Source organism: Mycobacterium sp. E1386 (assembly GCF_001672745.1).
Taxonomy (GTDB): Bacteria; Actinomycetota; Actinomycetes; order Mycobacteriales; family Mycobacteriaceae; genus Mycobacterium.
The window spans coordinates 57,672-98,387 of the sequence record NZ_LZKH01000175.1; the positions used below are offsets into that span (position 1 = coordinate 57,672).

The window sequence follows — 40,716 nt, forward strand, 5'->3', positions numbered from 1 at the left end:
CTGATCTCTCGGGGCGGGTGGTGCACCATCACCGTGCGCTACGACAGGGCCTCGGTGCGCAACGAGCCACTGTTCGCTCAATGCCTGTTGGAAGGCTTCGACGAAATTCTGGCGCTGGCCGGTGAGGGGGCGCCCCACGCGGTGCCGGCCTCGTTCACCGAACCGGCGACTTCGGCACGGACGGCGTCGGGTTCATGAGCGCCACCAAAGACCAGGGCGACGAGCGCGGGACGCCCGGGACGGACATGCGGTTGCCGGGCTCGGTCGCCGAAATCATGGCCAGCCCACCGGGTCCGAAGATCGGGGCGTTCTTCGACCTCGACGGGACGCTGGTGGCCGGCTTCACGGCGGTGATTCTCACCCAGGAGCGGCTGCTGCGCCGTGACATGGGGGTCGGTGAGCTACTCGGCATGGTCCAGGCCGGGCTGAGCCACACGCTCGGGCGCATCGAGTTCGAGGACCTCATCGGCAAGGCCGCCGCCGCGTTGGCCGGCCGCCTGCTGGACGACCTGGAAGAGATCGGCGAGCGGCTGTTCGTGCAGCGGATCGAGTCGCGGATCTACCCGGAGATGCGCGAGCTGGTCCGGGCGCACGTGGCTCGCGGGCACACCGTGGTGCTCAGCTCGTCGGCGCTGACCATTCAGGTCAACCCGGTGGCGCGGTTCCTGGGCATCTCGAACATGCTCACCAACAAGTTCGAAACCACCGAAGACGGGATACTCACCGGCGGTGTGCAGAAGCCGATCCTGTGGGGGCCCGGCAAAGCCGCTGCGGTGCAACGGTTTGCCGCCGAGAACGGCATCGATCTGAAGGACAGCTACTTCTACGCCGACGGGGATGAGGACGTCGCCCTCATGTACCTGGTCGGCAACCCCCGCCCAACCAATCCCGAGGGGAAGATGGCCGCCGTGGCGAAACGCCGCGGCTGGCCGATCCTGCGGTTCAGCAGCCGCGGTCCGGTGGGCCTGCGCCGGCAGATCCGCACCCTCGCCGGCTTCGGCTCGATGTTCCCCGTCGCCGCGGGCGCCGTGGGCATCGGCGTGTTGACCCGCAACCGGCGGCGCGGGGTCAACTTCTTCACCTCGACCTTCTCCCAGCTGTCGCTGGCCATCGCCGGGGTGCAGCTCAACGTCATCGGTCAGGAGAACCTGACCGCGCAGCGGCCGGCGGTGTTCATCTTCAATCACCGCAACCAAGTTGACCCGGTCATCGCCGGAGCGCTGGTGCGCGACAACTGGATCGGCGTGGGGAAGAAGGAGCTGAAGAAAGACCCGATCATGGGGACGCTCGGCAGGCTGCTCGACGGCGTGTTCATCGACCGGGACGACCCCGTCGCCGCGGTGGAGACGATGCACGAGATCGAAGACCGGGCGCGCAGGGGACTGTCCATCGTGATCGCGCCGGAAGGCACTCGCGTGGACACCACCGAAGTCGGGCCCTTCAAGAAGGGGCCGTTCCGCCTGGCGATGGCGGCCGGGATCCCGATCGTCCCGATCGTGATCCGCAACGCGGAACTCGTCGCCGCCCGCAACTCGACCGTCGTCAATCCCGGTACCGTGGATGTCGCCGTCTTTCCGCCGATCTCGGTGCAGGATTGGACCGTCGAGAACCTGCCGGAGCGCATCGCCGAGGTCCGTCAGCTGTATCTGGACACGCTGGCCAACTGGCCGGTCGACGAGCTGCCCCAGGTAGACCTGTATGCCGAGAAGAAGGCGGCGACGAAGGCCAAGGCGCCCGCGAAAAAGACTGCGGCTAAGGCTGTTTCGAAGGCACCGGCGAAGAAGGCCGCATCGAAGAGGGCCGCCTCGAAAGCCAAGCCCGCCAAGGCGAATCCCCACGGGTCGCAGGCCGCCCTCAAAGACGGTGAGGCGCACGGGCTCTCCTCCAGCGCGGAGCCGCCGGAATCCGCGCCCGAAGGGCGGCCGTGACCGAAACGGCCGCGGATACCACCGCGGTCCTCACCGGCCAAGACTCGCTGGTGTTGGCGTCCATGGCCTCGCCGGTCGAGCGGGACCTGGTGACGGCCTGGATGGCTCAACAGCGCGCCGCCATACCCGGCGCGAGATTCGACGTGCTGGAGCTGCCGCCGCCCACCGCGCCTCCCGAGGCGCTGACCGCGCTGATCGAACAGCTCGGGGCCGACGGCCGCTCCATCGTGCCGGTGCGGGTGTTCTGGCTGCCGCCACCGGACCGTGGCAGAATCGCCAAGCTGGCCGGCCTGCTGCCCGGGCGAGATCCCTACCACCCCAACGAACGTCAACAACTGCACATCATGCGCAACGCTCCCCAGCGGGCGCGGGTGGTGGCCGGCGAACCCGCGAAAGTCTCCGAACTGCGCGAGCAATGGCGCAACATCACCGTCGGTGAGAACGAAAGCGACTTCGCCCGATTCGTCATCCGACGCGCGCTGCTGGCGCTGGAACGCTTCGAGTATCGAATCCTGGGTCCGCAGTACAAGTCTCCGCGCCTGGTGAAGCCGGAAATCCTGGAGTCCAGCCGGTTTCGTGCCGGGCTGAAGAAGATCCCCGGCGCGACCGTCGACGAAGCGGGCGAGATGCTCGACGAGCTCTCCACCGGCTGGAGCCGGGTGTCCGTCGACCTGGTTTCCGTCCTCGGCAGGATGCTCAGCCGCGGGTTCGATCCGGAGATCGACTACGACGGATATCAGGTCGCGGCGATGCGCGCCGCCCTGGAGGCCCACCCGGCGGTGCTGCTCTTCTCGCATCGCTCCTACATCGACGGCGCGGTGGTGCCGGTGGCGATGCAGGAGAACCGGCTGCCGCCGGTGCATGTGTTCGCCGGCATCAACCTGTCGTTCGGCGCGATGGGCCCACTGCTGCGCCGGTCCGGCGTCATCTTCATCCGCCGCAACATCGGTGAAAACCCGCTCTACAAATACGTTCTGCGCGAATACGTCGGGTATATCGTCGAAAAGCGGTTCAACTTGAGTTGGTCCATCGAGGGCACCCGCTCGCGCACCGGCAAGATGTTGCCGCCAAAACTCGGTCTGCTGGCCTACGTCGCCGATGCCTACCTGGACGGCCGCAGTGAAGACATCCTGCTGCAGCCGGTGTCCATCAGTTTCGACCAGTTGCACGAGACCGCCGAGTACGCGGCCTACGCCCGCGGCGGGGAGAAGACGCCCGAAGGCGTTGGCTGGCTGTACAACTTCATCAGGGCGCAGGGCGAACGCAACTACGGCAAGATCTACGTCCGCTTCCCGGAAGCCGTTTCGATGCGCCAATACCTTGGCCCGGCGCACGGCGCGCTGTCACACGACCAAGACGCCAAACGGCTTGCGCTGCAGAAGATGTCGTTCGAGGTCGCGTGGCGGATATTGCAGGCGACGCCGGTGACGGCGACCGGCCTGGTGTGCGCGCTGCTGCTCACCACTCGCGGCGCGGCGTTGACGCTCGATCAGTTGCACCACACGCTGCAGGACTCGCTCGATTACCTGGAACGCAAACAGAACCCGATGTCGACGAGCGCGCTGCGGCTGCGCTCGCGCGACGGTGTGCGGGCGGCGGTCGACGCATTGTCCAACGGGCACCCGATCACCCGGGTCGACGGTGGCCGGGAACCGGTGTGGCACATCGCCCCCGACGAGCAGCACGCGGCAGCGTTCTACCGCAACTCGCTGATCCATGCCTTCCTGGAGACCTCGATCGTCGAATTGGCGCTGGCGCATGCCCGGCACGCCGAGGGCGACCGCATGCGTGCCTTCTGGGACCAGGCCATGCGGTTGCGCGACCTGCTCAAGTTCGACTTCTACTTCGCGGACTCGGCGGCGTTTCGGGACAACATCGCCGAAGAGATGGCCTGGCATGACGATTGGGAAGACCACGTCAGCGCCGGGGGGGAGGAGATCGACGCGCTGCTGTTCGCCAAGCGTCCGCTGATGGCGGACGCGATGCTGCGGGTGTTCTTCGAGGCCTACGAGATCGTCGCCGACGTGTTGCGGGATGCGCCGGCCGACGTCGGCCAGAAGACGCTGACCGAGTCGGCGCTCGGCGTGGGCCGCCAATACGTGGCGCAAACCCGGGTCCGCAGCAGCGAATCGGTGTCGACGCTGTTGTTCGCCACGGCCTATCAGGTCGTCGTCGACCAGGATCTGATCGCGCCCGCGCCGGACCTCGCCGAGCGTCGGGCCGCGTTTCGGGGCGAACTGCGGGACATCCTGCGGGATTCGAATTATGTCGGGCGGATAGCGCGCGACCAGTTCGTCGCCCGCGAGGTCAAAGCGCGTCGGGAGCGCCTGGCTCGGTAGTTCCCGGTAGGGGCTCATACCCTGGCTGTATGACGGTCGGTCGGTCGCTGACGCCACCCCGCGCGCGGGTGTGGCCGCTGCTGATCGGTGTCGCGCTGCTGGCGGGCTGCACGGCGGCCGGTATCGGGGCGCTGTCGCTGGCCGATGCGCTGACCGCCACGGGTTTGCCGAACCCGGGCCCGGCAACCACGCTGGGGCTCCCGTTCGTCCGGGCGGCGGGGGAGATCGCCGCGGTGCTGGCCGTGGGTTCGTTCCTGTTCGCGGCGTTCCTGGTGCCGCCGCAACGCAGCGGCGTCCTGGACGCCGACGGGTACCGGGCGCTGCGCCTGGGGACCGTCGCGTCGGGCGTCTGGGCGGCGTGTGCGGCGCTGCTGGTTCCGCTGACCGTTTCCGACGTATCGGGCCGCCCGCTGGTCGCGCTTTTGAACCCGGTGCGGATCTGGTCGATCGCCGGCCTGGTCACCACCGCCTCCGCGTGGCGCTGGACCGCGGCGCTGGCCGCGCTGGTGATGCTGGCCAGCCTCTCGGTGCTGCGCTGGTCGTGGACGCCGCTGCTGTTCGCCGGGTCGCTGCTGACGCTCATCCCGCTCGGGCTGACCGGCCATTCGTCGGCGGGCGGTTCGCACGACCTGGCGACCAACAGCCTGCTGATCCACCTCGTGGCCGCCGGCCTGTGGGCGGGCGGACTCCTGGCGTTGACCGCCTACGGGCTGCGTGGCGGCGGGCACGTCGCCCTGGCGGCGCGGCGGTTCTCCGCAATCGCGCTGTGGTGCTGGGTCGCGATGGCGCTCAGCGGTCTGGTGAACGCCGCGGTGCGCGTCCCGCTGGGCGACCTGCTGACCACCGATTACGGCCGATTGGTGGTCGGCAAGTTCGCCGCGTTATGCGTGCTGGGGGTAATCGGCTGGCGCCAGCGGCGCTCGTCGGTCGCCGGTTTGCAGGCGGAACCGCCTCGGCCCGAGGCGCGCCGCGCCCTGCTGCGGCTGGCGCTCGCCGAGGCCGCGGTCTTCGGCCTCACCTTCGGCATCGCCGTCGGCCTGGGCCGCACCCCGCCGCCACCACCGCCGAGCCGGCTGCCCTCGATTCCCGAGGCCGAGATCGGCTACGACTTCAACGGTCCGCCCACCCCGGCCCGGATCTTGTTCGACTGGCGCTTCGACCTGATCTTCGGCAGCGCCGCCATCGTCTTCGCCGCCCTCTATGTGGCCGCCGTGGTCCGCCTGCGTCGGCGAGGCGACGCCTGGCCGCCGGGCCGGACCGTGGCCTGGCTGCTCGGCTGCCTGACGTTGCTGCTCGTCACCTCGTCGGGGGTCGGTCGCTACATGCCGGCGATGTTCAGCGTGCACATGGTCGCCCACATGGGCCTGTCGATGCTGGTGCCGATCCTGCTGGTGCTGGGCGCCCCGGTGAGCCTGGCCCTGCGGGCGTTGCCCGCCGCGGGCCGGGACGACCCGCCCGGCTTGCGGGAATGGCTGCTCGCCGCGCTGCACAGCCGGCTGTCGCGGTTCCTCACCAACCCGGTCGTGGCCACCGTGCTGTTCGTCGCCGGCTTCTACGGGCTGTACCTGTCGAACCTGTTCGACATCGCCGTGGGCAGTCACGCGGGGCACCTGGCGATGAACCTGCACTTCCTGCTCAGCGGCTACCTCTTCTACTGGATCGTCATCGGGGTCGACCCCACGCCGCGCCCGATCCCGCCGCTGGCCAAGGTGGGTGTGGTGTTCGCGTCGCTGCCGCTGCACGCGTTCTTCGGGGTGGTGCTGATGGGCACGCGCAGGGTGCTGGGCGCCGACTACTACCGTTCGCTCGGCTTGACCTGGCACACCGACCTGCTCGGTGACCAGCGGTTGGGTGGCGGCATCGCCTGGGCGGCGGGGGAGTTGCCGCTGGTGATCGTGATGCTGGCGCTGCTGGTGCAGTGGGCGCGCAGCGACGACCGCACCGCCCGGCGGTTGGACCGCGCCGCAGACCGCGACGACGACGCCGAGCTGGTCGCTTACAACGCGATGCTGGCCGAGCTGGCGCGGCGCGACACACCGAACCGTCCGCACCAGCCGGCGGACTGATCCACAGTCGCGATTCCTTCCACAGGCCGTCGAGGCACCGCCGGATCCGGGACCCTTCGCCCGCCGGGCCGTCGGTGGCACCGGGCTCAATGGCGGCCAGGACGGGCGGTGCCGCGTTCACCGCCCAAACAGCACACCGAGAAGGGATCATTGCAATGTTCGAAACCCCGCTTACCGTTGTCGGGCACATCGTCAACAACCCCGAACGTCGACAGGTCGGCTCCCAGGAGGTCATCAAGTTTCGCGTCGCCAGCAATTCCCGGCGGCGCACGGCCGACGGCGGCTGGGAGTCGGGCAACTCGCTGTTCATCAACGTCAACTGCTGGGGCAAGTTGGTCACGGGGGTGGGTGCCGCGTTGGGCAAGGGTGCACCGGTGATCGTGGTGGGCCACGTCTACACCAGCGAGTACGACGACCGCGACGGCAACCGCCGCTCGTCGCTGGAGATGCGTGCGACCTCCGTCGGACCCGACGTATCCCGCGCGATTGTGCGCATCGAGAAGCCGGGCTACACCGGTCCCAATCCGGAGCAGGCGCCCGCCAATGGAACTTCGGCGACCGCCGCCGACGTTGGTGGTGACGAGGACCTGAAGGCCGGCGACGACCCGGCCGACTCCGGAGACACCGCCGCAGACCGCGCCCGGCTCTCCGTTCCGGCTTGACCGTCGGCTTGGGGGCGGGCCGGCAGTTGCCGGCCGGTGCCTAGGATGGTCCGCGAGATCACTCTGCAGACCAGAAAGGCACAACAGCGGCATGGCTGAGTTCATCTACACGATGAAAAAGGTCCGCAAGGCGCACGGCGACAAGGTGATCCTGGACGACGTCACGTTGAGCTTCTACCCGGGCGCCAAGATCGGCGTCGTTGGCCCCAACGGCGCCGGCAAGTCGAGCGTCTTGCGGATCATGGCCGGGCTGGACAAGCCGAACAACGGCGAGGCCTTCCTGGCCACCGGGGCCACCGTCGGCATCCTGCAGCAGGAGCCGCCGCTGAACGAAGAGAAGACGGTGCGCGGCAACGTCGAAGAGGGGCTCGGCGAGATCAAGGTCAAGCTGGACCGCTTCAACGAGGTCGCCGAATTGATGGCCACCGACTACTCCGACGAGTTGATGGAGGAAATGGGCCGGCTGCAGGAGGACCTCGACCACGCCGACGCCTGGGACCTCGACTCGCAGCTCGAGCAGGCCATGGACGCCCTGCGCTGCCCGCCGCCGGACGAGCCGGTGACGAATCTGTCCGGCGGTGAGCGGCGCCGCGTGGCGCTGTGCAAGCTGCTGTTGTCCAAGCCCGACCTGCTGCTGCTCGACGAGCCGACCAACCACCTGGACGCCGAAAGCGTGCAGTGGCTCGAACAACACCTGGCCGCCTACCCGGGCGCGGTGTTGGCGGTGACCCACGACCGGTACTTCCTGGACAACGTCGCCGAGTGGATCCTCGAGCTCGACCGCGGCCGTGCGTATCCCTACGAAGGCAACTACTCGACATATCTGGAGAAGAAGGCCGAGCGGTTGGCGGTGCAGGGCCGCAAGGACGCCAAGCTGCACAAGCGGCTGACCGAGGAGCTGGCCTGGGTGCGGCAGGGGGCCAAGGCGCGACAAGCGAAGAACAAGGCCCGTCTGCAGCGCTACGAGGAGATGGCCGCTGAGGCGGAGAAGACGCGCAAGCTGGACTTCGAGGAAATCCAGATCCCCGTCGGGCCGCGACTGGGCAACGTGGTCGTCGAGGTCGACCACCTCGACAAGGGCTACGACGGGCGGACCCTGATCAAGGACCTGTCCTTCACGCTGCCCCGCAACGGCATCGTCGGCGTGATCGGCCCCAACGGGGTGGGCAAGACGACGCTGTTCAAGACCATCGTCGGGCTGGAACAGCCAGACAGCGGGACCGTCAAGGTCGGAGAAACGGTCAAGCTCAGCTATGTGGACCAGTCCCGCGCCGGCATCGATCCCAAGAAGACCGTGTGGGAAGTCGTTTCGGATGGCCTCGACTACATCGAGGTCGGCCAGAACGAGATCCCGTCGCGCGCCTATGTCTCGGCGTTCGGGTTCAAGGGTCCCGACCAGCAGAAGCCGGCCGGCGTGCTGTCCGGTGGCGAGCGGAACCGGCTGAACCTGGCGCTCACGCTCAAGGAAGGCGGCAATCTGCTTCTCCTCGACGAGCCCACCAACGACCTCGACGTCGAGACGCTGGGTTCGCTGGAGAATGCGCTGGAGAAATTCCCGGGCTGCGCGGTGGTCATTTCCCACGATCGCTGGTTCCTGGACCGCACCTGCACGCACATCCTGGCCTGGGAGGGCGACGAGGACAACGAGGCGAAGTGGTTCTGGTTCGAGGGCAACTTCGGCGCGTACGAGGAGAACAAGGTCGAACGGCTCGGTGTTGACGCGGCCCGGCCGCACAGAGTGACCCACCGGAAGCTCACGCGCGACTAGTGTCAGCTGCGCAGCACCCCGACGATGCGGCCCAGACGGCCGCGGCGGGTGCACCCCGCTTGCGGGGGGAGAGTGGGCGGTTGAACACAGCGGCGTTCGTCACCAGTTGGGAGCCATCGGCATGACGATCGATCCCGGGCCCAAGCAGACCCTCAAGCCGTGGACCGCCTTCACCCAGCAGCAGGACATTCCCGACTGGATCGCGAAGGCCTATATCGAGAGCTATCGCGGCCCGCATGGCGATGAGCCCGGAGCGGAATCCGGCCCTATCGACCTGACGGTCCCGACCGCCATCGTGACCCCCGCCATGCTCGGCGCGCACTATCGGCTCGGTCAGCACCGTCCCGCCGGCCAAAGCCGGGTCGCGGTCTACCCCTCGGACGACCCGGCCGGCTTCGGGCCCGCGCTGCAAGTCGTCACCGACCACGGCGGCATGTTGTTGGATTCCGTCACGGTGCTGCTGCACCGCCTCGGTGTGCCCTACGCGGCCATCATGACCCCGGTGTTCGAGGTGCACCGCGACCCCGCCGGCGACCTGGTCAGCGTCGAATCGAAACCGCCCGGGGCCCCGCCATACGTGGGCGAGGCATGGATACACGTGCAACTGCTGCCCTCGGTCGACAGCAAGGGCCTCGCCGAAGTCGAACGGCTGTTGCCCAAGGTGCTGTCCGACGTGCAACAGGTCGCCAGTGACGCGGGTGAATTGATCGCCGCCCTGAGCGGCCTGGCCGCGGAAGTGGAAACCAACGCCCACGGCCACTTCTCGGCCCCCGACCGCGCCGACGTCGCGGCGCTGCTGCGCTGGCTGGGCAACGGGAACTTCCTGCTGCTCGGCTACCAGCGGTGCCGCGTGCATGACCGTCTCGTCTCCGGCGACGGGTCGCCCGGGCTGGGCGTCCTGCGCGCCCGCACCGGCTCCCGCCCACGGCTGACGGATGACGACAAATTGCTGGTGTTGGCTCAATCGGTCGTCGGCAGCTACCTGCGTTACGGCGCCTACCCGTACGCCGTCGCGGTCCGGGAAAATATCGGCGACGACGGCGGCGTTGTCGAGCACCGCTTCGTCGGGCTCTTCACGGTCGCGGCCATGAACGCGGATGTTCTGGAAATCCCGACGATCTCGACCCGGGTGCGCGACGCGCTGGCCCTGGCCGACAGCGACCCAATCCACCCCGGCCAGCTGCTGCTCGACGTCATTCAAACCGTTCCGCGCTCGGAACTGTTCACGTTGAGCGCCGAACGGCTCTTGACGATGGCCAAAGCGGTGGTGGATCTGGGATCCCAACGGCGGGCGTTGTTGTTCCTGCGCGCCGACCGGCTCCAATATTTCGTCTCGTGCCTGGTCTATCTGCCCCGCGACCGCTACACCACCCAGGTGCGGCTGCAAATCGAGGACATTCTGGTCCGCGAGTTCGGTGGCACGCGGCTGGAATTCACTGCACGTGTCAGCGAATCACCATGGGCCCTGATGCATTTCATGGTCCGGTTGCCGGAAGATGCGGCGCCTGTAGATGTTTCCGAAGACAACCGGGTCCGCATCCAGGGGTTGCTGAGCGAAGCCGCGCGGACCTGGAGCGACCGGTTGATCGGGGCGGCCGCGGAAGGCTCCGTCGAACAGGCCGACGCCGAGCACTATGGCACCGCTTTCTCCGAGGTCTACAAGCAAGCGGTCACCCCGGCCGATGCCATCGAGCACATCGCCATCATCGAAGGGCTGCAGGATAATTCGGTCAAGCTGGTGTTCTCCGAGCGCGGCGAGGACGGGGCCGCGCAGCTGACCTGGTTTCTGGGCGGACGCACCGCCTCGCTGAGCCAGCTCCTGCCCATGTTGCAGAGCATGGGTGTGGTGGTGCTCGAGGAGCGACCGTTCACCGTCACCCGCCCGGACGGGCTGCCGGTGTGGATCTATCAGTTCAAGATCTCCACGCACCCCACGATCGCGCCGGCGACGACCACGGCGGACCGCGACGCGACCGCCCAGCGGTTTGCCGACGCGGTCACCGCGATCTGGCAAGGCCGCGTCGAGATCGACCGGTTCAACGAGCTGGTGATGCGCGCCCGGCTGACCTGGCAGCAGGTCGTGCTGCTCCGTGCATACGCGAAGTACCTACGGCAGGCGGGCTTTCCGTACAGCCAGTCCTACATCGAGTCGGTACTGAACGAGCACCCGTCCACCGCGCGATCGCTGGTCGCCCTGTTCGAGGCGCTCTTCGATCCCCGGCCGTCGGGCGCATCCACCAACCGTGACGCACAAGCGGCGGCGGCCGCGGTAGCCGCCGACATCGACGCGCTGATGAGCCTGGACACCGACCGCATCCTGCGGGCGTTCGCATCGCTGGTTCAGGCGACGCTGCGCACCAATTACTTTGTGACGCGCGAGGGTTCGGCCCGCGCCCGAAACGTTCTGGCGCTCAAACTCAATGCGCAGCTGATCGACGAACTGCCGCTCCCGCGGCCCAAGTACGAGATCTTCGTCTATTCGCCCCGCGTCGAGGGTGTGCACCTGCGGTTCGGGCCGGTGGCGCGCGGCGGGCTGCGCTGGTCGGACCGTCGCGACGATTTCCGCACCGAGATCCTCGGCCTGGTAAAGGCGCAGGCGGTGAAGAATGCAGTCATCGTGCCGGTCGGCGCCAAGGGCGGCTTCGTCGTCAAGCGGCCGCCGTTGGCGACCGGCGATCAGGCGGAGGACCGCGATGCCACCCGCGCCGAGGGCATCGCCTGCTATCAGCTGTTCATCTCCGGCTTGCTCGACGTCACCGACAACGTCGATCACGCAACGAGAAAGGTCAGCCCGCCGCCGGAGGTGATACGACGCGACGGTGACGACGCCTACCTGGTGGTGGCCGCGGACAAGGGCACCGCCACCTTCTCCGACATCGCCAACGACGTCGCGAAGTCCTACGGCTTCTGGTTGGGTGACGCCTTCGCGTCCGGCGGATCGGTGGGCTACGACCACAAGGCGATGGGCATCACGGCCCGGGGCGCTTGGGAGGCCGTCAAGCGACACTTTCGGGAGATGGGCGTCGACACCCAGGCCGAGGACTTCACGGTGGTGGGCATCGGCGATATGAGCGGCGACGTGTTCGGCAACGGCATGCTGCTGTCCAAGCACATCAGGTTGATCGCCGCCTTCGATCACCGGCACGTCTTCCTCGACCCCGACCCCGCCCCCGCGGCGTCGTGGGAGGAACGCCGGCGGATGTTCGACCTGCCGCGGTCCAGCTGGGAGGACTACGACAAGTCGTTGATCAGCGAGGGCGGCGGGGTGTACAGCCGCGAGCACAAATCCATCCCCGTTAGCCCGCAGGTGCGCGACGCGCTGGGCATCGACAGCGAGATCACGGAGATGACCCCGCCCAACCTGATCAAGGCGATTTTGCAGGCGCCGGTCGATCTGTTGTTCAACGGCGGCATCGGCACCTACATCAAGGCCGAGTCCGAGTCCGACGCCGACGTCGGCGATCGCGCCAACGATCCCGTCCGGGTCAACGCAAGTCAGGTGCGCGCCAAGGTGATCGGCGAGGGCGGAAACCTGGGGGTGACAGCCCTGGGCCGGGTCGAATTCGATCTGTCGGGCGGGCGCATCAACACCGACGCGATGGACAACTCCGCCGGCGTGGACTGTTCGGACCACGAGGTGAACATCAAGATCCTGATCGACTCGCTGGTCACCGCCGGCAGGGTCGACCCCGAGGAGCGAAAAGAGTTGCTGGAGTCGATGACCGACGAGGTCGCGCGACTGGTGCTCACCGACAACGAGGATCAGAACGACTTGATCGGCACGAGCCGCGCCAACGCGGCCAGCCTGCTGCCGGTGCACGGCAGGCAGATTCAATACCTCGTCGACGAGCGGGGGCTCAACCGCGAATTGGAAGCCCTCCCGTCGGAGAAGGAGATCGACCGGCGGTGTGAGGCGGGCATCGGCCTGACGTCACCCGAGCTGTGCACCTTGATGGCGCACGTCAAACTCGGGCTCAAAGAAGAGATGCTGAACACCGAACTGACCGAGCAGGATGTGTTCGCATCCCGGTTGCCGCAATACTTTCCGACGCCGTTGCGGGAGCGGTTCGGCCCGGAGATCCGCACCCACCAGCTGCGCCGGGAGATCGTCACCACCATGCTGATCAACGACCTGGTCGACACCGCCGGCATCAGCTACGCGTTCCGGATCACCGAGGATGTCGGGGTCGGGCCCGTCGATGCGGTGCGGACTTACGTCGCTACCGACGCCATCTTCGGCGTGGGGGAGATTTGGCGGCGGATCCGCGCGGCGAATCTGCCGGTCGCGCTGTCCGATCGGCTCACACTGGACACCCGACGGCTGATCGACCGCGCCGGCCGCTGGCTGCTCAACTACCGTCCGCAGCCGCTCGCCGTCGGTGCCGAGATCAACCGGTTCGCCGCGAAGGTCAAAGACCTGACCCCCCGGATGTCGGAGTGGCTGCGCGGCGACGACAAGGCGATCGTGGAGAAGGAGGCCGCCGAATTCTCTTCGCAGGGTGCGCCCGACGACCTGGCGTACATGATCGCCGCCGGTCTGTACCGGTTCAGCCTGCTGGACATCATCGACATCGGCGACATCAACGACATCGACGCCGCCGAGGTCGCCGACACCTACTTCGCCCTGATGGACCGGCTGGGCACCGACGGATTGCTGACGGCGGTATCCGAACTGCCCCGCAACGACCGCTGGCATTCCCTGGCGCGCTTGGCGATTCGCGACGACATCTACGCCTCGCTGCGTTCGTTGTGCTTCGATGTGCTCGCCGTGGGGGAGCCGAACGAAAGCGGCGAGGAGAAGATCGCCGAGTGGGAACACCTGTCCGCATCGCGGGTGGAGCGGGCCCGCCGCACCCTCATCGAAATTCAGGAAAGTGGAGAAAAGGATCTCGCGACGCTGTCGGTGGCGGCGCGCCAGATCCGGCGCATGACCCGCACCAGTGGAAGAGGATCCTCGAGTTGAGCGTCGGCTTCGTAGCCCCCGTACCGGTCCGCTGGTCGGACATCGACATGTATCAGCACGTCAACCACGCCACCATGGTCACCATCCTGGAGGAGGCCCGGGTCCAGTTCCTGCGCGAAGCGTTCGAGGTCGACATCTTGACCATCGGGTTGCTCATCGCCGAAGTCAAGGTGACCTACAAAGGTCAGCTGAAGCTGGTCGATTCGCCGCTGCAGGTGACGATGTGGACCAAGCGGCTGCGGGCTGTCGACTTCACGCTGGGCTACGAAGTGCGCTCGGTCAACGCCGATCCCGAGTCCAAACCGGCCGTCATCGCCGAATCGCAACTGGCCGCCGTTCATATCGAGGAGGAGCGCCTGGTGCGGCTCTCTCCACACCATCGGGAGTACCTGCAACGGTGGATTCGCTAGCTGACCGCGGGCTCTGGCTGGGGCCACCGGACCGGGCCGCCCAGCGCAGGGACCTCAGTGCCTTCGTCGATTACGCGCTGCGACTCGACGACACGGCGGTCATTCGCCTTCGCACTCGATCGGCCGGGCAGCTGACAGCTTGGGTGGCAACGGGTTTCGACGTCCTGGCCAGCCGGGTGGTCGCTGGCGAAGTGCGGCCCGAGGATCTGTCGGTGGGCGCGGACGCGCTGGCGCGCGGCCTGGCCGCGATGGGGGACTCGGGCTACGTCGATCCGGGCTTCGCGATGGACTCCGCGTGGCGGGGGGCGTTGCCCCCGGACGCCGGCTTCACCCATCTCGAGGACATACCCGCGCGAGTGATGCTCGACCTGGCGCAGCGCGGCGCACGACTTGCCAAGGAGCACGGCAGTTCGCACGGCCCACCCGTATCGCTGCTCGACCAGGAGGTCATCCAGGTGAGCTCATCCGACGCGAGTGTGGGGCTGCCCATGCGGTGTGTGTTCGCCTTGACCGCAATGGGTTTCCTGCCGCAGTCACCGGATGCCGTCGGCGCCGACGAAATGATCCGGGTGCGGATCCTACCGACCTGGTTGCGCATCGACGCCCGGTTCGGCTCCGTGTACCGACGCCGCGGCGACCCTGCGCTGCTGCTGCGCTGACTCGCATCCCGTTCCGAATCATCTTGAGTCGAACCCCGGCATTCGGATGAGTCGTCACGTGCTGTAGACCATCCACAACGGAAGCACCGAGTCCAGGTAGTCCATGAACTTCTTGAGGCCTACGCGGTATTGCCCGTAGCCGTACGGATCTTCGGCGTACTCCGGGAAGGCGATGCCCAGCCCGAACAGGCCGGGGGCAAGGATTCCGTTCATCCGGTTGTATTGCAGCGGGCCCCACTGGGGCGTCTCGGGCAGCTTCCGCGGCTCGAAACCGACCGTGTAGACGACACGGTCGCACTCGGCGAGCTTCTCTTCGAATTCCGGGCTCGAAACCCAGCACCTCTCCAATCGCTCCGGATACACCCCGTCGATGTTCTCGCGCGCCCACTCGGCGGCACGGCCTTTGAGGCCGGTGTCATCGAATAGGATCCAATCATCCAGGTAGACAGCGTATTTGAGCGGGCTGCGGTAGAAATTGATCACCCTGCCGACCGGGAGCCGCAGCAGGTGCGGTAACGCGATCATCGACGAGTGCGACGAGCCGAAGACGGCAACCGTCGCGCCCTGCAGCGGCACCTCGGCGAGCTTGTCGGCATCGAGGGCGACCTCGACCGGAATCTCGTCGAGGGGATAGTCCAGCCTCTTGGGGGCCGCGCCGATCGCGAGGATCACGTTGTCCGAGGTCAGTTCCGGATCCTGCGTTTCGATCCGCCAGCGCCGTCGCTGCAGGGACAGGGTGGTGGCCGTCGTCTCGAACGTGTGCACCCGTTCGCGCAGTTGCGCGGTGACCCACACCAATGGGTCTGCGACCAGGGCAAGGGCGCAGGTCTCCTCCGGGTCCACCTCGGCCAGCGGCAATGGCGGGGCTTGGGAGAACCGAAAGGCCCCAGAGCCATTCAGGAAACTCATGAACGTCCCGGCAATGGTGTTGCTGGACACCGACCGCCACTTACCGCCCAGGTCTCCGGCGGCGAAGGCCGGATCGACCCAGGCGACCTTGTCAGGCGGTACGCCCTGATCGAGCAGCCTTCCGACCGCGGCAATTCCGGCGGGTCCGGCTCCGATCACTGTCCACGCGTAGGTCGCCATGTACTAGGTATAGAGGAGCGACGAGCCAAACGCTGAGTCGCGAGGTCGGCCGAACGGGACCAGCCGACCGTGGAATCCGCTCACACGATGTCAGCGAACATCAGCGCCGTGCCGGCGGCGGTGATCGCTTGAGTCAGGATTTGCGCGTGGGTGAGCCGAACGGCGCGCGGCATCAGGTTCGTCCAGCGCCGCGCCATCCAGCGGTACGCCCAATAGATCGCCACCGCGGCGAACCCGAGGGCCGCGGTCCAGTTCACGACCGCGACCCAGTCCGGGGCGGCCTCGAGCATGTGGTGTCCGGCGTGTTGCTGCCCCGACGCGACCTCGTGCGCGGTCATGTCCATCGCCCCGCCGTCGGGGTGGCCGGACCGACCCGGCAGGCTGCCGTTCATCGCCCCGTACATCCAGGCCATCGCCGCCATCATCGCGGCGTAGTAGTAGTTCGTCAGCCGACCATCGGCGGCCCCTGGCGCATGGCCGGCAATGCCGGCAAACCAGGCCCCGCCCAGCAGGAAGCACATGGCCGTCGCGACGGTCGGCAGATTCATTCCCACGCCCCAGGCCATCAAGATCATCACGGCCGACATCGCCAGGTGTAGCAGCTGGCTGACCATGCCCGTCCAGCAGCGGCGTTGAGCGACAAGGAAATACGCGTAGGCAGCAAAGCTTACGGCGAACAGCGCCGTCACCACCCACCGCAACGTGTTATCCACCAACCCGCCTTTCTCTGGTGGCCCGCCCGGCATCGGCCTAGTGCCCGAAGCCGGTTCCGATCTCGGTCATCGCACGACAGTACCCCCATAGGGTATCTTCGCCCTAGGCGACACCCGGGCAGTCTTAAAACCGCAACGCGAAACCGACTGATCCGACCCGCCTTTGGGGCCTGCCGTTCAGGCCAGCCAGGCTGCGGCGTCGGGCGCGAGTTTGCCGTCGACCAGCGGGGCGCTGGCGACGATCAGCTCTCCGGGCGGCAGGGGGATCGGCCGGCGGCCGGCGTTCACCACACACACCGCCCCGCCGCCGCGGCGCCGGAAGATCAGCGCATCACGTGGCGCGTCCAACCAATCGATGTCCTGGCCGTCGAATTCGGGGCGCTCCTTGCGCACTTTGATGACGCGCTGGAAAAACGCGAAGGTCGACTCGGGGTCCGCCAGCTGCCTCTCGACGGTCAGTGCAGCCCAGTCTTGCGGCATCGGTAGCCACGTGTCGGGCGATGAGGAGAACCCGAACGGGGGAGCGTCGCCCGACCACGGGATCGGGACCCGGCACTTGTCCCGGCCTCGCTCGGTATGCCCCGAGCGTTCCCATGTCGGGTCCTGCAGCACCTCGTCGGGTAGCTCGACGTCCGGCAGCCCGAGTTCCTCGCCGTTGTAGACGAACACCGCTCCCGGCAGCGCCAGCATCACCATCGCCATCGCGCGCGCCCGGCGCAGCCCGATCTCACCGTCGCCGTAGCGGGTGACCTCGCGGCCCACGTCGTGGTTGGACAATGTCCACGTGGGGGTGGCGTTCTCAATTGCCGTGGCCGCCAACGAGTTCTCGATCGCGTCGTGAATCTCGGCAGCGTCGAAGTCGATCTGCGCCAACCGGAAATTGAAGCCGAGGTGAAGTTCGTCGGGCCGCAGATACTCCGCCCACCGCATGTTGTCGGTCACCCACACCTCGCCGACGGTCACCGCCCCGGGATAGTCGTCGACGACCGAGCGGATGCCCCGGTGGATCTCGTGCACGCTCGGGTGATTGAAGCGCGGGTCGTCGTCGTTGTGGTGCAACACCCTGCTGTCGCCCCGCGCGTCGGGCAGGCCCGGCGGTTTCGCCATGCCGTGGGCCACGTCGATGCGGAACCCGTCGACGCCGCGTTCCAGCCAGAACCGCAGTGTCTTCTCGAAGTCGTCGAAGATGTCCGGTTGCTCCCAGTTCAAGTCCGGCTGTTCGGCGTCGAAGAGGTGCAGGTACCACTGGCCGGGATTGCCGTCCGGTTCGACCACCCTGGTCCAGGCGGGCCCACCGAACACCGACTTCCAGTTGTTCGGCGGCAGCTCGCCGTGGGCGCCGCGCCCGTCGCGGAAGAAATAGCGCTCCCGTGCCTCCGTGCCCCGACCGGCCGCCAGCGCGGCCTGGAACCAGGGGTGCGCCGAGCTGCTGTGGTTGGGCACCACGTCCATGGTGATCTTGATGCCCCGCTCGTGTGCGGCGGCCACCAGCCGCTCGAACGCCGCCATCCCGCCGAACAGCGGGTCGATGTCCCGGGGATCCGCCACGTCGTAGCCGTGGTCGGCCATCGGCGAGACGGTGACCGGGTTGAGCCAGATCGCGTCGACGCCGAGCCGTTCCAGGTGGTCCAGCCGGGCCGTCAGGCCGTCCAGATCGCCTACGCCGTCGCCGTTGCTGTCGGCGAACGACCGCGGATACACCTGATAGAAGACCGCGTTTGACCACCACGGCTTGGAGGAGCTCATCCCACCCCGCTCAGTTTCGCGGACCGACATCACAAGGCCGCGTTGACCAGCGAGTGGGCGGCCATCTCAAGGTAATCGAGCAACTGACGCCGGTGCTCGTCGTCGAGGGTCTCCGAGTCGATCGAGGCGACGGCGATGTGCATGCAGCGCAGCCAGGCGTCGCGCTCGATGGGGGTGATGCGGAACGGGACATGGCGCATCCGCAGCCGGGGATGACCCCGCCGGTCGGAGTAGGTGCGCGGGCCACCCCAGTACTGCTCGAGGAACATGCGCAACCGTTCCTCGGCGCCCGCCAAGTCGTCTTCGGGGTACAGCTGGCGCAGGATTTCGTCCTCGGCGACCTGGGCATAAAAGCGGGACACGATCGCATGAAAGGTTTCGGCACCGCCGACGGCGTCATAGAAGGACTGTGGCTCGGAATCCATCGCCTCCATTGTGGTCCATCGCGGCGGCGGCGGCCCGAGCCGGGCCGAGGACACAGCCGCTGTTCACCCGGACGACATGCCGTTCACCTGCAATAGGGGTGCGATTGGCGGCGAATCATGGTGGACTATCCGCGGAGGATCTATGGCGCAGGGCAAGAGACGCCGCAGCCACCGCAGTTCCGGTGCCGCGGCAGGGTTAACCGGGCCCCCGACCGCGTCATGCCTGCATAGCGTCGACACCCATCCCCCCACCCGCCAAGACAGCGCGTCCCTGTGGAGTCGCCGGCGGGTGCTGCTGCTGAATTCGACCTACGAGCCGCTGACCGCGTTGCCGATGCGGCGGGCCATCGTGATGGTCATCTGCGGGAAGGCCGACGTGGTCCACCACGACCCGGCCGGACCGGTGATCCACTCGGCCACCAGCTCGATCATGGTGCCCTCGGTGATTCAGCTGCGGACCTATGTCCGCGTCCCGTACCGGGCCCGCGTCCCGATGACCCGGGCGGCGCTGATGCACCGGGACCGATTCTCCTGCGCCTATTGCGGGGCCAAGGCCGACACCGTCGACCACGTGGTGCCGCGCAGCCGCGGCGGCGACCACTCCTGGGAGAACTGCGTCGCCTGCTGCTCGACGTGCAACCACCGCAAGGGCGACAAGCTGCTCACCGAACTCGGCTGGGTGCTGCGCCGGACGCCGCTGCCGCCGACGGGGCAGCACTGGCGACTGCTCTCGACGGTCAAGGAGCTCGACCCGGCCTGGGCGCGCTATCTCGGCGAAGGCGCGGCCTGACCAATCTCGTGTCCGGGTGTGCCGCGAGAACACCCAGTGGGATACGGTTTTCGTCGTGAGCATGCTGGAGATTCACGCGTACTTCATCGGGATACCGTTGCTGCTGGTGGCCGTGCTGGCGGTGCTGATCTGGTCGCACAAGGGACCGCACCCGGCGACCTACAAGCTGCCGGAGAAGTGGACGCATCCGCCGATCCTTTGGGCGGCCACGGACGAAGACGTCGGCCACACCCACGGCGGGCACGGCGGACACGAATTCTCAGTTGGAGGTGGCGCCAGTGGCACATGGTGATGTGGCGACGAGGGAACCTGCCGAGCTGCCCAACGGCTGGGTGATCACCACCAGCGGGCGGCTCTCCGGGGTCACCGAGCCAGGCGAGCTCTCGGTTCATTTTCCGTTCCCGATCAAGGACCTCGTCGCCATCGACGACGCGCTGAAGTTCGGATCCCGGGCATCGAAGGCACGGTTCGCCATTTACCTCGGTGACCTGGGCAGTGACACCGCCGCGCGGGCTCGCGAGATCCTGGCGAAGGTGCCCACCCCGGACAACGCGGTGCTGCTGGCGGTCTCGCCCGACCAGAAGGTCATCGAGGTGGTCTACGGCTCCCAGGTCCGCGGTCGCGGCGCCGAGTCGTCCGCGCCACTGGGCGTCGCCGCCGCGTCGTCGGCGTTCGAGCGGGGCGATCTGGTGGACGGACTGGTCAGCGCGATCCGCGTCCTCAGCTCGGGGATCTGCCCGGCCTAGCGGCGTAGCCGGGCGCGGCGGGTCGTCACCGTCGGCCTAGTCGGTCGCGTCGAACTTGCGTGCCCGCAAGGCCCGCTTCACCCCGGCCTGGCCCTCGAGCACCAGCCGCCGCAACGCCGGCGGCACCTCGGGGGCGGACAGGAACTTGTCGGCGGCCGCGATGCCGGCCTCGCTGATGTTCCAGTGCGGGTACAGGCCGATCACCACCGTTTGCGCGACTTCGCTGGAACGCCGCGCCCACACGCCCGGTATCGCCTCGAAGTAGCGGTCGGTGAACGGCGTGAGCAAGTCGTGCTGCCCGGCCGGGGCGAAGCCCGCGATGATGCTGCGGGCGGTGATGTTGGCCAGGGTGTCGTCCTCGATCACCGTGGTCCAGGCGTCCTCCTTGACCTGTGGCTGCGGCCGCGCCGTCGCCGCCTGGGCGCCGTTCCGCTTGCCGGCGGCGGTCGGATCGCGCTGGACCTCCGCGTCGATGAAGGGCGTGGCCGGCCCATCCGCGTCGATTTCTCCGGCGCTGGCGAGCGCGGTCACGATGCGCCACCGCAGGTCGGTGTCGATCGCGAGGCCGGCCAGCCCCAACTCGGCCGGGTCGTGGTCGAGCAGGTCCGCCAGCGCCACGACGTGCCGGGTGGACAGCACCGACGAACACAGGGTGTTGACGAAGGCGAGCTGGTGATCGGAGCCGGGGTCGGCGGCACGCGCCAGCTCCAGCAGCCGATCGGCGAATTGCGGCCACCCGTGCTCCCGCGCCCAGTCCGGCTCGGCGTAGGAAGCCAGCGCCGTCTGCGCCTGCAGCAGCAGCCGCTGCGCCACACCGACCTCCGTTTCGGCGTGCACGCCGCCCGAGACCAGCGCCACGAAGTCGCGGGCGCGCAGTTCGGCCTCGCGTGTCATCTCCCACGCCGCCGACCACACCAGGGAGCGCGGGAGTGGCTCGGCGATGTCGGCGATCCGCCGCAGCGCCGTCCGCAGCGACTCGCCGTCCAGCCGCAGTGAGCAATACGTCAGATCGTCGTCGTTGACCAGCACCAGCTGGCCACGCGAAACACCAACGAGGGCAGGCACTTCCGTGACAGGACCCTCGACGTCGAGTTCTTCGCGCCGGACCCGCAGCAGCTTACCCGCGCCATCGTCGTCGTAGATCCCGATCGCCAGCCGGTGCACTCGGGTTTCACCGGCACCCGGGGCGGCGCCACTCTGTGTCACCGCGAACCGGGTGAACCGGCCATCCGCGTCGACATCGAAATCCGGCCGCAGCGTGTTCAATCCGGTCGTCTTCAACCACTGCCGGCCCCAGTCGGACAGGTCCCGGCCGGACGCCTTCTCCAGCGCGGCCACCAGGTCGTCGAAAGTGGCGTTGCCGAACGCGTGGGTGCGGAAGTAGTCGCGCAGCCCCGCCAGGAAGTACTCCAGCCCGACGTAGGCGACGAGCTGTTTGAGGACGGACGCGCCCTTGGCGTAGGTGATGCCGTCGAAGTTCACCTCGACGGCGGCCAGATCGGGGATATCCGCGGCTATCGGATGGGTGGACGGCAGCTGGTCTTGGCGGTACGCCCAAGACTTCTCGACCGTCGCGAACGTCGTCCAGGCCTCGGTGAATTCGGTGGCCTCCGCCTGGCACAGCACCGACGCGAACGTCGCGAACGACTCGTTGAGCCACAGGTCGTCCCACCAGGTCATGGTGACGAGGTCACCGAACCACATGTGCGCCATCTCGTGCAGCACGGTTTCGGCGCGGCGCTCGTAAGAGGCCCGGGTGACCTTGCTGCGAAAGACGTAGTCCTCCAGGAAGGTCACCGCGCCCGCGTTTTCCATTGCGCCGGCGTTGAATTCGGGCACAAACAGCTGATCGTATTTGCCGAACGCATACGGCAGCCCAAAGTTCTTGTGGTAGAAGGCGAATCCCTGCTTGGTCTGGGTGAACAGCCGCTCGGCATCCATGTGGCGCGCCAACGATTCCCGGCAGAAGATGCCCAGCGGGATCTCGCCGTGTTCGTCGGCGTAGGTGTCCTTCCACTCGGCGTACGGGCCGGCGACGAGGGCCACCAGGTAGGTGCTCATCCGCGGAGTGGTGGCGAAGACGTGCACGCCGTCTTCGATGGACACCGTCGCGCCGTTGGAAACCACCTTCCAGTGTTTGGGTGCCGTCACCCGCAGGTCGAACGTCGCCTTGAGGTCGGGTTGGTCGAAGCAGGCGAACATGCGCTTGGCGTCGGCGGTTTCGAATTGCGAGTAAAGGTAGGTCTCGTTGTCGACCGGATCGACGAAGCGATGCAACCCCTCGCCGGTGTTGGAGTAGCGGCAGTCCGCGTCGACCACGAGGACGTTGCGTTTCTCCAGACCGCGCAACGCGATGCCCGTCGATTCGTCGTAGCCGGATACATCCAGGTCATGGCCGTTGAGGCTGGCGCTGCGCACCGTCTCGGCGGCGAGGTCGATGTACGAGTCGGCACCGGGAAGCGCGTCGAACACCACCGTGGTGGTGGAGCGGAACGTCCGTTCGCCGGGTGCGCCGGAACCATCGGTGACATCGAGGTCGATCTGGTAGCTGTCGACGGTGATCAGGGCGGCGCGTTCGACGGCCTGGTCCCGGGTGAGATTAGGAAGAGCCACGCGTCCAACTTACGTGCCCGCCGCGCATCTCGGCCGGTGCGGGAACAGGGGCGCGGCGCCTACGGTTGTGCTGAACGGTGTACCGACCGACGAGAGGACTGCGCTATGGCTGAGAAGGCTGCCGAGAAAGACCAAGCCGATTTCTGGTTCGACCCGCTGTGCCCGTGGTGCTGGATCACTTCGCGTTGGATCCTCGAGGTGGAAAAGGTCCGAGACATCGAGGTGCACTTTCACGTCATGAGCCTGGCGATCCTCAACGAGAACCGCGAAGGCCTTCCCGACAAATACCGCGAAATGATGAAGCACGCCTGGGGTCCGGTGCGCGTGGCGATCGCCGCCGAGCAGGCCCACGGCGAGGGCGTGCTCGACCCGCTGTACACCGCCATGGGCACCCGGATTCACAACGAGGACAACAAGAACCTCGAGGAAGTCATCAAGTTGTCGCTCGCCGACGCCGGTCTGCCCGCGGAGCTCGCGGAGGCTGCGAACAGCGAGGCGTACGACGACGCCCTGCGCAAGAGCCACCACGCCGGCATGGACGCCGTCGGCGACGACGTCGGCACGCCGACCATTCACGTCAACGGGGTGGCGTTCTTCGGGCCGGTGCTCTCGAAGATCCCCCGCGGCGAGGAGGCCGGCAAGCTATGGGATGCGTCGGTGACCTTCGCGTCCTACCCGCACTTCTTCGAGCTCAAGCGGACCCGCACCGAGAAGCCCGAATTCGACTGATAGGCGGCCCGTGTAAGGATTGCGGGCATGCGCGTCTACCTCGGCTCTGACCACGCCGGATTCGAGCTCAAGCAGCAGATCATCGAGCACCTCAAAGCGTCCGGGCACGAGCCGATCGATTGTGGCGCCTTCGCGTATGACGCCGAGGACGATTACCCGGCGTTCTGCATCGCGGCCGCGACACGCACGGTGGCCGACCCCGGCAGCCTGGGCATAGTGCTGGGCGGTTCGGGCAACGGCGAACAGATCGCGGCCAACAAGGTGCCGGGAGCCCGCTGCGCGCTGGGGTGGAGCGTCGAGACGGCGACCCTGGCCCGCGAGCACAACAACGCGCAATTGATCGGGATCGGCGGTCGCATGCACACGGTCCCCGAGGCGTTGGCCATCGTGGATGCCTTCCTGAGTGCGCAATGGTCCAAAGCCGAACGCCACCAACGACGTATCGACATCCTCGCCGAGTACGAGCGCTCTCACCAGGCGCCGCCGGTGCCCGGCGCGCAGGGCTGAGGCGCGCATGCCCGAAGGGCATACCCTGCACCGCCTGGCCCGGCTGCATCAGCGCCGCTTCGGTGGGGCGCCCGTGGCGGTGTCGAGCCCGCAGGGCCGCTTCGTCGATGCGGCCGTGGTGGACGGGCGCGTGTTGCGCCGCACCAGCGTCTGGGGCAAACACCTGTTCCACCACTACGGGCCCCATCAAGGCGGTCCGATCGTGCACGTGCACCTGGGCCTCTACGGCGCCTTCACCGAATGGCCGCACGACGGAGCGGTCCTTCCCGAACCGGTCGGGCAGGTGCGGATGCGAATGGTCGGCGCCGACTACGGAACCGACTTACGCGGGCCGACGGTCTGCGAGGTGATCGACGAGGGCCAGGTTTCCGACGTGCTGGCCAAGCTCGGTCCCGACCCGCTGCGCAACGACGCCGATCCGTCCTGGGCGTGGAATCGAATCACCAAGTCCCGCAGGCCCATTGGCGCACTGCTGATGGACCAGACCATCGTCGCCGGCGTCGGCAACGTCTATCGCAACGAACTGCTCTATCGCCACCACATCGACCCGTTCCGTGCCGGCCGCGACATCGGCGAGGCGGAGTTCGCCGCGGCGTGGACCGATCTGGTGGCGCTGATGAAGGTCGGCTTGCGCCGGGGCAAGATCATCGTGGTGCGGCCCGAACACGACCACGGGCCGCCGTCGTACCGGCCCGGGCGGCCCCGGACGTATGTCTACCGGCGCGCCGGCGAGGCCTGCCGGGTCTGTGGAGATTCGATCCGCACGGCCGTGCTCGAGGGGCGAAACGTGTTCTGGTGCCCTACCTGCCAGAAATGACGGGCCGCGGTTCGCCGGACCCTAGATGACGCCGAGCGCCGCGTAGACCTCGTTGCTCAGCGCCAGGCTGCGCGGGTCCGCGTTGGCCTTGGTGGCGTCGAACCGGTTCGCCACGTACGCGTAGCCGATCCGGTGTTCGAGATCGACGAACCCGAACGACCCCCCGAGCCCGCCATGGCCGAAGATCCGCGGGTTGGGCCCGTTCACGCACCGCTGGTTGAGCATGTAGCCCAAACCCCAGCCGTGATCGGCGACCCGTGGCCCGAGCACCAAGTCGGTCTCCAGGCCACCCTGGCACTGCCGCACCAGCTCCATATGCTCGCGGCTGAGCACCTTCTCCTGGGCGAGCGCGTTGTAGAACGTCGCCAATCCCAGGGCCGACACTTGCCCGTTCGTGCCGGGAAACTCGAGTTCGCGCCACAGCTGCAGGTCGTGGGAGCCCAGCTCGTCGTCTGGCGCGAAACCCATGGAGATCGACAACCCCGCCTTCGGGTGCTCGGCCAGGCTGGTCGGGTAGCCGGGCGCTTGCGCGTCGGCCAGCAGGTCGCGGGCGTGCGGCTTGTTCACCCGCTCGGCGCAGCGGCGTTGCTCGGCCAGGGGCAGCCCGATGTGGACGTCCGCGCCGAACGGTTCGGCGATCTCGGTGCGCAGGTACTGGCCGATCGTCCGGCCCGTGACGCGGCGGAATACCTCGCCGACGATGAATCCGAAGGTGGTCATGTGGTAGCCCTGGGCGGTGCCGGGCTCCCAATATGGCTCCGCGGCGGCAAGCTGCGCGCAGACGAAGTCCCAGTCGGCGACGTCTTCCCAGCGCATCCGGGTGCGGGGGCCGATCACGCCGGACCGGTGGCTCATCACCATCGCCAGCGTGATGTCTTGTTTGCCCGCCTGGCCGAACTCGGGCCAGTAATGGGCCACGGGGGCCTGCAGGTCCAGCTCGCCGCGGTCGGCCAGCTGGTGGACACAGGTGGCCGACAGGCCCTTGGTGCCGGACAACACCGTGGTCAGGGTGTTCTGCTGCCAGGGTCGGGTACGGGCCGCGTCGGCCCAGCCGCCCCAGAGATTGACGACGAGGGACCCGTCTACCCACACTGCGACGGCCGCGCCAACTTCATCGCCCAGCGCGAAGTTGCGCTCGAAAGCGTCGCGCACCCCGACGAAGTCCGACGCGCATGAGCCACGGATTGCCGCGTCCGTTGTTAGGTCGCTCATGGCGCCTTTCTATGGAGCAGATCCTCACCCCGAGCGGGCGACGGGAATCGAACCCGCGTAGCTAGTTTGGAAGACTAGGGCTCTACCATTGAGCTACGCCCGCATGTGCCAGTCGAGCGTGACTGTAGCTGTCGACGAAGATCAAATCTAATCGACGCGGTCTTGTGATCGCTCCGTGAGGGTCCGCGAGGTCGTCGCGAAGCCTGTGGCCAACCCGCACGCGAGGGGCCTTAGGATCATCGAGGTCAGCGCGGGGTGTAGCGCAGCTTGGTAGCGCATCCGCTTTGGGAGCGGAAGGCCGCAGGTTCAAATCCTGTCACCCCGACCAGCACGACCCCGTGCCGCATACACACGGCCCACCGAACGCCAGGAACGACCACCGAGGAGCACCCCCGTGAAGAGCACCGTCGAGCAGTTGAGCCCCACCCGGGTCCGCATCAATGTGGAGGTGCCGTTCTCCGAACTCGAGCCCGATTTCCAGCGCGCCTACCGGGAGCTGGCCAAGCAGGTGCGGCTTCCCGGCTTCCGGCCCGGTAAGGCGCCGGCGAAGTTGCTGGAGGCCCGCTTCGGCCGGGAGGCGCTGCTCGACCAGGTCGTCAACGAGGCGCTGCCCGCGCGGTACGGGCAGGCGGTCGTCGATTCGGAAGTGCAGCCCCTGGGCCAGCCCGAGATCGAGGTCACCAAGAAGGAGTACGGCGAGGAGCTGGCGTTCACCGCCGAGGTCGACGTCCGCCCCAAGATCGACCTGCCGGACCTCGGCACGCTGAAGATCTCGGTGGACCCCATCGACGTCAGCGACGAGGACGTCGACGCCGAACTGGAGTCGCTGCGCGCCCGGTTCGGCACGCTGACCGGCGTGGACCGGCCGGTGGCCACCGGGGACTTCGTCTCCATCGACCTCTCGGCCACCATCAACGGCGAAGAGGTGCCGGGGGCCGCCGCGGAGGGCCTGTCCCACGAGGTCGGGTCGGGCCGGCTCATCGCCGGCCTCGACGACGCGCTGGTCGGGCTGTCGGTCGATGAGTCCCGTGAGTTCACCGCCCAGATGGCGGCCGGCGAGCATGCGGGGCAGGACGCGCAGGTGACGGTCACGGTCAAGTCGATCAAGCAACGCGAGCTTCCCGAGCCCGATGACGAGTTCGCCCAATTGGCCAGCGAGTTCGACACCATCGAGGAGCTGCGGTCGAGCCTGCGCGACCAGGTGGGGCGGGTCAAGCGCGCCCAGCAGGCCGACCAGATTCGCAACGCCGCGCTGGACGCGCTGCTCGAACAGGTCGACGTGCCGCTGCCGGAAGCGATCGTCAAGGCGCAGGTCGACAGCTCGCTCCACGACGCGCTGCACAGCCTCGACCACGACGAAGCCAAGCTCGAAGAGGCGCTCGCCGGGCAGGGAAAGACCCGTGAAGAGTTCGAGACCGAGACGCGCACCGCCGCGGAGACGGACGTCAAGAGGCAGCTGCTGCTGGATGCGCTGGCCGACGAGCTGGAGGTGCAGGTCGGCCAGGACGACCTGACCGAACGGCTGGTTGCGACGTCTCGGCAATACGGCATCGAGCCGCAGCAGCTGCTGGGCTACCTGCAGGAGAACAACCAGCTGCCGGCCATGTTCGCCGACGTGCGGCGCGGGCTGGCCATCGCCGAGGTGGTGCGGGCGGCGACGGTCACCGACACCGACGGCAACGCCATCGACACCAGTGAGTTCTTCGGCAAGCGTTCGGACGATGCCGAGCCGGCGGGCGAGGCCGAGGAAGCTGGAGACGCCGACGACGCCGACGCCCCCGGCGACGAAACGGAGTGACCGGTTTGACGCTGTGAGCGAAAGCGCCCAATTGAGGGGGAGCGTGGCCGCGAAACAGTGGGCTCGGTTGGTTAGTGTCGGTGAATAGAAGAACTCGAGAAAGCAGGTAACCCAGTCGTGTCTGACATGCGTTCGCCCTCGCAAGGGCTCAACCTCACGGACTCGGTCTATGAGCGCTTGCTCTCCGAGCGCATCATCTTCCTGGGTTCGGAGGTGAACGACGAGGTCGCCAACCGGCTGTGCGCGCAGATCCTGTTGCTCGCCGCCGAGGACGCCGACAAGGACATCTCGCTGTACATCAACTCCCCGGGCGGATCGATCAGCGCCGGCATGGCCATCTACGACACCATGGTGCTGGCGCCCTGCGACATCGCCACCTACGCGATGGGCATGGCGGCCTCGATGGGCGAGTTCCTGCTCGCGGCCGGCACCAAGGGCAAGCGCTACGCGCTGCCGCACGCGCGCATCCTGATGCACCAGCCGCTCGGCGGGGTGACGGGCAGCGCGGCCGACATCGCCATCCAGGCCGAGCAGTTCCACGTCATCAAGAAGGAGATGTTCCGGCTGAACGCCGAATTCACCGGGCAGTCGATCGAACGCATCGAGGCCGATTCCGATCGCGACCGCTGGTTCACCGCCCAGGAAGCACTGGAATACGGGTTCGTCGACCACATCATCACGCGCGCCGCCCACATCACCAACGGAGAAGCCCAGTGAGTACTCAGCACCCTCAGACCCAGCCGCAGGCGCGCTACATCCTGCCGTCGTTCATCGAGCACTCCAGCTTCGGCGTCAAGGAGTCGAACCCCTACAACAAGCTGTTCGAGGAGCGCATCATCTTCCTCGGCGTCCAGGTGGACGACGCGTCGGCGAACGACATCATGGCGCAGCTGCTGGTGCTGGAGTCGCTGGACCCCGACCGCGACATCACCATGTACATCAACTCTCCCGGCGGCGGCTTCACCTCGCTGATGGCGATTTACGACACCATGCAGTACGTGCGCGCCGACATCCAGACGGTGTGCCTGGGCCAGGCCGCCTCTGCCGCGGCGGTGTTGCTGGCCGCTGGAACTCCCGGCAAGCGGATGGCGCTGCCCAACGCGCGGGTGCTGATCCACCAGCCGTCGCTGCAGGGCGTGATCCAGGGCCAGTTCTCCGATTTGGAGATCCAGGCCGCCGAGATCGAGCGGATGCGCACGCTGATGGAGACCACGCTGGCCCGCCACACCGGTAAGGACGCCGCGACGGTCCGTAAGGACACCGACCGCGACAAGATCCTGACCGCCGAAGAGGCCAAGGACTACGGGATCATCGACACCGTTCTGGAGTACCGGAAGCTCTCCGCGCAGAACGCCTAGGTCCCCTCGCCGAACGTGCTCTCATGGCGAGATTTCAGCCGATTTACCGCCCTCAGAGCACGTTCGGCAACACGGTCGTCACCTCGGCGATGTCGGCCGGCCCGACCCGGCAGCAGCCGCCGACGATGCGGGCCCCTGCCGTCACCCACTGTGCGGCCAGCCGCGCGGAGAACGAACGCGGCCCCGCCCAGCCCGTGCCGTTCCACCGCTCGCCGCTGTTGGGGTAGACGATCACCGGCTTGCCGGTTGCCGAGGCGATCTCGATCGCCGGCAGCACGTCCTCGGGTGCGCAGCAATTGACGCCGATCGCGACGATCTCGCGCACCCCGGCGGCGACGGCGAACGCCTCGGCCAGCGGTTGCCCGGCCCGGGTCCGGGCGCCGTTGATGGTGTAGCTGAGCCAGGCCGGCGCGCCGACGGAACGGACCAGATCGACCAGCGCCTCGGCCTCGTCGATGTCGGGCACGGTTTCGCACGCCAGCACGTCGGCGCCGGCGCCGGCCAAGGTCTCCAGCCGCGGCCGGTGCCATCGCCGCAGGGCCGCCACGGATAGGCCGTAGTGTCCGCGGTATTCGGATCCATCGGCCAATGCGGCGCCGTACGGGCCGACCGACGCGGCGACGAGAAGCCCGCTCACGCCCACCTCGGCACGCGCGGTCTTCGCGAGTTCGACGCTGCGGCGCAGCAGCCCGGCGGCTTCGGCTCGGTCGATCCCGCGGGAAGCGAAGCCCTCGAACGACGCCTGGTAGCTCGCCGTCGTCGCGATCGCGGCGCCCGCGCGATAAAACGCGGCGTGGACGGCGACGATTTCGTGCGGCGCGTCGGCCAGCAGCCTGGCCGACCACAACGCATCGGAGAGGTCGTGACCGCGCGCCTGGAGCTCGGTGGCCAAACCACCATCGCTGATCAGTACCGATCCGCTGATCAGAGCCATTCCCACCCGGCCACTGTAGGGTGATTTCTTGGGGATCTGCCCGGGCTTCGCTGGGGTCGGCATCCCCGGCGGAAGTGGCAATCGGTCGGCGCACCAGCCTCGGTCGGGTAACGACCGCGACACGCCAAAGACACGCAAAGCGCGTCTTTCGCGAGTGACGGGCGCCGTCTGGCTATATGTTTCATCAAGACGAACATGCATGAATACCACCGACGCGATTCGGCGCTAACGGTCGCGTCGGGCCCGATCTAGCGGGTAGCGTCGGGGGATACATGCGGCACGGCTACACGAACGGCGAAAAGGAAGTAGGCCCTCAGCAACATGGCGCGCATCGGAGACGGCGGTGACCTGCTGAAGTGCTCGTTCTGCGGGAAGAGCCAAAAGCAGGTCAAGAAGCTCATTGCTGGCCCCGGTGTGTACATCTGCGACGAGTGCATCGACCTCTGTAACGAGATCATCGAAGAGGAGCTGGCCGACGCCGACGACGTCAAACTTGACGAACTCCCCAAGCCGGTTGAGATCCGGGAATTCTTGGAGGGCTACGTCATCGGGCAGGACACCGCCAAGCGGACGCTGGCCGTCGCCGTCTACAACCACTACAAGCGCATCCAGGCCGGGGAGAAGGGCCGCGACTCCCGGCACGAGCCGGTTGAGCTGACCAAGTCCAACATCTTGATGCTCGGTCCCACCGGCTGCGGCAAGACCTACCTGGCGCAGACGCTCGCCAAGATGCTCAACGTGCCGTTCGCCATCGCCGACGCCACCGCGCTTACCGAAGCCGGATACGTCGGTGAGGACGTCGAAAACATTCTGCTCAAGCTCATTCAGGCCGCCGACTACGACGTCAAGCGCGCCGAGACCGGAATCATCTACATCGACGAGGTCGACAAGATCGCCCGCAAGAGCGAGAACCCGTCGATCACCCGCGATGTCTCCGGCGAGGGTGTGCAGCAGGCGCTGCTGAAAATCCTTGAGGGCACGCAGGCATCGGTTCCCCCGCAGGGCGGCCGCAAGCACCCGCACCAGGAGTTCATCCAGATCGACACCACCAACGTGCTGTTCATCGTCGCGGGGGCGTTCGCCGGCCTGGAGAAGATCATCTACGAGCGCGTCGGCAAGCGGGGCCTGGGCTTCGGCGCCGAGGTGCGCTCGAAGGCCGAGATCGACACCACCGACCACTTCGCCGAGGTCATGCCCGAGGACCTGATCAAGTTCGGTCTGATACCCGAGTTCATCGGCCGGCTGCCGGTGGTGGCCTCGGTGACCAACCTGGACCGCGAGTCGTTGGTCAAGATCCTCTCCGAGCCGAAGAACGCTCTGGTAAAGCAATACACCCGGCTGTTCGAGATGGACGGCGTGGAGCTCGAGTTCACCGACGACGCGCTCGAGGCGATCGCCGACCAGGCGATCCACCGCGGCACGGGTGCCCGCGGTCTGCGCGCCATCATGGAAGAGGTCCTGCTGCCGGTGATGTATGACATCCCGAGCCGCGACGACGTCGCCAAGGTCGTGGTGACCAAGGAGACCGTGCAGGACAACGTGCTGCCGACGATCGTCCCGCGCAAGCCGTCGCGCACCGAGCGCCGCGACAAGAGCGCCTAACACCCCTTGCGGTCGAGCGGCCGCGCATTTGGGTACTAGATGCGCATGCCGGCCGCCGCTGCCACCCCCAGCCCCGTTACGCGCCGGCTGACGGGCGCGCTCGACCTGCTGAACTTCCTGCTGGCCGATGTCCGCGACGGGCTGGGCCCCTACCTGTCGATCTACCTGCTGCTGGCCCACCACTGGGATCAGGCGTCGATCGGGTTCGTCATGGCGGTCGGCGGGATCGGGGCGATCGTCGCGCAGGCACCGGCCGGCGCGTTGGTGGACCGGAGTACGGCGAAACGGGCGCTGATCATCGTCGGCGCGTTGACCATCACGGCCGGTTCGTTGGCGATGCCGTTGTTCCCCGGCTTCTATTCGATCTCGGTATTGCAGGCCCTCACCGGCATCGCCGGCTCGGTCTTCGCCCCGGCGCTGGCCGCGATCACCTTGGGCGTCGTGGGTCCCCGTTACTTTTCCCGGCGAATCGGGCGCAACGAGTCGTTCAACCATGCGGGGAACGCGTCGGCCGCCGCCGTCACCGGCGGGCTGGCCTATTTCTTCGGGCCGGTGGTGGTGTTCTGGGTGCTTGCCGTCATGGCGGCCGCCAGTGTGCTTGCGACGCTGCGGATTCCGGCCGACGCGATCGACCACGACGTCGCCCGGGGCATGGACCACGTGCCGGGAGGGCCGCACGAGACGCCGTCCCGGATCGCGACGCTGCTGCACAACCGCAGGCTGATGCTCTTCGCCGCGACGGTCATTGCGTTCCACTTCGCCAACGCCGCGATGCTGCCGCTGGTCGGCCAGCTGCTGGCGCTGCACAACAAGGACGTCGGGACCGCGCTGATGGCGGGCTGCATCGTCGCCGCGCAGGTGGTCATGGTGCCGGTGGCATACTTCGCCGGAGCCAAGGCCGATTCGTGGGGACGGAAGCCGATCTTCCTGATTGGCTTCGCGGTGTTGGCCGCCCGCGGATTTCTCTACACCGCGTCCGGTAACCCGTACTGGTTGGTCGGCGTGCAGCTGCTGGACGGCATCGGGGCGGGCGTGTTCGGCGCGCTCTTTCCCCTCGTGGTCCAGGACGTGACGCACGGCAGCGGCCGGTTCAATGTCAGCCTCGGCGCCGTGACCGCCGCTACCGGGATAGGCGCCTCGGTGTCCAATCTTGTTGCGGGCTGGATCGTGGTGGCGGCCGGCTACAACGCCGCGTTCGCTTTCCTGGGAGCGCTCGCGGGCGCGGGCTTTCTGCTGTACCTGATCGCCATGCCCGAAACGGCGCCCAGAGAACTGGCCGCCACCGCGCAGAAGTGACCAATACCACACTTTTCAAGCGTCGGCGGCACTGTCCCCCGGCTGACATCGCTTTTAGGTGCAAAACCGCTGCATGTAATGGATTAGAGACGACCATTCTCGTCTTAGAGAGTCTTAAAGAAGTGCCATAATTGGTACCACCACTGACACACAGCGCGAGGGCGCGGGACTCGCTTGAACAGCGCGTAACCTAAAGCTCCAGCAGCGAAGTGCCTATCCGGATGACGAATGGAAGGCGGATACGTGGATCCGAACGGCAGCGGAGCCGGGTCTGATTCTCACAACGGCTCGAACGGGTCGCCTTCCGGTGGCGGGTCTGACCGTCAACGCCTGGAGCAAGTCGTCATTCGCTTCGCCGGGGACTCCGGCGACGGGATGCAGCTGACCGGCGACCGGTTCACCTCGGAGGCAGCGCTTTTCGGTAACGACCTGGCGACCCAGCCGAACTATCCCGCTGAGATCCGCGCCCCCGCAGGCACCCTGCCCGGCGTCTCGTCCTTCCAGATTCAAATCGCCGATTACGACATCCTGACCGCCGGTGACCGCCCCGACGTGCTCGTCGCGATGAACCCGGCGGCGCTCAAGGCCAACCTGGGCGACCTTCCGCGCGGCGGCATGGTGATCGCCAACTCCGACGAGTTCACCAAGCGCAACCTGACCAAGGTGGGTTACGTAACGAACCCCCTCGAGTCCGACGAGTTGTCCGACTACGTCGTGCATTCGGTCGCGATGACCACCCTGACGCTGGGCGCCGTCGAGGCGATCGGCGCGTCGAAGAAAGACGGTCAGCGCGCCAAGAACATGTTCGCGCTGGGTCTGCTGTCGTGGATGTACGGCCGCCCGATCGAGACCAGCGAGAAGTTCATCCGGGAGAAGTTCGCCCGCAAGCCCGACATCGCCGAGGCCAACGTCTTGGCGCTCAAGGCGGGCTGGAACTACGGCGAAACAACCGAGGCGTTCGGCACCACCTACGAGGTGTCGCGGGCGACATTGCCCGCTGGCGAATACCGCCAGATCTCCGGCAACACCGCGATGGCCTACGGCATCGTCGCGGCGGGGAAGCTGGCCGACATTCCGGTGGTGCTCGGCAGTTACCCGATCACGCCGGCGTCGGACATCCTGCACGAGCTGTCCAAGCACAAGAACTTCGACGTCATCACCTTCCAGGCCGAGGACGAGATCGGCGGCATCTGCGCCGCAATCGGCGCCTCGTACGGCGGTGCCCTCGGAGTGACAAGCACATCGGGCCCGGGGATCTCACTGAAGTCCGAAGCGTTGGGTCTCGCGGTGATGACCGAATTGCCCTTGCTGGTCATCGACGTTCAGCGCGGCGGGCCCTCGACCGGCCTGCCGACCAAGACCGAGCAGGCCGACCTGCTGCAGGCGTTGTACGGCCGCAACGGCGAGTCGCCGGTTGCCGTGCTGGCGCCCCGCTCGCCGTCCGACTGCTTCGAAACCGCGCTCGAGGCGGTGCGCATCGCGGTCTCGTATCACACCCCGGTGATCGTGTTGTCCGACGGCGCGATCGCCAACGGCTCGGAGCCGTGGCGCATTCCGGACGTCGGCACACTGCAGCCGATCAAGCACACGTTCGCCAAGCCGGACGAGCCGTTCCAGCCCTACAACCGCGATCCCGAGACCCTCGCGCGCCAATTCGCCGTACCGGGCACCCCGGGCCTCGAGCATCGGATCGGTGGCCTGGAAGCGGCCAACGGCTCGGGCGCCATCTCCTATGAACCGGTCAACCACGACCTCATGGTTCGGTTGCGGCAGGCCAAGATTGACGGCATCTCGGTTCCCGACCTCGAGGTCGACGACCCGACCGGAGACGCCGAGCTGCTGCTGATCGGCTGGGGCAGCTCGTACGGCCCGATCGGTGAAGCCTGCCGGCGCGCGCGACGCAAGGGCGTCAAGGTCGCGCACGCGCACCTGCGCTACCTGAACCCGTTCCCGGCGAACCTGGGTGATGTGTTGCGGCGCTACCCGATGGTGGTGTGCCCGGAAATGAACCTGGGCCAGCTCGCTTTGCTGCTTCGCGGCAAGTACCTGGTCGACGTGCAATCGGTGAGCAAGGTTCAGGGCGTCGCATTCCTCGCCGACGAAATCGGGCGTGTCATCCGCGCTGCGCAGGGCGGCACGCTGGCCGAAATCGAGCAAGACAAGACGATGGTCGCCAGAATGGCGGCAGCAACGGTTGGAGCGGGAGCTATCGAATGACCGACCTGATGGGAAACCTGGCAGGCACGGACCTTGGGCTGACCCCGAGGCTGAAGAAGAACGATGGTGTGCCCACCACGGATCAACCGCAGAAGGGCAAGGACTTCACCAGTGACCAAGAGGTCCGTTGGTGTCCCGGGTGTGGGGACTACGTCATCCTCAACACCATCCGCAACTTCCTGCCCGAGCTCGGGCTGCGTCGCGAGAACATCGTGTTCATCAGCGGCATCGGTTGTTCGAGCCGGTTCCCGTATTACTTGGAGACGTACGGATTTCACTCGATCCACGGACGCGCGCCGGCCATCGCGACCGGCCTGGCGCTGGCCCGCGAGGACCTGTCGGTGTGGGTGGTCACCGGCGACGGCGACGCGTTGTCGATCGGTGGCAACCACCTCATCCACGCGCTGCGCCGCAACGTCAACATCACGATCTTGTTGTTCAACAACCGGATCTACGGGCTGACCAAGGGCCAGTACTCGCCGACGTCGGAGGTCGGCAAGATCACCAAGTCGACGCCGATGGGATCGCTGGACCACCCGTTCAATCCGGTGTCGTTGGCGCTGGGTGCCGAGGCGACGTTCGTCGGCCGTGCGCTCGACTCAGACCGCAACGGACTGTCCGAGGTGTTGCGCGCCGCCGCCGAGCACCGCGGCGCCGCGGTCGTCGAAATCCTGCAGGACTGCCCGATTTTCAACGACGGCTCCTTCGACGTGCTGCGCAAGGAGGGCGCCGAGGAACGGGTGATCAACATCCGCCACGGCGAGCCGATCACCTTCGGCGCCGACGGCGAGTACTGCGTGGTGAAGTCCGGCTTCGGCCTCGAATTCGCCAAGACCGCCGACGTGTCCGTCGACGAGATCATGGTGCACGACGCGCACACCGACGACTCGGCCTACGCCTTCGCGTTGTCGCGCCTCTCCGATCAGAATCTCGATCACACCGTGCTCGGAATCTTCCGCGATGTCAGCCGGCCCACGTACGACGACGCGGCGCGCTCGCAGGTGCAGGCCGCCCGGGCCGCGAAGCCGTTCGACGACGCCGCCCTGCAGTCGCTGCTGCGTGGTCGCGACACCTGGACCGTCGACTGACGTGGGCGACACGAGTTCACTGGCCGGCGTAGTGCTCGCCGGCGGCGCATCGCAGCGAATGGGGCGTGACAAAGCGAGCCTGCCGGTGCCCGGGTCCGCGGGCTCCGACGCGACCACGATGGTCGAACACGTCGTCGGCATCCTCCAACAGCGTTGCGACCCAGTCCTTGTCATGGCCGCCCAAGGCCAGCCGTTGCCCGAACTGCACGCTCGGGTCATGCGCGACGAACTGCGCGGCCTGGGCCCGCTGCCGGCGACGGGGCGGGCATTGCGCGCGGCCGCCGATGCCGGCGCCCGGCTCGCGTTTGTCTGCGCCGTCGACATGCCGTTCCTGGCGGTCGAACTCATCGACGACCTCGCCCGCCGGGCGCTGGAGACCGGTGCGGAAGTGGTGCTGCCCTGGGACGGCCAGGACCACTACCTTGCCGCGGTGTACCGGACAGACCTGGCCGACCGGGTCGACGCATTGGTGGCCGCCGGCGAGCGCAAAATGCGTGCCTTGGTGGACTCATCGGATGCCCAGCGCGTCGTGACATCGGATTCGCGGTGGCTGACCAACGTCAACACCGACGCCGAGCTCCGCGCCCTCGCACAGCCCCGGCGCTGACGGCGATCTTGCGCGCGCGTCGAAATCGCGTCGCATAAATTCTGCGTTAAATTCGAGCACCGACAACGCGCGCGAATATCCAAGCTTATTCGACATAAGACGAGTGCGCCGCTTCGACAGCGGCCAAGTGACGCGGCATCGGCGGAATAGGTAATCCGCGCGCGGAGCGTGATCTGTTGGCGCACCGCAAGTTTCAGGCCGATTGTCCGTTGCTTCATTGGAAGTCGCGGTGTCTATGCATCTGCCGCCAACCCGAATCGCCGATCCCGTGAGCAAATTGGCGTGGACGGCCGGGCGGCCCGCCGAGGTGTTCGCACGAGCGGCCGGCTTGCACGGTTGCGGCCTCGACGGTATGCGTAGGCCGATCGAAAAGCACTATGCGAGAACAATTTTCAGGGCATTCCCAGGGCTGGCGCGGCGATGCTCGCCGACGTGCACGCATGCTATTCGAACGATGCAAGTTAGCCAGCAGCACAACATAATTCGCTGACATGGTCGGGCGTGGCGCGTGACGAAGCAACGTAACTTGTTGTAGGCTGCGCCCCTTCGCGACCCCGGACCCGAGTCCGTTGGACCCGAAACGGCCCCAAGGCGGTACCGCAAATACGTGCGCCAGTTCACAAAATGGGCGTGATTCGGCTCACGATTTGAAAGGCCGTGCGATTGTTGGGTACTTCGCGGAAACGCGCGGTTGACCTGCCAGAATGGCGACGGTATTGCGCCGTGATCACCCCGTTACCGAAACGAGATGGACGTTTTCCGAAGATGACGAACGCGGCTGGTTCTCGTACGGTCCCTGTTAGCCCGCAACGGGTTACGGAAGAGTAACTGAAAACAGAATCACGGACCCGCGTGTGAGCGGGGCTGCGGACGGCCAAGGCCAGTCCGCGGCCGACGGGTAGCAGCCCGCCGGGCGATTCGAGCCCACCGCTGTCGTGCCGGAACAACTCGGCACGTTCCGAAGCAGGTTTCCCGCATCAACCAGAGACCGTCAGCCCACCCCCGTGGGCGTGACTTTGACCGCGCCCGTGCCGAATTCGGGGTCGACGTGTTCGTCGGCGACGATGAGGAGCTGCCGGTCGACGAAGGGGTGCGCCACGGTGGTGCCGACCAGGTGGCGGTACCGCTCGTCCTCGGGATGGACCGCGATGGCGGTGTCGCCGAGCATCGTCTCGACCCGCGTGGTGGCGACCACGATGTGGGGTTGCGAGTCGTCGAGGGAGCCGTAGCGGAACGACACCAGCTCGCCCTCGACCTCTTCGTAGTTGACTTCGATGTCGGAGAGCGCGGTTTCGAGCACGGGCGACCAGTTGACCAGGCGCTCGGCGCGGTAGATCAGGCCGGCGTCATAGAGCCGCTTGAAGATGGTGCGGACCGCCCGCGACAGGCCCTCGTCCATGGTGAAGCGATCGCGGCTCCAGGCCACCCCGTCGCCGAGCCGGCGCATCTGGCCGCTGATCGCACCGCCGGACTCGCGCTTCCAGTCCCAGACCTTTTCGACGAACAGTTCCCGGCCGAAGTCCTCTTTGGTCTTGCCGTCAAGCGCAAGTTGCTTTTCCACCACGCTCTGGGTCGCGATCCCGGCGTGGTCCATGCCCGGCTGCCACAGCACCTCATAACCCTGCATCCGTTTGCGACGGGTCAGGGCGTCCATCATCGTGTGTTCCAGCGCGTGACCCATGTGCAGGCTGCCGGTCACGTTCGGTGGGGGCAGCACGATCGAGTATCCCGGTTTGGCGCTCGTCGGGTCGGCCTCGAAGTAGCCCGCGTCGAGCCACTTCTGGTAGATCGCGCTTTCGGCGGCAGCGGGATCCCACGACTTGGGCAGGACGCTGGCGGGGCTGCGGCTGGCGGTCACCCGTCAATTCTAGGGAGCGCCGTTTACCCCGCTGTAAGTGCCCAAATCGCAGGTGAGCCGGGTCACTCGGAGAGCCGGTCAACCTGCAACGTCACACCGGCGGCGGGAAACCTGGCCAGCAGCGCGTCACCCATCGCGGCCGCGGGGGTGAGGACGCCATGCAGGTTCGGCAGCTTGTCGCGGTCGAGCGCGAGCGCGAGGCCGCACTCCCCCAACAGCACCGAAGTCGCCTTGTAGCCGGGGTCTCCGCGCTGCTCCATGCGCGCCACGTATCGGGCGCCGGTGGTCGTGGTGGCGTAGGTCTCGATCTTGTAATAGCCGCGCTCGCGCGCCGCCGCGCTGGGGCCGGTCCCGGGTTTGGGGACGATGCGCTCCACCAGCCGGCGGGGCAGCAGCCGGAAATAGCGGCTACCCAATCCGAATGTGGCGTTCGCGACGCCGCCCACCGCGGCCGACGCCAGCGGCGCAAGCGGCGACGACCCCAGGCTCATGCTCTCGGTGTAGCGGAACCGGCGGCCGTACGCCCAGTCCAGTAATGCGTTGCTGCGCCGCACGATACGGGTGTTGTAGGGGGCCATCACGAACCCCGACGTCCACAGGCCGGTCAGTTCCGGCGCGATCTGGCGACCGCGCCGCCACGGCAGGTCGGGCTGCGGCCCGATCTCGGGTTCGGCGCTGCGGTCGGTGCTGAGCGTGTACGGGTCGGCGAGTTGGCGACGCGCATCGGGATCGCGGGAAGCCGTGTCCAACACCTCCAGCATCGACGCGACGGTTCCCCCGGATACCCCACCCGAGAAGGACCGGACCACGAGGTCGGTGTCGGCGAGCTCTCCGGCGCCGTCATCCCGTGCCGCCCGGTATAGCGCATAGACACTGAGGTCCGAAGGGACGGAATCGAATCCGCAGGCATGCACGATGCGGGCACCGGTGTCGGTGGCCTGCTTGTGGTACAGGTCGATGCTCTCGCGGACGAACATGGCCTCCCCGGTCAGGTCGGCGTAGTCGGTGCCCGCCGTCGCGCACGCGGCGACCAACGGCAGCCCGTAACGGGTATATGGGCCGACCGTGGTGATGACGACCTGGGTGCGGGCCGCCATATCGTTGAGCGTCGACGGCGAGGATGCGTCGGCGGCGACAAGCGGCCAGGCCTGAGAGGACTCACCCAGCGTGTCGCGGACGGCTCGCAAGCGGTCGGTGGATCTGCCGGCCAGCGCCACGCGCGTGCCAGGCGAGGACCGGGCCAGGTATTCGGCGGTCAACTTCCCGACGAAGCCGGTCGCCCCGTACAACACGATGTCGAATTCGCGCGGCGTTGCGGTCACTGGCCCGACGCTACCCGACCCGCAGATAAGCAGATAAGTAGTGCCGGGCCACCAGGCCCGGCACTACTTACTACTGCGTTGTAGATGGTCAGCCGCGTCGCCCGCAGACCGGCCAGGCGCCGATGCCCTGCGAGTGCAGCACGTTCTCGGCCACCCGGATCTGCTCCTCACGGCTCGCGCCGGAGGGCGAACCCGACCCGCCGTTGGCGCGCCAGGTGCTCGGGGTGAACTGGAGGCCGCCGGCGAAACCGTTACCGGTACTGATCGACCAGTTGCCACCCGACTCGCACTGCGCGATGGCATCCCAGTTCACGCTGTACGCGTGGACCGGCGGAGGCGGCGGGGCCTCCGGGCCCGGAGGCGGCGGCAGGTTCGGGTCGAAGCCCGCGGGTGCCGGCGGCGGGGCGTCGGGCCAGTGACCGCAACGCCGCGCGAATTCGACATCGTGTTGTGG

Annotated in this window: 32 protein-coding genes, 2 tRNA genes and 1 pseudogene (1 of these 35 cut by a window edge); 24 read left to right on the top strand and 11 right to left on the bottom strand. The window is 67.3% G+C overall.

Annotated features, from left to right (window positions below; translation table 11 throughout):
• The 9 genes from A5709_RS17985 to A5709_RS18025 all read left to right on the top strand — a co-directional run.
• Positions 1–198, top strand: partial view of a wax ester/triacylglycerol synthase family O-acyltransferase gene (locus tag A5709_RS17985; protein WP_067947024.1) — the end only. It extends 1,272 nt beyond the left edge of the window; the window shows 198 of its 1,470 coding nt (coding positions 1,273–1,470); its start codon lies beyond the left edge, outside the window; its stop codon occupies positions 196–198.
• Complete coding sequence (locus A5709_RS17990) at positions 195–1,928, top strand: HAD-IB family hydrolase/lysophospholipid acyltransferase family protein (RefSeq protein ID WP_068121263.1); 1,734 nt, start codon at positions 195–197, stop codon at positions 1,926–1,928. The genes A5709_RS17985 and A5709_RS17990 overlap by 4 nt, the downstream gene beginning before the upstream one ends.
• Positions 1,925–4,267 carry a glycerol-3-phosphate 1-O-acyltransferase gene (locus A5709_RS17995; RefSeq protein ID WP_068121267.1) on the top strand — a complete coding sequence of 781 codons (2,343 nt, stop codon included), beginning with the start codon at positions 1,925–1,927 and terminating at the stop codon, positions 4,265–4,267. Before A5709_RS17990 ends, A5709_RS17995 begins: the two co-directional genes overlap by 4 nt.
• A 29-nt stretch (positions 4,268–4,296) precedes the next feature.
• Entirely contained in the window at positions 4,297–6,333 is a 2,037-nt protein-coding gene (locus A5709_RS18000; RefSeq protein ID WP_068121270.1) for a cytochrome c oxidase assembly protein, read from the top strand.
• A gap of 155 nt (positions 6,334–6,488) precedes the next feature.
• Entirely contained in the window at positions 6,489–6,995 is a 507-nt protein-coding gene (locus A5709_RS18005; protein WP_068008436.1) for a single-stranded DNA-binding protein, read from the top strand.
• Positions 6,996–7,086: 91 nt separating this feature from the next.
• Positions 7,087–8,763 carry an energy-dependent translational throttle protein EttA gene (ettA, locus tag A5709_RS18010; RefSeq protein WP_067947014.1) on the top strand — a complete coding sequence of 559 codons (1,677 nt, stop codon included), beginning with the start codon at positions 7,087–7,089 and terminating at the stop codon, positions 8,761–8,763.
• Positions 8,764–8,884: 121 nt separating this feature from the next.
• A complete protein-coding gene (locus tag A5709_RS18015) occupies positions 8,885–13,726 on the top strand; it encodes an NAD-glutamate dehydrogenase (protein WP_068121275.1) in 4,842 nt (1,613 codons plus the stop codon).
• Complete coding sequence (locus A5709_RS18020) at positions 13,723–14,136, top strand: thioesterase family protein (RefSeq protein ID WP_067947010.1); 414 nt, start codon at positions 13,723–13,725, stop codon at positions 14,134–14,136. The genes A5709_RS18015 and A5709_RS18020 overlap by 4 nt, the downstream gene beginning before the upstream one ends.
• Entirely contained in the window at positions 14,124–14,795 is a 672-nt protein-coding gene (locus tag A5709_RS18025; RefSeq protein ID WP_068008443.1) for a hypothetical protein, read from the top strand. The genes A5709_RS18020 and A5709_RS18025 overlap by 13 nt, the downstream gene beginning before the upstream one ends.
• A 54-nt stretch (positions 14,796–14,849) precedes the next feature.
• Here A5709_RS18025 and A5709_RS18030 read toward each other — a convergent pair whose 3' ends face one another.
• The 4 genes from A5709_RS18030 to A5709_RS18045 form a co-directional block, all read right to left on the bottom strand.
• Positions 14,850–15,863, bottom strand: coding sequence for an FAD/NAD(P)-binding protein (locus A5709_RS18030; protein ID WP_068008479.1), 1,014 nt, complete (start codon positions 15,861–15,863; stop codon positions 14,850–14,852).
• Between the two features lie 101 nt (positions 15,864–15,964).
• On the bottom strand, positions 15,965–16,597 hold the full coding sequence (locus A5709_RS18035; RefSeq protein WP_197520187.1) for a DUF5134 domain-containing protein: 633 nt from the start codon (positions 16,595–16,597) through the stop codon (positions 15,965–15,967).
• A 177-nt stretch (positions 16,598–16,774) separates the two neighbouring features.
• Positions 16,775–18,343 (bottom strand): glycoside hydrolase family 13 protein, encoded by a 1,569-nt coding sequence (locus A5709_RS18040; RefSeq protein ID WP_082974151.1) that lies wholly within the window; start codon positions 18,341–18,343, stop codon positions 16,775–16,777.
• Between the two features lie 29 nt (positions 18,344–18,372).
• Entirely contained in the window at positions 18,373–18,768 is a 396-nt protein-coding gene (locus A5709_RS18045) for a globin (RefSeq protein ID WP_046184463.1), read from the bottom strand.
• 142 nt (positions 18,769–18,910) lie between these two features.
• Here A5709_RS18045 and A5709_RS18050 point away from each other — a divergent pair, with 142 nt between their 5' ends.
• From A5709_RS18050 to A5709_RS18060, 3 genes are all read left to right on the top strand, one after another.
• Positions 18,911–19,558 carry an HNH endonuclease gene (locus A5709_RS18050; protein ID WP_066958390.1) on the top strand — a complete coding sequence of 216 codons (648 nt, stop codon included), beginning with the start codon at positions 18,911–18,913 and terminating at the stop codon, positions 19,556–19,558.
• 64 nt (positions 19,559–19,622) lie between these two features.
• Positions 19,623–19,850, top strand: coding sequence for a hypothetical protein (locus tag A5709_RS18055; protein WP_067947160.1), 228 nt, complete (start codon positions 19,623–19,625; stop codon positions 19,848–19,850).
• Positions 19,837–20,304: a DUF5130 domain-containing protein gene (locus tag A5709_RS18060; protein ID WP_068121285.1), complete on the top strand. Its 468-nt coding sequence runs from the start codon at positions 19,837–19,839 to the stop codon at positions 20,302–20,304. Before A5709_RS18055 ends, A5709_RS18060 begins: the two co-directional genes overlap by 14 nt.
• Before the next feature lie 36 nt (positions 20,305–20,340).
• Here A5709_RS18060 and pepN read toward each other — a convergent pair whose 3' ends face one another.
• Positions 20,341–22,917: an aminopeptidase N gene (gene pepN, locus A5709_RS18065; protein ID WP_068121288.1), complete on the bottom strand. Its 2,577-nt coding sequence runs from the start codon at positions 22,915–22,917 to the stop codon at positions 20,341–20,343.
• Positions 22,918–23,022: 105 nt separating this feature from the next.
• On the opposite strand from pepN, the gene A5709_RS18070 reads away from it, so the two are divergent.
• The 3 genes from A5709_RS18070 to A5709_RS18080 are packed head-to-tail and all read left to right on the top strand — an operon-like array spanning position 23,023 to position 24,970.
• Positions 23,023–23,646 (top strand): Rv2466c family mycothiol-dependent reductase, encoded by a 624-nt coding sequence (locus A5709_RS18070; RefSeq protein WP_067946996.1) that lies wholly within the window; start codon positions 23,023–23,025, stop codon positions 23,644–23,646.
• A 27-nt stretch (positions 23,647–23,673) separates the two neighbouring features.
• Entirely contained in the window at positions 23,674–24,153 is a 480-nt protein-coding gene (locus A5709_RS18075) for a ribose-5-phosphate isomerase (RefSeq protein ID WP_068121291.1), read from the top strand.
• 7 nt (positions 24,154–24,160) lie between these two features.
• Positions 24,161–24,970 carry an Fpg/Nei family DNA glycosylase gene (locus A5709_RS18080; RefSeq protein WP_068121295.1) on the top strand — a complete coding sequence of 270 codons (810 nt, stop codon included), beginning with the start codon at positions 24,161–24,163 and terminating at the stop codon, positions 24,968–24,970.
• Between the two features lie 21 nt (positions 24,971–24,991).
• On the opposite strand, the gene A5709_RS18085 is transcribed toward A5709_RS18080, so the two are convergent.
• Together A5709_RS18085 and A5709_RS18090 are read right to left on the bottom strand one after the other, a co-directional pair.
• Positions 24,992–26,182, bottom strand: coding sequence for a serine hydrolase domain-containing protein (locus A5709_RS18085; protein ID WP_068121298.1), 1,191 nt, complete (start codon positions 26,180–26,182; stop codon positions 24,992–24,994).
• Between the two features lie 32 nt (positions 26,183–26,214).
• A tRNA-Gly gene (locus tag A5709_RS18090) sits at positions 26,215–26,285 on the bottom strand.
• 148 nt (positions 26,286–26,433) lie between these two features.
• On the opposite strand from A5709_RS18090, the gene A5709_RS18095 reads away from it, so the two are divergent.
• The 4 genes from A5709_RS18095 to clpP2 all read left to right on the top strand — a co-directional run bounded on the left by A5709_RS18095 (position 26,434) and on the right by clpP2 (position 29,338).
• Positions 26,434–26,510, top strand: a tRNA-Pro gene (locus A5709_RS18095).
• A gap of 66 nt (positions 26,511–26,576) precedes the next feature.
• Positions 26,577–27,980 (top strand): trigger factor, encoded by a 1,404-nt coding sequence (gene tig / locus A5709_RS18100; RefSeq protein WP_068121301.1) that lies wholly within the window; start codon positions 26,577–26,579, stop codon positions 27,978–27,980.
• A 126-nt stretch (positions 27,981–28,106) separates the two neighbouring features.
• Entirely contained in the window at positions 28,107–28,697 is a 591-nt protein-coding gene (gene clpP1 / locus A5709_RS18105) for an ATP-dependent CLP protease proteolytic subunit ClpP1 (RefSeq protein ID WP_040622585.1), read from the top strand.
• A complete protein-coding gene (gene clpP2 / locus A5709_RS18110; RefSeq protein WP_067948328.1) occupies positions 28,694–29,338 on the top strand; it encodes an ATP-dependent CLP protease proteolytic subunit ClpP2 in 645 nt (214 codons plus the stop codon). Before clpP1 ends, clpP2 begins: the two co-directional genes overlap by 4 nt.
• Before the next feature lie 52 nt (positions 29,339–29,390).
• On the opposite strand, the gene mmuM is transcribed toward clpP2, so the two are convergent.
• On the bottom strand, positions 29,391–30,272 hold the full coding sequence (gene mmuM, locus A5709_RS18115; RefSeq protein ID WP_082974153.1) for a homocysteine S-methyltransferase: 882 nt from the start codon (positions 30,270–30,272) through the stop codon (positions 29,391–29,393).
• 321 nt (positions 30,273–30,593) lie between these two features.
• On the opposite strand from mmuM, the gene clpX reads away from it, so the two are divergent.
• The 5 genes from clpX (at position 30,594) to mobA (ending at position 37,082) form a co-directional block, all read left to right on the top strand.
• Positions 30,594–31,874 (top strand): ATP-dependent Clp protease ATP-binding subunit ClpX, encoded by a 1,281-nt coding sequence (gene clpX / locus A5709_RS18120; protein ID WP_055400128.1) that lies wholly within the window; start codon positions 30,594–30,596, stop codon positions 31,872–31,874.
• A gap of 45 nt (positions 31,875–31,919) precedes the next feature.
• Positions 31,920–33,170, top strand: coding sequence for an MFS transporter (locus tag A5709_RS18125; RefSeq protein WP_156768095.1), 1,251 nt, complete (start codon positions 31,920–31,922; stop codon positions 33,168–33,170).
• A 243-nt stretch (positions 33,171–33,413) separates the two neighbouring features.
• Positions 33,414–35,387 (top strand): 2-oxoacid:acceptor oxidoreductase subunit alpha, encoded by a 1,974-nt coding sequence (locus A5709_RS18130; protein WP_156673159.1) that lies wholly within the window; start codon positions 33,414–33,416, stop codon positions 35,385–35,387.
• Positions 35,384–36,475, top strand: coding sequence for a 2-oxoacid:ferredoxin oxidoreductase subunit beta (locus A5709_RS18135; protein WP_067211553.1), 1,092 nt, complete (start codon positions 35,384–35,386; stop codon positions 36,473–36,475). Before A5709_RS18130 ends, A5709_RS18135 begins: the two co-directional genes overlap by 4 nt.
• A gap of 1 nt (position 36,476) precedes the next feature.
• Positions 36,477–37,082, top strand: a complete 606-nt coding sequence (mobA, locus tag A5709_RS18140; protein ID WP_068008458.1) for a molybdenum cofactor guanylyltransferase — start codon at positions 36,477–36,479, stop codon at positions 37,080–37,082.
• Positions 37,083–38,088: 1,006 nt separating this feature from the next.
• On the opposite strand, the pseudogene A5709_RS18145 reads toward mobA, so the two are convergent.
• The 3 genes and pseudogenes from A5709_RS18145 to A5709_RS18155 all read right to left on the bottom strand — a co-directional run.
• Positions 38,089–38,940, bottom strand: a pseudogene (locus tag A5709_RS18145) (class I tRNA ligase family protein); the annotation flags it as partial.
• A gap of 62 nt (positions 38,941–39,002) precedes the next feature.
• On the bottom strand, positions 39,003–40,262 hold the full coding sequence (locus A5709_RS18150) for a trans-acting enoyl reductase family protein (RefSeq protein ID WP_068121308.1): 1,260 nt from the start codon (positions 40,260–40,262) through the stop codon (positions 39,003–39,005).
• 88 nt (positions 40,263–40,350) lie between these two features.
• Positions 40,351–40,716: transglycosylase family protein (locus tag A5709_RS18155; RefSeq protein ID WP_231986999.1), on the bottom strand; the 366-nt coding region annotated here is incomplete at its 5' end.

What these genes read in the sequence shown, in the direction of transcription:
- A5709_RS18045 (WP_046184463.1), bottom strand. Translation starts at nt 18,768, where the DNA reads ATGGATTCCGAGCCACAGTCCTTCTATGACGCCGTCGGCGGTGCCGAA.
- A5709_RS18125 (WP_156768095.1), top strand. Translation starts at nt 31,920, where the DNA reads ATGCCGGCCGCCGCTGCCACCCCCAGCCCCGTTACGCGCCGGCTGACG.
- mmuM (WP_082974153.1), bottom strand. Translation starts at nt 30,272, where the DNA reads ATGGCTCTGATCAGCGGATCGGTACTGATCAGCGATGGTGGTTTGGCC.
- A5709_RS18070 (WP_067946996.1), top strand. Translation starts at nt 23,023, where the DNA reads ATGGCTGAGAAGGCTGCCGAGAAAGACCAAGCCGATTTCTGGTTCGAC.
- A5709_RS18080 (WP_068121295.1), top strand. Translation starts at nt 24,161, where the DNA reads ATGCCCGAAGGGCATACCCTGCACCGCCTGGCCCGGCTGCATCAGCGC.
- A5709_RS18015 (WP_068121275.1), top strand. Translation starts at nt 8,885, where the DNA reads ATGACGATCGATCCCGGGCCCAAGCAGACCCTCAAGCCGTGGACCGCC.
- ettA (WP_067947014.1), top strand. Translation starts at nt 7,087, where the DNA reads ATGGCTGAGTTCATCTACACGATGAAAAAGGTCCGCAAGGCGCACGGC.
- clpX (WP_055400128.1), top strand. Translation starts at nt 30,594, where the DNA reads ATGGCGCGCATCGGAGACGGCGGTGACCTGCTGAAGTGCTCGTTCTGC.
- A5709_RS18040 (WP_082974151.1), bottom strand. Translation starts at nt 18,343, where the DNA reads ATGAGCTCCTCCAAGCCGTGGTGGTCAAACGCGGTCTTCTATCAGGTG.
- A5709_RS17990 (WP_068121263.1), top strand. Translation starts at nt 195, where the DNA reads ATGAGCGCCACCAAAGACCAGGGCGACGAGCGCGGGACGCCCGGGACG.
- A5709_RS18085 (WP_068121298.1), bottom strand. Translation starts at nt 26,182, where the DNA reads ATGAGCGACCTAACAACGGACGCGGCAATCCGTGGCTCATGCGCGTCG.
- A5709_RS18005 (WP_068008436.1), top strand. Translation starts at nt 6,489, where the DNA reads ATGTTCGAAACCCCGCTTACCGTTGTCGGGCACATCGTCAACAACCCC.
- A5709_RS18075 (WP_068121291.1), top strand. Translation starts at nt 23,674, where the DNA reads ATGCGCGTCTACCTCGGCTCTGACCACGCCGGATTCGAGCTCAAGCAG.
- A5709_RS18135 (WP_067211553.1), top strand. Translation starts at nt 35,384, where the DNA reads ATGACCGACCTGATGGGAAACCTGGCAGGCACGGACCTTGGGCTGACC.
- A5709_RS18050 (WP_066958390.1), top strand. Translation starts at nt 18,911, where the DNA reads ATGGCGCAGGGCAAGAGACGCCGCAGCCACCGCAGTTCCGGTGCCGCG.
- clpP1 (WP_040622585.1), top strand. Translation starts at nt 28,107, where the DNA reads ATGCGTTCGCCCTCGCAAGGGCTCAACCTCACGGACTCGGTCTATGAG.
- A5709_RS18000 (WP_068121270.1), top strand. Translation starts at nt 4,297, where the DNA reads ATGACGGTCGGTCGGTCGCTGACGCCACCCCGCGCGCGGGTGTGGCCG.